The organism is Niveibacterium sp. (genome assembly GCF_041909475.1).
GTDB lineage: Bacteria > Pseudomonadota > Gammaproteobacteria > Burkholderiales > Rhodocyclaceae > Niveibacterium.
This window is the reverse complement of the sequence record NZ_JAYRDJ010000018.1, coordinates 1-57,168: the sequence shown is the minus strand read 5'-3', so window position 1 is coordinate 57,168 and position 57,168 is coordinate 1. Positions and strand designations below refer to the sequence as shown.

Sequence of the window (57,168 nt, the reverse complement as noted above, 5' to 3'; positions counted from 1 at the left end):
CGGGCTTCGATGTGCGGCAGCACGCGCAGGTAGATCTGCGCACCGATGCCGCACACGATGCAGCCGATCACCGAATCGGCCAGCCGCGCCAGCGCGAAGGCGTGCGCCGAGGGGATCTCGTAGGGCTGTCCCATGTCCAGCACCACCATCACCAGGCCGGTGATCGTGATCGTTGCGACCCAGTAGTTGCGCGCCTGCGCCACCGGCGTCAACGCGGCCATCAGCGTAACGATCGCGGCCAGCATCCAGTCGGTGTGCACATACTGCACCACCGCCCAGCCCAGCAATGCGCCGAAGAGCGAGCCGGCAAGCCGCTGGATCAGGCGCTGCACGCTGTGGCGCGGGTCGTAGACGGTGACGATGACGATCGTCAGCGGCACCCAGTAAGGCCGTGCGAGCCCGAGCGTGTGGCCCAGCACATAGCCGATCACGACGAGGCTGGCGAAGTAGAAGGCAAAAGCGCCGTTGTTGTGCCGGCGCCGCAGCAGGTTGCGGGCGGCATCCGCCAGCATCGGCGCGCTCTGCGGTTCGGGCTTGCGCCACAACGCACGGTCGATCAGCACCGACAGCACGCCGGCGAGCCCGCCCAGAATCACGTAGGTGCCGCACAGTGGCGGCAGATCGCCGCCGCCATCGCCGAACAGGAAGGCGAGCAACCAGTACTTGCCGATGAACTCCACTGACGTGCCGGCGCCTTGCAGCCAGCCGGCCAGCGTGGCGAAGCCGAGCAGCAGCATCAGCGGCGCGCCGGGCACGAAGTGGCCCACCACGCCGGCGATGCCGGCCAGCAGCATGCCCACCGTCATGTACAGGATTGCCGCGACGCGCTCGTACAGCGAGCCGCCGTAATCGACGAAGATCGTGTAGAAGCCGGCGATCGCGCCATACACGGCCGGCAGCAGCTCATGCCGCATCAGCGCGATCACAAGCGGTAGCCCGACCGCGATGATCGCGCGCATCACCTTGCGGCGATTGACGGGCTGGGCCTCAAGCGACAGGGCGGGGTGAAACAGGGGGGAGTCTCCGCAGGCCTATTCGCGCCAGGCCCGCACGATGATGTCGCGCAGGATGTGCAGCCGGGTATGGAAGAAGTGGTCGGCACCCGGCACCACGACCACCGGCACCTGCAGCGGCTCGGCCCAGGCCAGCACGTTTTCGAGCGGCACCGTTTCGTCGCGGTTGCCGTGGATCACGATGGTGTCCGGCGTCACCGCCTCGGTGTCGTAGGTGCGCGCGCCTTCGATGAAGCCCGACGCGGTGCCCACCAGTACCAGCCGCTTCGCCGGCCGGCCGGCCGCGGCCAGCCGCTTGGCGACACGCGTCTGCACGAAGGCGCCGAACGAGAAGCCCGCCAGCACCAGCGGGCCGTCGCCGTACTGAGCTTGCGCCCAGTCGATCACTGCCAGCAGATCGTCCGATTCGCCGTCGCCGTGGTCGTGCGTGCCGGCCGTGCCGCCAACACCGCGGAAATTGGGCCGCAGTGCGCAATAGCCCAAGCCACACAGCGTGCGCGCCAGGGTGTGTGCCACCTTGTTCGTGTTGGTGCCGCCAAACAGCGGATGCGGGTGCGCGATGATCGCCAGCCCGTGCGCGCCTTCCGGCGTGTCGCGCAGGATCTCGATCGGCCCCACCGGGCCATCGATGAAGAACTTCTCGGTCGGCAGGACTTTTCTCATGCTGCGTTCTCCGGCCTGCGCTGGGCCCCGCCGAGCGCGCCGCAGCCGCCGTTTCGGGCAACTAGCTGTGTGAGGGTGCGGGCCGTCATTTGAGCTTCAGCCGCTCCACGACCTTGCCGCCGACGATGTGCGAATCGATGATCTCGTCGATATCCGTCTTGTCGACATAGGTGTACCAGACGCCTTCCGGATACACGACCAGCACCGGGCCGTCGTCGCAGCGATCCAGGCAACCCGCCTTGTTCATGCGGACCTTGCCCTCGCCGTTGAGCTTCAGCGCCTTGATGCGGTCCTTCGCATAGGCCTGTATCTCGGCCGCACCATGATCGGCACAGCAGCTCTCGCCCTCGGGGCGCTGGTTGCAACAAAAGAACACGTGATGCTTGAAGTAACTCATTGCCAGACTCCGCGTTGGAGGCGGAACTATAGCGCCGGGCGCCGGTTTTTGCGGGCCAGGCAGGGGGCTCTCTCGATGATTGACTTGCGCCAGCCTGCGACCGGGCGGCTGGACGCCCGCATCAGTTCGCTTCGTCGGCGGCTGCGGTGGCGGGCGGCGACTTGCGTCGCGTGAACGCGCGCGTCCGTCCACGAAGGGATTCGGCGTGCGCCAATAGGGTTCGGCCGCACTTTTCCAGCGCCACGACGGCGCGATGCAGCGTGATCGCGATGCGGTTGGGTAGCGTACGGCGCAGCAACATCACGCGGGCGCGCTGCACCATGCGGTTGGACGAACTGTAGGTGCGACCAGGTTCGCCGAAGCCGAAGTCCACCACCTTGAAACGCCCGTCCTTGATGATCCATTCGTTGAACAGATGCAGCGTGGACGTGCCCGGCGAATAGGGGGCGAGGCTGTGGGCGTACAGCACCCGGTTGATCCGATATACCGAGCCCGACGGAATACCCAGAACCACGGCGATCGGCGCACCGCCCGCCTGCACCACAAAGTTGAGCAGCAACCCTTGCCGCGCGAGCGAAGCGTATTCGGCCCGTGACAGTACGGCACCACCGCCGCCACCGATCTGCGCGACGGCGTCGAACAGGGTATCCAGTGTTGCGATGTCGGTGAGCGGCACCACGGTCGGCGGGCCGCCGAGGTTTTCGCCGATCTGCCGCAACTGGCGCGAGAGGTTGTAGCGCTTCTTGCGTGGATACTGCGCGAGGTAAGCCTCCACCGTATCGGGCAGTGGTGTCTGGTGGCAGTTGCGGATTCCGTTCGGCAGGTAGGCGACGAACTGCGCGCGGACCGCGTCCGATTCAAATACCGCCTGCCAGGTCGGGCTGCCGACCTCCAGTGACTGCAGTTCCAGCGCGTCGAAACGGCCAGGCGCTTCGGCCAGCGCCGCGATGAAGCCCGCGATCGAAGCCGCACCGCCGCTGCTTTCCCGCATCAGCGGTGCGCTGCCGAGCACGCCCCAAACGGCAAGCCGTCGCGTCAGCAAACGCCCGGCGAGCCCGTGTGGATCAAGCTGCAGCGCCTTCTTGCGCAGGGCTGCAATACCCTGCACACCACGCTTGCTGTCCGGCGTTGCGGCGATCACAAGGTGGTCGGGTGCTTCGGTGTCGGAAAGCGCATCAAAGAACACCGGGCTGGCGTACACGCTTTCGTGCCCGTCGTGCGCGGCCGCGAGCGTCTGCCATGTCGTCCGGGTTGCTGGCGACAGGGCGGAGAAGGGCTCGAAGCTAACAGGGGGGGCCGCGGAGATTCCGTGGGCTACGGCGTCGGGCACGGTGTACAGCCTTGGTTGTGCGAACAGCGCCGGCAGTACCGCGGCGGCGAGTCCGGCAAACATGAAGGCGCCAGCCTAAGGCCGCACGGATGGCGGGCCAGCCAACTTTCGCACACGCACCAGATTTTTACAGTTTATGCAATAGGCATTGACCCGAGCAGTTGATCAAGAGACCTGTCGGGTGGCCGGCACTCAGTCGTGCCCATGCCCCTTGCCGTGTCCTTTGCCGTGGCCCTTGTCTTTGCCCTTGCCGTGCCCCTGGTCGTCATCGTCGTAGCGGTCGCCCTCGCCGTAGCGGGCCCGGTAGGCGGGCACGTATTCGCGCTCGTACCAGTCGTCACGCACGAAATAAACCGGCCGCCCGCATGCGTTGTACTTGGCGCAGTGCTTGCCCCAGTGTTTCTCGTGACCAGGCGGCACGCGGAGGTAGACCGGTCCGCCGTAGCTTCGACCGGGTTCGATGATCACCGGTTGCCTGTAGATCACCTGCGGTCGCGGAAAGCTGCCGATGTCGATCTGGCCGTAGAAGCCCGGTTGGCCGATGCTGATCGATACGCCGACATCGGCCGCCAGTGTGGGCGCGGCCGACAGCGCCAGCGCGATGGCGCACAGTGTGTGTTTGACGGACATGCTCTGGTTCCCCCGTTGGCTTTTGCTATTTGATTGTGCTTCGGGCGCGAAGGTTGCAACGACGCCAAGTCATTGTCGGCATCCTGGCCAACACCTGTAGCCATATCCAATGCGCGGGGCCGGGTTTTCGATGACCGTCGTGGCTTGGCCGCAAGTCCTGGCGCGCCGACCCAGGCATTTCGAAACCTTAAAGCAATTGCCTTGTCGGACAGCTTTGCCGCGCCGCCCCGGTTCCGGTGTTCACCGCATGCGCGTGCAGGCTGGCAATTTATACAGTTAAAATGTCCGATCCCCGCTTCCGAAAGCCCAGGCCAGCCATGACGACCCCCGGTCCCGACACGATCCAGATCCGCGGCGCCCGCCAGAACAACCTGAAGAACCTCGACCTCGACATCCCCACCGGCGAACTGGTCGTGGTGACCGGGCCGTCCGGTTCCGGCAAGAGTTCGCTGGTGTTCGACACCCTCTACGCCGAAGGCCAGCGGCGCTACGTCGAGACCTTCTCGCCCTACGCGCGGCAGTTTCTCGACCGCATGGACAAGCCGCAGGTGGACCGCATTGACGGCGTGCCACCGGCCATCGCGATCGACCAGACCAACCCGGTGCGCACCTCGCGCTCCACGGTCGGCACGATGACCGAGCTCAACGACCACCTGAAACTGCTCTTCGCGCGCTGCGGTCACCTGCACTGCAAGCGCTGCGGCGCGCCGGTGAAGCGCGACAGTTCCGAGACGATCGCGGCGGCGCTGGCCGAGCGCACGAAAGCGGAAGACCCGCGCCTCGCGCTGGTCGCGCCGGTGGCGATTCCAGCCAACTTCAGCGAGGCCGAGATCCGCGCCGCGCTTGAAGCGCAGGGTTATGCGCGGATGCAGCCGGTGGGTGAGCGCACGATGGCGGTGGTGGTCGACCGCTTCCGCTTCTCCAGCGCCGAACCGGCGCGTCTGGCCGAGGCGCTGGAGGCGGCGCTGCGGCTGGCGAACGGCCGTGTCGAGGTGCATGTCGGCGGCGAGGTCGTGGCCGATGCGAGCAAGCCGGTGTGGAAGTTCTCCAGCGATCTGCACTGCGCCGAGTGCGACATCCACTACGCCGACCCCACGCCGGCGCACTTCTCCTTCAACAGCGCGGTCGGCGCCTGCGAGGCCTGCCGCGGTTTCGGCCGCGTCATCGGCATCGACCCCGGCCTGATCATCCCCGACGAATCCAAGTCGCTGAAGGACGGTGCGATCAAGCCGTGGCAGACCGAGAGCTACAAGGAATGCCAGACCGACCTCGCCAAGTTCGCCAAGAAGCGCGGCGTGGCGATGGACATTCCCTGGCGCGACCTGCCGGAGGAGCATCGCCGCTGGGTCTTCGAGGGTGACGAAGGCTGGGTGAATTGGGACAAGTCCTGGCCGGGCAAGTGGTACGGCGTGCGCCACTTCTTCGACTGGCTGGAGACCAAGGCCTACAAGATGCACATCCGGGTGCTGCTGTCGCGTTACCGCGCCTACACGCCCTGCACCGTGTGCGACGGTGCGCGGCTCAAGACCGAACCGCTGCTGTGGCGTGTCGGCAGCCGCGAGGAAGCGGATCGCGCGCTGGCGCCTAACCTGCGCCGCTTCCGCCCGCACGGGGTGACGATGCGCGCGGAGATCCTCGACACGCTGCCTGGTCTCAATGTGCAGGACGTGATGCAGCTGCCGATCGTGCGCGCCAAGCAGTTCTTCGACACCCTCGCGCTGCCCGGCAACCTCGACCAAGCCACCGAGCAGCTGATGGGCGAGATCCGCAGCCGCCTCGGCTTCCTCTGCGACGTGGGGCTGTCCTACCTCACGCTGGACCGCCAGAGCCGCACGCTCTCCGGCGGCGAGGTGCAGCGCATCAACCTCACCACCGCGCTGGGCACCTCGCTGGTGAACACGCTCTTCGTGCTCGACGAGCCCTCGATCGGCCTGCACCCGCGCGACATGGACCGCATCAACGGCGTCATGCACCGGCTGCGCGACGCGGGCAACTCGCTGATCGTGGTCGAGCACGACCCGGCGGTGATGTTCGCCGCTGACCGCATCCTCGACATCGGCCCCGGCCCCGGCAAGCAGGGCGGCGAGATCGTGTTCTGGGGCTCGCCGGAAGAGCTCCGCGCGCGGCAGGACACGCTCACCGCCCAGTACCTCGGCGGCCACCGCCGCGTCGACGCCGGCCTCACCCCGCGCGAGGTCGCCGACTGGACGCCGCGCCTCACCCTGCGCGGTGCGAGTGCGAACAATCTGCGTGGCGTCGACCTCGCGCTGCCGCTGCACCGCTTCGTCGCCGTCACCGGCGTGTCGGGTTCGGGCAAGTCCACGCTGATCCAGGACGTGCTCTACCCCGCGCTGCAGAAGCACTTCGGCGAAGCCACCGAAGCGCCTGGCGCCTTCGACGACATCGACGGGCTGGACGAAATTACCGGCGTCGTCATGGTCGACCAGACGCAGATCGGCAAGACCACGCGCTCCAACCCCGCCAGCTACGTCGGCGCCTTCGACAGCATCCGCAAGCGCTACGCCGCGCTGCCCGAAGCCGCGCAGCGCGGCTACACCGCGGGCACCTTCTCCTTCAACGCCGGCGACGGCCGCTGCCCCACCTGCGGCGGCAACGGCTTCGAGCACGTCGAGATGCAGTTCCTCTCCGACGTCTACATCCGCTGCCCGGACTGCGACGGCCGCCGCTTCCGCGCCGAGGTCATGGAAGTGAAGCTCGAAGGCAGGTCGATCGCCGACGTGCTCGACATGACCGTGGCCGAAGCGCTGGACTTCTTCTCGAAGGACGGCGAACTTGCGCGCGCGCTGCAGCCGCTGGTGGATGTTGGTCTCGACTACCTCACGCTCGGCCAGCCGGTGCCCACGCTCTCCGGCGGCGAGGCGCAGCGACTCAAGCTTGCCGGCCACCTCGCGCAGACCGCCGAGGCGCTGCACCGCAAGGGCAGCAAGGCGAAGAAGGCGGCGCCCAAGGAACATCTTCTGTTCCTGTTCGACGAACCCACCACCGGCCTGCACTTCGACGACGTTGCCAAGCTGCTGCGCGCGCTCTCCAAGCTGGTCGATGCCGGCCACTCGGTGCTGGTGATCGAGCACAACCTCGACGTCATCGCCGCCGCCGACTGGGTGGTGGACCTCGGCCCCGAGGGCGGCGACGGCGGCGGGGCCATCGTCTTCGAAGGCACGCCCGCCGCCCTGCAGCAAACCGACACCCACACCGGCCGTGCGCTGGCCGATTACCTGGTGCGCCTCACCGCGCCGGCGCAGATCGGCAAGGCTGCCGGCAAGGCGAAGCGCGTCGCCGCCGCGGCGGCGGCCAACGACACCACCGCCCGCCTCGTCGCCGAGCCGAAGCACCGCTACCTGCCCGCGCGGCGCGACGCCATCGGCGTGGTGCGTGCGCGCGAGCACAACCTGAAGAACGTCTCGGTCGAGATTCCGCATCGCCGCTTCACCGTGGTCACCGGCGTGTCGGGCTCGGGCAAGTCCACGCTCGCCTTCGACATCGTCTTCGCCGAAGGCCAGCGCCGCTACCTCGAATCGCTCAACGCCTACGCGCGGCAGTTCGTGCAGCCGGCCGCCAAGCCGGACGTCGACGCCATCCACGGCATTCCGCCCACGGTGGCGATCGAGCAGCGCACCAGCCGCGGCGGGCGCAAGAGCACGGTCGGCACGCTCACCGAAATCCACCACTTCCTGCGCCTGATGTTCGTGAAGCTGGGCACCCAGCATTGCCCGGACTGCGACTGCGCGATCGAGCCGCAATCGCCCGACGCCATCGCCGCGCGCCTGCTGCGCGACTACAAGGGCCGCGACGTCACGCTGGCGGCGCCGCTGGTCATCAACCGCAAGGGCCTCTACACCGACCTCGCGAAGTGGGCCGCCGGCAAGGGCTACGCCCAGCTGCGGGTGGACGGCGACCTGCTGCCCACCAAACCCTGGCCGCGGCTGGATCGCTTCAAGGAACACATCATCGAGCTGCCGGTCGCCACGCTGAAAGTCGGCGCCCGCAACGAGGCCGAGTTGCGCGACGCGCTCGCCAAGGCGCTGGAGTTCGGCAAGGGCGTGCTGCACCTCGTCCACGATGAGCAGGTCACGGTGTTCTCCACCAAGCGTGCGTGCCCGTCCTGCGGCACCAGCTTCCCGGAACTCGACCCGCGCCTGTTCTCGTACAACTCCAAGCACGGCTGGTGCCCTGACTGCATGGGCACCGGCCACACGCTGCCCAAGTGGCTGCGCGACGCGATGCGCGACCCCGAGGGCGACGCCACCGCGGCCGAGTTCACCGGCCTGCGCTACGAAGGTGAAGCCGGCGAGGACGAGGAGGTCGAGCCCGAAACCGAATGCGCCGCCTGCGAGGGCGCGCGGCTCAACCCCACCGCGCTGGCGGTGCGCTACCGCGACAACAGCATCGCGGACTATGCGCACCTGTCGGTCGAGGGGCTGGCGGGCTGGGTCGGCACGCTCAAGCTCGCCGGCCGCGAGGCCGAGATCGGCCGCGACATCGTCGCCGAACTCAAGTCGCGCCTCGCCTTTCTCAAGGACGTGGGCCTCGGCTACCTCGCGCTGGATCGCGCCGCGCCCACGCTCTCCGGCGGCGAAGCGCAGCGCATCCGCCTCGCCTCGCAGCTGGGCACCAACCTGCGTGGCGTCTGCTACGTGCTCGACGAACCCTCGATCGGCCTGCACCCGCGCGACAACGCCATGCTGCTCGACACGCTGCACGCGCTCGAAGCCAAGGGCAACACCGTGGTCGTGGTCGAGCACGACGAAGAGACCATCCGCCGCGCCCACCACGTCATCGACATGGGCCCCGGTGCCGGCACGCGCGGCGGCAATATCGTCGCGGAAGGCGATGCCGCGGCGCTGATGGCCGTGCCGGAATCGGTCACCGGCCGCACGCTGCGCGCGCCGCTGGCACACCCGCTGCAACCCGCGCGCAAGGTCGATGCCGAGACGCCCATGGTCACCGTCGAAGGCGCGGCGCTGCACAACCTCAAGAACGTCACGGCGCAGATCCCGCTCGGCCGCCTCATCGTCGTCACCGGCGTGTCGGGCTCGGGCAAGTCCACGCTCGCGCGCGACGTGCTGCACAAGAACCTGCGCCGCCTCGTCGCCACGCAGGCCTTCAACAGCCGCACCAAGGGCGCCAAGGTGGTGCTGGAAGGCTGCGAGGCCATCACCGGCTGGCAACCGGTCGGCCGCGTGCTCGAAGTCGACCAGACCCCCATCGGCAAAACGCCGCGCTCCTGCCCGGCCACCTACATCGGCTTCTGGGACGCCATCCGCAAGCTCTACGCCGACTCCGAAACCGCGCGCCTGCGCGGCTGGGCGCCGGGCCGCTTCTCCTTCAACACCGCCGGCGGCCGCTGCGATGCCTGCGACGGCCAGGGCCAGCGCACCGTCGAGATGAGCTTCCTGCCCGACGTCAAAGTGCCGTGCGACGTCTGCAACGGCGCGCGCTTCAACACCGACACCCTCAGCGCCACCTGGCGCGGCAAGAGCATCGCCGACGTACTGGCGATGGAGATCGATGAAGCCGTCGACTTCTTCGCCGCCCATCCGGTCATCCAGCACCCGCTGAAGCTCCTGCAGGACGTCGGCCTCGGCTACCTCACCCTCGGCCAGCCCTCACCCACCCTCTCCGGCGGCGAAGCACAGCGCATCAAGCTCGTCACCGAGCTGGTCAAGGTCAAGACCGACCCCGCCGCGCGCGCCCGTGCCAGAACGCCGCACACGCTCTACGTGCTCGACGAACCGACAGTCGGCCTGCACATGGCCGACGTCGAAAAGCTCATCCACGTCCTCCACCGCCTCGTCGACGCCGGCAACACCGTGCTCGTCATCGAACACGACCTCGACGTCATGGCCGAAGCGGACTGGATCGTGGACCTGGGGCCCGAAGGCGGCGACGGCGGCGGCGAAATCGTCTTCGCCGGGCCAGTGGCGAAATGCGTCAAGGCGAAGACGCATACGGGGAGGGCGCTGAAGGGGTTTCTTGCTTCGCGGGAGAGGCAAGCGTAGGTTGGGCTGAGCGTAGAGAAGCCCAGCCGCTCTCGTACAACCGGCATCACGGATTGGTTGGTGTTGGGCTTCGCTCGCTCAGCCCAACCTACGTGCTACCAGGCTGTGGATTCTGCGCATTCAAGGCTACGTTACATAACGAACCAATACCCAAGACACATTAATTATGGAGGAAACAATTAGGGCAAGAAATGCAAACACGTGTTCTATTACTGCCATTTTTAGCCACAACCGCGGCCTCACAAAGAATCCTCCAAAGAATTTCCTATTTGCGTCCAAAAAAATGAAAAGAAGTGCCACATTGAGGAATATCCCGACGACGGGACGTCCTGTCCACGTCAAAGCCGAGCCAGCAGCCATTCCCGCCAGCAACATATAAGCGGCGAAATTCAACAATCCCATTACAAAATCCCCACTACACAACTTCCGTTGAACTGTGACTGAGCGGGTTACGGGCAATTTACCCATCCAGCCTCACCCCATGCTTCACAGACGCCGAACCCGCCAGAACCAACACCAGCCAAACCACCTAAGCTATTGATCGCGGGCCAACGATTTGAATGCTGAACCAGCAATTTCCATTCAAGCCCGGCACGTCACCAGAACGGGCGGTGCCATATGAAGAAACGCGGCTTTACGAGTTTGACCTGCCGTGCTGCTACTCTGCGCTCCCGATTCCGGACCAGCGGTTACCTTGCTTGGTCGGGCAGCCACTCAAGTTCAAAGCGAACAGTCGGGCATTTCAGTGCCTCGAAGTGGCGGTGGGCATTCAACAAGCGAATTGGCCCCTACTCGCAAAGCGCCTGACTTGAACCCTAAGGTTCTCGGTTTCCTTGGCTTGGTATCTTCTGGTCGTTCGACACGGGCGACCGCTACCCCTTTTTCAAAGTCGACGATCGTGGTGACGACGCCATCTCTCGACGCAGCATCCAGCTTGACGGAGTTCAAGCGCACTGCGGGGCCGACAGCCGCGAACTGATGTGTGACGGTTGTGCTCGATCCTGCACCGCACGAGAACTCATAACTGATGGTGATCGTGACGCTGCCCTCCGTTGCGGCGAGATCAGCAATCTCTGCGGTTGAACACTGGTTGCCAGGAATCGTAACGCTGGGCACCGCAATCTCAAGACTGTGCCGCTGCGGGTCTTTCGAAGTCACTCCCGATTTGATCACCAGCTTCCGGGGGCGGGGGTTGTCCGGGAACCCAGGGCGCTCCGACGCCGAGGTCGCGCTGGCGCTCTGTGTCTGATCCTCAAGGATGACCGCCGACAGCAAGGGCTCGGTGCTGTTCATTCGTGATTCTGACGCCGATCGAATCACCGACCAGCGTGCTTCCTGAGCGTGCGCCGACATGCAGGTCACGAAAAGCAAGGGGAAGAGTTTGGCAAACTTGATGTTCATTTCAGTCCTCAAGGGGCTACTCAGTCGCAGGCGTTGTCCGAGGAATAGATCTGCCAATGGTTCCTTACGAAACGAAGCCGTTCGATGTCGATACTGGCCCCGTTGGGAGAGTACTGTAGGAAGACATTCTCTACGTCGGCCCCCGCAGCAGTGTAGGGCGGGTCGTTTCGACCCGCGCTGAGCCACGGCTGAACGAATTCAGTGCAGCATCTGCCGGTGCCCGTTGCCGCGCGGGTCCGCGTGGCGATACGGTGGGTGTTCCCGAATATGTACTTGCACCCCAACACAGAATCGAAAGGCGAACCGATCATGCCCACAGGCACCATCCGACTTCACCGTGTGCTGCGGGCGACGCCCGAGCGCGTCTACCGCGCGTTTCTCGACGCCGATGCGATGGCGAAGTGGCTGCCGCCGTATGGCTTCACCTGCAAGGTGCATCATCTCGACGCCAAGGTCGGCGGCACTTACCGGATGAGCTTCACGAACTTCTCGACCGGTCACGGGCATTCCTTCGGCGGTGAGTATCTGGAGCTGGTGCCGTTCGAGAAGCTTCGCTACACCGACACGTTCGACGACCCGAACCTGCCCGGCGAGATGCAGACCACGGTGACGCTGAAGCCCGTGTCCTGCGGCACCGAAATCAGCGTGGTGCAGGAAGGCGTGCCGGCAGTGATTCCGGTCGAGATGTGCTACCTCGGCTGGCAGGAGTCGCTCGCGCAACTGGCGACGCTCGTCGAGCCCGATATCCCGGGCTGACCCGCGATCCGCCCCTCACCGCAGAATCGCCCGGTGGCGCTACTTGCAGGTGGGGGAAACGTCGTAGCCGAGCGGCAGGTAGAGCTGGCTCCGAGTGCCCGCCGCTTTGTCTTGCAGCGTGAAGCGCACGCCTTCGGACGTCGTGCAGCGCTCGAGCTGCGATCGGTGATCACCCTTGCGCAGGGTCACCTCGGCGGCGGATCGCTTCTCGGTGGTGGTGCCGGTGTCGAGCACGGGGCCGAGCATCGGTTTGCGCCCCGTCCGCGCGGCGAGGGCATCAGAAGGTTCGACCGCATACAGATCGCCGCCCGCTTCGCCGTCGCGCATCAAGGCCGACGCGCCGGCGGTGGGCATCGGCGCGACGTGGAGGCAGCACAGTGCACGTCCGCTTTCGTCGAGATAGCGAAGCGGCGTGCCGCTTGAACGCCAGCCGGGCAGGCCGTGGAGCACCGGGCCGTTCTCGCTCGGTGCAAGGATACCGACGATCGGTAGCGACTCTGCATGGGCGATGCCACCCAGCGTAGTGAGCGCTGCGAACACGATCGCGCGACGTATGCGTTCAGTGACCATCGTCGGACCAGTGTGGCGGATCGCTGACAAGTTTGACGACGCCATAGCTGGCTCCCACATCATGAAGATCAGTGTTCGCGCCGGAGCGTGGCGTCGAGCTGATCGAAACCTCTTGCCCCTGCGCATTGCGGATTCGCAGCGTACCGGACCAACTGAGATTCATGTCGACCGCGCGGCCTTCGGTGTGTCGGCTTGTCAGCGACGGGCGGTAGACCGTGCCGAAGCTGGTGGTCATTGCGTTGGCGGCCGAGCGCGAGGCGGTCTCGTCGTAGCTGCCATTCGGACGCTTGTGAACCCAGTCAATGTTGACGCCCGCCATCGCGGGCACCTGTCGCGGATCGTAGTTCTCGCGCGCCACACGGTAGGACCAATGCATCAGATAGGCGCGCTCCGGCGGACGCAGTGTCGCGGCGATGGTATAGCTCGCCCCGGCGGCCGTCAGCGCGGCGAGGAAGTTGTTCAGTGAAGTCCGGAAGTCGAGTTCGAGATCGCTGACCGAAGTACTTGTCGGATAGAGCGCGACCCACTGTGCACCGCTAAGTGGCATGGCCACCTCCATGAAATCGAGGTGCCGATGTTATGCGAAATGAATTGAATGATGCGCTTCCGAATTCCCACGCCGGTGTAATGGCATCACGATGCTCGCGAACGGTATCGGCCAGGCGACGTCCTTACGTTGAGCTTTCCGCGGAAACTCGCCGAGGCTCAGTTCGCCGGCGCCCGAATCCAATCGGCAATCTGCGCCACGGCCTCCTGCTCCATGCCGACATACCCGTGCCAGTGCAGCGCTTCACAGACGTTGCCACTCGGGTTCTCTCCGCCGCTGACGATGATGAGCTTCTTCATCGGCGCATGCGTCAGGCCGTTCAGGATTGCCGGCACGCCGCGTGGGTCGCAGATCGGGCAGGCGTCCTTGCTGTGGTGGAGCAGCAGCACCGGCACAGTAATCGCGGCGAGGTTCTGGGTCGGTACGGCGCCGGGCTTTTTGTCGCTGACGACGCTGGAGCTCAGCACCAGGCCGGCGATCTGGTCGCCGAGCCGGATCGCCGCAGCGGTGGCCGAGACGGTGCCGCGACTGGTGCCGACCAGCCACACCGGCACCGGGGCTTTGTCGCGCACGAAGGCCAGCACGCGGGCGATGTCGGTCAGATGCGGCTCGGCGATGCGGTCGGCGTAGTCCAAATCCTGCGAATCGCTCGGGCGGCCGAAGATCGCCACGTTGAAACCCTGGGCGATGAAGTGCGCTTCCGACCGCACGAGGAAGTTCTGGCTGCCGGGTTTGCCATCTTCCACCCGGCCGAAGCCGCCGCCCCCGCCGGGGAAGAGCAGCACCGTGGCGCCGGCGCCGGGGGTGGCTTCCCAGAACACCGTGGTGGTGACGCCCTCGCGTGTGGTCACCTTGAAGAGCTCGCCGCCGGCTTGCGCAGTGAAGGCGGCCAGTGTGCCCAGCAGCAAGAGCAGGTATCGGGTCATTGGGGCGTTCTCCCGGGCGATGCAGGGTTGCCAGCGTGGGCGGCGCCGTTCAACGGCGGTGCGCTGCACTGTGTGGCCGACATTGTGCCGGCCGTCCGCGGGCCCTGCCTTCAGCGCCGGCGGCGCAGGCCGATATAGGCAGGATGGATGTTGCATCGTTCCTGATTACCCGTCACGCCCCTTTGCTGGTGGCCGCGTCGCTCGTCGTGGCGGTTTTTGCGTCGTATGTTGCGCTGGATCTGGCGCGCCGGGTGCGCGTGGCGGAGCCCGGCCTGCGGCGGTGGTGGCTGGCGGGCGGTTCGGCCACGCTGGGTACCGGCATCTGGGCGATGCACTTTGTCGGCATGCTCGGCTTCGATGCCGGTATTCCGCTCGGCTATGCCGGCGGCCCGACCTTGCTGAGTTGGCTCGCCGCGATTGCCGCCGCTGCGGTGGCGTTGCGGATCGCGACGCACGACAGGCTGACCCCCTGGGTGCTGCTGGGCGGCAGCACCAGCATGGCCCTGGGCATCTGCGCGATGCACTACCTCGGCATGGCGGCGCTCGAACTGGTGCCGCCGATCGTGTGGCACTGGCCGGTGGTGTTTGCCTCGGTGGCGATTGCGTGGCTAGCCTCGGCGGCTGCGCTGAGGTTGTTCTTCGCCCTGCGCGAGCAACACGGCGCCTTGCGTCTTCGCTTGCAGGGCTTGGCTGCGGTGGTGATGGGGCTTGCGATCGGCGGCATGCACTACACCGGCATGGCTGCCGCGCAGCTGCCGCAAGGCACGATCTGTCGCAGCGTCGAGGGCCTCTCGGGGCAGCCGCTGGCTGCGGTGGTGGTGACGGCCGCGCTGTTTCTGCTCGCGGGTGCGCTTGTGCTTTCAATCAATGACGCGATGGCGCGGGCGCGCGAAGCGCAGCTGGCCCGCTCGCTGCACCGCGCCACCGAAGACCTGCAGGAGGCCAACGAAACCCTGCAGCGCCGCGCATTCGAAGACGCGCTGACCGGCTTGCCGAACCGCGCGCTGTTCAACGATCGCCTGCAGCATGCCGCGTCGCGCGTCGCCCGGCGAGGCGCGATGCCCGCGGCAGCCGAGCGGCTGGCGGTGCTGTTCCTCGATCTGGACGGCTTCAAGCCGATCAACGATTCCTTCGGCCACGAGGCGGGTGACGAGGTGCTGCTCGAACTTGCGCGCCGGCTGCAGCTCACGCTGCGCGAGAGCGACACCCTTGCGCGGCTCGGCGGCGACGAGTTCGTCGCGATGGTGGAATCGCGCGATGCCGAGGCCGCCGCGGTGACGCTGGCGCAGCGCATTCTCGACGCAATGCGGCAGCCGATTCATGTTGCCGGTCAGGATGTTCTGCTGTCTTGCTCGATCGGCGTGGCCGTGTTTCCCGATCACGAGGCGCATGTGGCGCGCCTGCTCGCGCGTGCCGAGGCGGCGATGGGTGCGGCCAAGCGAAGCGGCGGCAATTGCTGCGTGGTCTACGAGGCGAGCATGGCGGGCGACGCGGCCGAGCAAGTGGTGCTGCATCAGGCGCTGCGCCATGCGATCGCGCGCGGCGAACTGCTGCTGTACTACCAGCCCAAGATCGATGCCCGCAGCGGCCAGGTGCATGGCCTCGAAGCGCTGCTGCGCTGGCGTCACCCCGAGCGGGGGCTGGTCAGCCCGGCGGTGTTTGTGCCACTGGCCGAGCGCTTCGGCCTGATCGGCGAGATCGGCCACTGGGTCATCGACGAAGCCTGCGCGCAACTGGCGCGCTGGCACGAGCAGGGCCTGCGCTGCCGCGTGGCGATCAATCTGTCGCCCTACCAGCTGCGCAACGCCGCGCTGCCGGAGCGGATTCGCGCGGCGCTGGCACGGCATCGGCTGGAGCCCTCGCAACTGGTGTGCGAGATCACCGAGACGGCGATGATGGAGAACCTCGACGCCGAACGCAGCGTGCTCGACCAGATCGCGGCGCTGGGCGTGCGACTGTCGATCGACGATTTCGGCACCGGCTATTCCAGCCTCGCGCACCTGCGCAACATTCCCGCGCGGCAGCTGAAGATCGACCGCAGCTTCGTCATCGACCTCACCGCGAATGCCGATGCGCAAGCCGTGCTGGAAGCGGTGGTACGGCTGGCGCATGCGCTGCGCATGGAGGTGGTGGCCGAAGGCGTGGAGACGGCGGACCAGCAGGCGGCCCTGATCCGCCTTGGTTGCGACATCCTGCAGGGCTACCTGATCGCGCGACCGATGCCCGCCGAGGCGGTGCCGCAGTGGCTGGAGGCGCGCAAGGCGGGCAGCGCACGCGCAGGCGCATGATGGTGCGCCACGCGCCGCTGCGACTGACGCCGGTCAGCCGTCGATCCGCAACTGGATCGCGTTCGACGTGTAGATCGGCGTGACCTTGTAGCCATCGACGCTGACCGTCGCGAACTTGCCGGACACGCTACCCGCAGTGATCAGGTTCAGCGTGTCGCCCACCGCCGGTTTGTAACCGTCGGCCAGCGTCACATGCAGGCCGCCACCGACCAGCGTGAGGGTGCCCCCTACGGCAAGACGCCCGCGCGAGCCGTTGCCCAGCGCGAGTTCGAGATTGCCGCCTGCCGCCTGCGTGTAGCGGCCCGCCACGACCAGCGTGGCCGGTGCAGCGATTCGCGCGGTGCCGCCGGATACATAGACGTCGCCCTTGCCGAAGGCGGTTGTCGACGCGCCCGCCAGCACGCCCTCGGCCACCAGGCTGCCGCCGGTCCAGGTGTTCGCTCCGGTCAGCGTGAGTACACCGCTGCCCTTCTTGGTCAGCAAGCCGGCGCCGCCGATGTCGTTCTTCCAGCTATCGGCCGCGCTGAAGCCGCCCTGTGCGGCATCCATCGTCACGATCACGTCGCCGTTGAAGGCGCCGTAGCCGTCCGCTGCCGCGAAGAGGTTCAGGCGCCCCCAGCCTTCGGCGTCGTCCAGCACCGGATAGCCCGAGGCGATCGCGGTGGTCTTCAGCACCACGCGCCGCTGCGCCGCGCTGAGGTAGGGCTGCCGCGTTTCCAGCAACAGCTCTGCGCCCTTCGGCACGACGGCGGGCGCCGTGGCGCTGGCAATCGGGCTGAAGCCGTAGGTCATGCGATTGGCGAAGTTCACGCGGTTGGCTGCAAGGTCGGCGAAGCGGTCGGACCCGGCAGGGGCCGCGTGCGCATAGGCGTTCAGCTCGGCGGCCGACGCCGTGCCGGTCTGGGATTGCAGCCAGGTTTGCGCCTGCGTGAAGGCGCTGGTCTTCAGGGCCGCGTTGGCGCTGTGGTTGAGGTTGTAGGCGACCACTGCGGTGGCCTGAACGCGCCCGCCGATCACGTCCAGCGGCGAGTGCATGCCGGCCAGGATGCGGTTCTCACCCAGTTCCATCGCCCGTGTCAGCATCTCCTGATAACGCTCGGGCACGAGGTAGGCCATTGCCAGCGCATCGCGCCAGCCTTCCGCCGCATGGCCGCTGATGAAGCCGCCGTCGGTGGTGGGGGTCGAACTCCTGGCTGCGAGCAGCGACGGGGCGACGACGACCTTGCTGCTCCAGCGCCACGGCCGCGCATACTTGAAGAAGCGCTTTGCGGGCTCGGTCGAGCCGCTGCCGCTCATCGCAGCGATGAAGTCGACCGCAAGGCCGAGATTGGCGTTGCCGGTGCCGCCGACGCCGAGGTTGTTGCCGCCGTCGTTGTACACCACGGTTCCGGCATCGGCCGGGATCGCGGTGATCGTCGTCGTCTGTTGGGCACCACTGCGCCACGTGGCGGTCAGCGGGCCCATGCCGTCGGTGATGCTGTAGCCCTTGCCGCGCCGGTCGTCGAGGTAGGCCGCGAGTTCCTGCTCGGCGGTGCGGCCCGCGGTGGCGCGTTCGACATATGCGATGTTGGCGGCGTGGATGCTCGCGTTCTTCACGACCCCGTCGGTCGCGCTGCCCGGAATGCCGTTCCAGTCACTCGCCACCACGGCGGCACAGCTGCCGCTCGCCGGCGCGGTCTGGCCGGCGTCGACAAGCAAGCTGCGCGGCGTCCAGATGTCCAGAAAGCCGGCCACCACGCGAACGCCCGCGTTGGTGTCGACCGTCGCGTGGCAGGCGTCGCCGCGCACGTTGCTGGCGCCATCGTCCACATAAGCCGTCACGCCGGCGGGCACCGGTGCGGACTCTTCGGCGCCGAGTCCGACCGGCGCACTCGGCACCACGACAGCGGTGCTTGGGGTGGTGTCAGCGTTGTTGTCGTTACCGCCGCAGGCACTCAGCGCGGCCGCTGCAACCGTTGCGGCAAAGAGGGTGGAGAAACGGAAGTGCTGGTACTCGAACGTGCGCATGCTGCAACTCCGGCGAAGAGCCAAGAAGGAAAACGCAGCAATCTAGTCGGCGCAGGTGACGATAAATTTACCGATCGAACAAATTAAACTTAACGAAGCCTGCGGCGCGCGGGTCCGCCGATGCGCCGCAGGCCCGCTACGGCCGGCGTGTGTCATGCGTGCCGGTCGTTGTCAGCGCGGGCTCCCGGCCGGTCAGGCGCCGACCGTGACCGATTCGATCCGGTTGCGGCCGCCTTCCTTCGCGGCATACAGCTGCTTGTCCACCGATTCAATGAAGGCTGTCGGCGTCATCGACGCGCTCGGCATCACGGTGCCGACACCGATGCTGACGGTGACGCGCTGGCCGTGCGGGTTCTGCCGGTGTTCGAGGGCGAGCTTGTCGATCAGGCGCTGGCAGCGCTGGGCGACGATGTGGGCGCCGGCGGCGTCGGTGTCCGGCAGCAGCAGCACGAACTCCTCGCCGCCGTAGCGGGCAACCAGGTCGCGCTGGCCGACGAGCGCGAGGTTCAAGGATTGCGCGACGTCGACCAGGCACTTGTCGCCCGCCGTGTGGCCGTAGAGGTCGTTGTACTGCTTGAACAGGTCGACATCGAGCATCACCAGCGACAGCGGCTTGCCACTGTTCAGTGCGCTCTGCCATTCGAGCTCCAGCGCGGCATCGAAGCGGCGGCGGTTGGCGATGCCGGTGAGGCCGTCCTTGAACGACAGCGCTTCGAGTTCCTTCTGCAGCGCGAGCAACTTCTCTTCGGTCTTCTTGCGTTCGCTGATATCGAACATGAAGCCGACCAGCGATTCGACCTCGCCGTTCGCGTTGCGCACCACGTGCACCACATCGCGAATCCAGACGTAGCCGTTCTGCTTGGTCAGCGCGCGGTAGTCGGCTTCGTGGTCGACGCCGGCCTTCGACTGCGCGATGCAGAAGTTGACCACGTACTCGCGGTCTTCCGGGTGGATGCGCTCGGCCCAGTCGTTGGCCGAGACCCAGCTCTCCTGGCTCCAGCCGAGCAGCGGTTCGATCTGCGGGCCGATGTAGGCAAACTGCATCGTCGCCCAGTCGATCTTCCAGGGGATGGCCTTGGTCGATTCCAGCAGGGTCTTGTAAACCGCGCTGTCGCTGGCGATGTCGCTGAGGTCGGACATGCGAATGCTTCTCTCTCTGTTCGGGTTGGGGTGCGCGTAGCTTAAACGTTAAGCGCGAACGGTGCCGTGCCGCGGCGCGACCAACGAATCAGCGGACGTGATGCTGGCCGCCGCCCCGCGACACGGGTCGATTCCACCCGGCTGCCGTTACACGCGTGCGTTGCGCAGCGCGCGTTCAGTAGAGCCGCACCGCGCTATCGAACTGCCAGGTGCGGCGGATCTCGACCACGTCGTACTGCCGTGCCAGCACGGGCGAGAAGGCGGGGTAGGGCGCGTGGCTCTGCACGATGCGGCGGATCGCTTCATCGACCTCGGCGACGCCGCTGGAGAGCACGAAGGTGATCGCCTCGACGCTGCCATCGCTGCGGATCGCGACGGTCACCATTGGTTGGGTATGTGGCCGCTTGGCCACGTCGCGCACCGCATCGACCGACGTATTGAGCTGGATGCGGCGCGCCCAGGCCTCGGCGTACTGCACCAGCTCCGCGTTCGGGTCGGTGCGCCCCCACAGCCTTACCCGCCGCGAGGTACTCAGGGACAGCGGCAGGTTGTTTGGCTGGCGGGCCGGGTTGGCGGCGTCGCGTCGAGCCGCCTCTTCGTCGAGCTGGCGGCCCATCGCACGGCGCCGCGCTTCACGCCGCTCGTTCTCTTCCTGTTCCGCCTTCGCCGCGGCCACCCGCGCCGCGTCGCGCCTCGCCGCTTCCTGGCGGTCTTCTTCCGCCTTGGCGGCTACAAGCCGGGTGGCTTCACGCCGTTCGCCCTCCAGCCGTTCCGCGTCGGCACGGGCGGAAGCCTGACGCGCGTCTTCGATCCGCTTCGCTTCAGCCTGTGCCGCTGCGATGCGTGCGGCTTCGCGGCGTTCAGCGTCCAGCCGAGCCGCCTCGACACGTGCCGCAGCCTGGCGAGCCTCTTCCTGCCGCTGCGCTTCGGCCTTGGCTGCCGCGACGCGTGCCGCTTCGCGACGCGCTGCCTCAAGCCTGTCGGCCTCCGCCCGTGCAGCCGCCTCGCGCGCTTCTTCCAACCGCTGGGCTTCGAGCTTGGCGGCCGCGATACGGGCGGCTTCCCGCCGTTCGGTCTCAAGGCGTTGGGCCTCGAGCCGCGCCGCGGCCTGTCGCGCCTCTTCCTGTCGTTGCGCTTCAGCTTTTGCGGCGGCGATGCGTGCCGCTTCGCGCCGCTCGGCCTCCTGGCGTTCCGCCTCGGCGCGTGCTGCGGCCGCACGCGCTTCGGCTTGCCGCTGCGCTTCGGCCTGCTCGGCCGCAAGGCGGGCCGCCTCGCGGCGCTCGGCTTCCGCCTTCGCAGCGGCTTGCCGCATGGCGTCCAGGCGCTGCGCTTCCGCCTTGGCCGTGGCCAGGCGGGTGGCTTCGCGGCCTTCGGCTTCCAGCCGGTCGGCCTCGCTGCGCAGCGCAGCGTCGCGTGCCTCCTGCAGCCGTTGCGCTTCGAGCTTTGCCGCGGCGAGGCGCTCGGCTTCGCGGCGGGTGGCTTCGATGCGATCGGCCTCGGCGCGCGCCGCGGCCTGCCGGGCCGTCTCCAGACGTTCGGCTTCCAGCCTGGCGGCGGCCACGCGTGCCGCTTCGCGCTGTTCCGCCTCTAGCCGCGCTGCTTCCTGACGGGCGATCGCGATGCGTTCGGCCTCGGCTTGTGCGGCGGCGCGTCGGGCGTCCTCGCGACGCTGGGCTTCCAGCTTCGCGGCGGCGAGGCGTTCCGCTTCGATCCGTTCGGCTTCCTGCCTTGCGGCGTCGATGCGTGCGGCTTCCAGCGCGTCGGGCGCCGCCGGCGTGTCCGTCGCGGCGAGATCGGTTTCGGCGGCAAGGTCGGGTGCGTCAGCCATCGCCTGCGTCGGCAGGGCCTCGCCACCGTTGCGCGGTGTCGCCGTGGCGTTGCTGTCCTGCGGGCGCGCTGCGAGCACGCCACCGGGGCTCGATAGTGCCGGCGGCGGTGGCACGAGGAAGGCGGGGTCGTCCGAGCGTTCCAGTGCGATCAGCGCCACGGCGGGCACCGGCGAATCGGCGGCCGGGCTGGCCTCGGCTTCGGGCGGCGCGGCGTCATCGGGCGTATCCGTGGCTGCGGCTTTCGGTATCAAGGCCCGTCGGGCAAGGCTCACGCTGGGCGGCGCGGCTTCCGCGCTGGCGGCGCTGTCCGTGCCCGGCGCTTCGAGCGAATCCATGCGGTGCGGCGCGGTAATCGGCGGCAGCGCGGTCTGCCCGTTTTCGACCGGCGCCGGCCGCAACACCACATGCAGATCGGGCGCCACGGCGGCGCGCTTCTGCCACGGGAACACCAGCCCCGGCAGCCCGAACCCCTGGCCGCCGAAGCTCAGGCTCAGCAGCAGCGCATGCGCGAGCAGCGAGATCAACAACGATAGGCTCAGCCGGCGGCGTTCAGCGTTCATGCGTCCGTTCGGCGGCGTGGGTGGCGGCAGGCATCGAATCCGTAAAGGTCGACCAGAGGTGGGATTGTGCCAACTGTGCTCCCCCGCGTGATGCGGGTGTTGCACCGGCGCCTAAGTTGAGGCGCCGCGGCCCACGGCAGCACAGCGCTTGCAGCGTGGCACCGAGCGGGTCGGCCGATGACGCGCATCCCGCTAGCGCCGGGCTGTGACCGACTGGAAGAAGTCCCAGATCACGTCGTTGGCGTTGATCGCCTGACTTGGTTGCTGGCGCGACAGTGTGGTCACGCCGCCGCCGGGCCAGCTGTGTTTGCCATCTTCGGTGACGCACAGCTCGACGCGGGAATTGCCGGTGCAGCCGTCATGGACTTCGCAGCGCGCACCGGGCACCGCCAGCACTTCGCGCGCGGCGCCACGGCAGTTGTTGCGCGCGACCCAGTTCGAGATCGTCTGCGGCACCGAGACGAACTGCGTGACCTTGCTCTCGTCGCGGAACGCGCCGGGCCCGGCGCCGCCCTCGAAAAGCACATGGTCGTCGTTGCGTGCATGGATGTGCAGTACCGGAATCGGCCTCGCAGGCGCGCACGCGAGCGTGTTGTCGGTGCCGGCGATCGAGGCGATGGCGGCGAACAGATCCGCCGCTTCGCAAGCCAGGCGGTGGCTCATCATGCCGCCGTTGGACATGCCCATCGCGAAGACGCGCGTGCCGTCGATCGCATAACGCTTTTGCAGATCGGCGACGAGGGCGCGCACGAAGGCCACATCGTCGACGCGGGCGTCGCGCGCCTTGCCGCAGCACGCACCGGCATTCCAGGTGGCGAACTTGTCGCCCATCGCGCCGGTGCCGTTCGGGAAGGCGACGATGAAGCCGGCGCGATCGCTCTTGCCGACGATGCCGTAATGTTCGTCCTTCGCCATGTGCTGCATGTCGCCGCCACCGCCATGCAGCGCAAGCACCAGCGGCGCCGGGCGTGCCGGGTCGTAGCTGGCCGGAACATGCACCAGATAGCGCCGCACCACGCCGCCGACCTCGACGCTGTACTCCGCCGTGCCACCCGCGGGCGCCGACTGGCTTCGTCGCAGCTTCAGAAACTCACGCAAGGGGCCATCGGCGTGCGCGTTCACGCATCCGATCGCGGTGAGGGCGATCAAGCCGATTGCGTAGAGCTGGGCGAGGCGGATCAACGGTCGCGGCATGGCGGTGTTCCTCAGCGAGACGCCGCTCCGGGCGGGCGCGGGCGAATGCGACGAATGCTATCGGCGCCGCTGCTGGATGTCATGCGCCGGGATGAGCCTGCCCGCGGCATTACAGCGGGTCTGCCAGGAACACGTCGCAGGCATGTGCATCGGGCAGCGTCGCGGATGGCTCGTCGAGCAGCGCAGCCAGAAAGGCCGCGTGCCATTGCTCAGGTGCATGTGTGTGTGGCCACCAGCGCAGTTTCACGCTGCCGCCCTTGGCGTTCAGGCGCTGTGCGAAACAGGCCGTAGCCAATGCGAACGGGGGTTCGAGCGCGCCCGCGCTGAGCTCGAAGCGCGCGCCCGGCGCATCCGGAATCGCATACTGCGCCACCATGATCGGCGACATCACGATGGCGCGCCCGAACAGATCCGGGTGCTGCAAGGCCATCGCGGCAGCCCAGTCCGCCCCGTTGGATGAGCCGGCGACGGTGCGTGAGCCGGGCTCCTTACTCGCGCCTAGCGTCGATTCGGCCCACGGCATGAGCTCTTCGATGATGAAGCGTTCGTGCGCTGCAAAGCGTGCCGGGTCGCTCGGCACGCCCTCGCGCTTCGGGAAGTCCACGTACTCGGCAAAGCGCGCCGCCTGGTCCGCTTCGATCCCGACGACCACCATTGCAGGCAAGCGGCCCGCCTGCATCGCGGCAAGCAACTCGTCGCCGAATTCCGCCGCACCGTCGGCGATATAGATCACTGGGTAACGCTGGCTCGCCGAGTGTCCCGGCGGCAGCCAGACCCTGACCTGGCGGCCTTGCGGAAGATGACGGCTCGGCAGCGTGAGCATCTCGACCGCCCGTCTTTCGGCTGCGCGCGGGCGTGCCGCGGGCCCGTTGAAGTGCATTGTTTCGCGGACGTCCTCGCCCTCGGCGCCCGTGGCGACGAAGCTGAAGCGCTCGGCGAGCGCGGCGAGGTTCGGGACCCGCACGCTCGCGGCCCACTCGTTCGCCGTGAGCCGCTGCAGCGCGACGCCGTAGTTGCCGTAAGCGCCCTCCACGCGCACTGCGGACGCTGCGCCCCGCCAGCGGAAATCGAGCGTGTCGCCACGGCGGAAGACTCGCCCGCCACTGTCGAAATGCGTTGTCTTGAGTGCCGCCGCGGCGGGCGTCAGACATGCGAGGTAATCGGGGGTATCAATGGCAGAACAGGTCGGCAGGGTGCCTGGATCCGCACTGGCACTGGCGGTCCAGAATCCCGTGAGCAACGCGAGGCAAGTCAGCGTGCGGCACTGACGCAGCAAGCGATGGAGTAAGCGTGCAAAACGCTTGATCCTCGTGTGCGGGGACGATCGCGAAACCGCGGTTTCCTGCTTTCTGTCGAGAGAGTCACGACGCTGTCGCATTGCTCTGCCCTCGTACGCCAATGGCCAACCTGCTTAACGGTCAATCCGGTATTCGATCGTCACCACCACGCGTGCGATCTTGTCGATGGTGGTCTTGTCGTAAGTGCCGCCGTAGTCGGCGTTCTCGGATGTGGCACTGGGGGGCAGGATGTAGAAGGCGCCCTGCGAGGCGGAGCGCATTGCGCCGACCTTGACGCCGCCGCTGCGGGCGAACTCCTGCGCGCGTTTCTGGGCGTTGTCGGTGGCACTGCTGATCAGCGACATCTTCACGTCTTCGAGCGTCGTCAGCAGGTAGACCGGCGCCTCGTCGAACACCGGTCGGCCGTCTGCCTTGAGCTTGAGGATTTCGCGGCTGGCGGCTTCGATACGGGCTAGATCGCGGGTGCTCACCACCAGCGATTGCGTTGCCTGAAAGCCCTTCTGGACTTGTCGGGTAGATCCGTTGGCGCGCTCTTCTTCAACAAACGCCGGCTCAACGCGCTCGCCACCGACGCGGATTGCGCTCGTCGGGATACTCTGCTCCGCGAGGAAACGATCCAGCGCCGGACGCTCCGCGCGCAAGTTCTTCAGCGCAGCGGCGAAGGTGTCGCCGCGGGTGCTGACGGCGACGGTCCACTCAGCCAGATCGGCCTTCACCGGCTTCTCTGCGAGGCCCTTGACGACGATGCTCTGCCGCCCCGCCCCTAAATCACGCGCCTGCCAGCCGAAGATCAATGCCGCAATCGACATCCCCAAGGCGAGCAGCAGCCCGAGGATTCCGAGACCCTTCGTCATGTCGTTGTTCATCGTCGTTCCTTTTCTTGATGCCGAATCAATGCCGCGACGGAAGCTCGCGAGCGCTTCGTCGTATCCAAGGCCATCAAACTATGAACGATGACCTGCAGGGGCGTCGTGGCCCTATTCGACGTTCCGACCAAGAATCGTTACCGACGCATCCGCCCCGCGCATGCCGAGCGTCGCTTCATTGCTGCTTCCCTCCAGCCGAACCTTGAAACGCCGTACCTCCGACGCATCGGGGTAGCTGCCAGTGCGTGGGCCGATCATCAGTTCGCCTTTGACACCGTCCCACTTGAGTTCGGTGGTGGCGAATTCACCGCGCTCATAGTGGTAGCCGTCGCCGGCGTCTTCATACAGCGTGAAGTCCGCATCGGCGCCGGGATAGACCACGAGCTCGACCGGCGCGCCGAGTTGTTCCTCGCTGCGGGTTACGATCGGCCCCAGCGGCAGGATGCTGCCGGCACGGACATAGAGCGGAATGCGGGCGATCGGCGTCGCGACCGTCAGCGTTTGCCCGCCGGCGTGGCGTTCGCCGCTGTGGAAGTCGTACCAGTCGCAGCCGGCCGGCAGGTAGACGCGGCGTTCGGCCGGCACCAGCTCGGATTTCGGTGCGTGGCCCGGCCGGCGCCAGGACAGGCTCATCTGCGCGGCGCCGTGGCGGTGCTGGTGTTCGACGCGCAGCCGAATCTTTGCGCCGGCGGTGAGCGTGCGGCGCAGCGTGGTGGTCTGCATGCCCTGCGCCTGCCAGGCGTCGATCACGCATGCGTCGTCAAACCACATGCGGCGGCCGTCGTTGCCGTAGAGCAGGAACTCGTAGTCGCCGCTGTCGGGCACCGTGAGTTCGGCATCCCAGCGCAGGCGGTAGCCGGCGAAGGGCAGCCCGGGTGGCGGGCCGCCGGCCCAGCTGCCGTTGAGTTCGGTCTCAGTCTTGCTGAACACCGCGGTGTCGGCGGCCTCGTCGGCATAACCGCGCCAGGTCAGCCCGGGCGCACCCTCGGGCGTGCGCAGGAATTCGCTCGCGACGATCTCCGCTTCGCGGCGCGGTTCGTGGAACATCGGTTCCAGCACCGGGCAGACCATGATCGCGGGGCCGAACATGAACTGGTCGGCGATGCCGTAGGTGGCCGGGTCGTCGCGGAAGTCCATCGCCAGCGGGCGCATCGGCGTACCCCCTTGCGAGGTGACGTCCCACGCCAGCGAATAGATATACGGCAGCAACCTGTAACGTAGTTGCGCGGCGGCGAGCAAGGCGTCGTAGGCCCAGCTGCCGGGTTCGCCGAAGTGCCAGGGCTCGCGCGCAGTGTTGGTGCCGTGCGAGCGGAACAGCGGGCAGAAGGCGCCGTACTGGAACCAGCGCACGTAGAGCTCGCGGTAGGCCGGGTCGCGATTGCCGTCGGGGAAGCGCGCACCGAGCCCGGTGGTGAAGAAGCCGCCGATGTCGGTGGTCCAGTACGGCATGCCGGCCGCGGCGAAGTTGAGCCCCGCGGCGACCTGTTCGCGCAGCACCTTCCACGTCGCCGCGATGTCGCCAGACCAGCTCGCCGCCGCGTAGCGTTGCTGGCCCGCGAAGCCGGAGCGCGACAGCGTGAACACCCGCTTGCCGTTGTTCATCTCGCGCTGGCCTTCATAGACGCCGCGCGCGGTGAACATCGAGTAGCCGTTGAGCACACGGCGCCAGCTGCCGAGCGCCGTGTCACGCTGCGCGGTGCAGGCGCGCACGCCGTCCATCGGGTCGTGGGTGGAGACGAATTCCGGCTCGGTGCCGTCCATCCACAAGGCGTCGACACCTTTGTCGATCAGCCCGCGCTTCACATGCTTCCAGTAGATCGCGCGGCCCTGTTCGCTGTAGGCGTCGTAGATGTGGCCCCTGGCCCAGTGCGGATACTCGAAGAGCTGGCCGGCGGCCTTCAGTTCCTCGAACAGCGCGCAGCCTTCGCCGACCACTGGCCATAGCGTGGTCATCAGGCGCAGGTGGTGCTGCGCGTGCAGCTCGCGGATCATGCCCTCGGGGTCGGGGAAGACCTTGTCGTCCCACTCCATGCAGCTCCACGGCTTGTCGCCCCAGTACTTCCAGTCCTGGATCAGCGCGTCGATCGGAAAACCGAGTTCGCGGAAGCGGCGCGCGGTGTCCAGCAGCTCGGCGCGGTCAACATAGCGTTCCTTCGACTGCCAGAAGCCGTAGGCCCAGCGCGGGAACAGCGGCGCCGCGCCGGTGAGCAGGCGGAAGCCGGCGACGATGCGGTCGAAATCCGGCCCCCACACCACGTAGTAGCGGATGCCGTCGGCGCAGTCACTCTCGAAGCGGAAGCTGTCGCCCGCGCTCGCGAAGCGTGTCAGCGCCATCGAATCCCACAGGATGCCGTAGCCGGCGGTGGAGACGAGAAACGGCACCGCGATGCCCTGGTTGGACTGCGCCAGCAGCACTTCGCGATCGCGCCAGTCCCATGCGCCGCCGGGGTACTGACCGAGGCCGTAGAGCGCGTGCGCCGGGTCGGCGCGAAACTGCTGCGCCACCCGCAGGGCTTCCTCGGCGGGCGACCAGCTGCTCGCTGAATGGGTCAGGAACACCGTTCCGTCTGCGTCGGCGAATTGCAGGCCGTCTCCGACGCGGGTGACATGCGGCGGGGCGGTGTGCAGCTCAGCTTCCGGGGCATCGGCCTGTGGCAGCACGAACAGCGACTCGGCGAGCGCGTGGCCGTCTGGCGCGATGCTGACGCACACGATATTCGCTGCCACGGCGCGCACGCCGACGCGGGCACCAGCGATCGGGAAGTTCAACAGCGCGGGCATGTCGGGTCCTCCGGGGGCACAAGAGGCCAGCATAGCGCCGCGCTGGCTGGCCAGGGCTGCCCAGATCAAGCTTGCCGGTCAGGCCGTCGGCGCCTCGATGAAGCTGCCGAGTGCCGGGTGTGCGGCGCGCGCGACGAACTCGATCACCCGGTAGCGCACCACGTCGGCCACGACGAAGGGGTCGCGCCGCATCATTGCTTCGACCTCCTCGCGGGTGCGCACGCAGGCAATGATGACGCCGCCTTCCCGCGGCACCTGCGGGCCGGACAGCAACAGCTTCCCCGCCGCGTAGTGTTCCGCCAGGTGGCGCCGATGCGCCTCGACGTGGCGGTCGATCTCAGCCGGCGGGGCGACGTAGTCGAGCAGAATCAGGAACATCGCCTCAGGCCCTCAGATCCTTGATTGACACCAGCGGTTCGAAGAAAGCGACTTCGGGGGCTGCCGCGCACAGATCCGGCACGACTTCGAGTACCCGCTTCAGGTAGGGCGTGCCCATGTGCGTGTCGACGGCAGCCTGATCCGCATAGCGTTCGTAGAAGTAGAAACGGCCGGGCGACGTCGGGCTGCGGTGCAGCGTGTATTCGATCGCGCCGGTTTCCTGTGCGACCTGGCTGACGAGTTCGCGCAGCGTGGCTTCGAGTTCGGCTTCGCGGCCGGGGCGGGCTTCAAACAGGGCGGTGACGACGGTCATGCGGTGCTCCTTGGCCAGCGCCGGAGCAGGGGTGCTCCGCTTCAACGCGGCAGAGGCACCTTATCGGGCGTGAAGATCGGCGGATTGTAAAAATGCGCCGTCGGCGTTGCCGTCTGCAGGAAGCGCGCTGGCGCGTGGCCAACGAAGCTCTGGAAATCGTGGATGAAGTGCGCCTGGTCGTAGTAGCCGTGATCCAGCGCGGCGGCGAGGTAGTCGCCATCGCCGCCGAGCAGCAGGTCGCGCACCGTCAGATGAAAGCGTGCGGTGCGCTGGAAGGCCTTGGGTGTCAGCCCGATCTGTTCGCGGAATACGCGTTCGAAGTGGCGCCGGCTCAGGCCCAGCTGGCCGGCCAGCGCATCGATGCGCACCTCGCGGTGGCGGTAGTACAGCGCACGCACCGCCAGCTCGATTGTCGGCTGCCGTTTGCCGTGGCGCGCAAGGCAGGCCAGCAGCCAGTCTTGCAGCAGCGCGATGCGGGTGTCGTTATCGGCCGCCAGTGCGACGCGCTCGGCGATGGCTGTGCCCTCGGCGCCCCAGATATCGGCGACCGGGATCGCATCGTCGCCCAGCGCCAAAGCCGGTAGCGGGCAGAAGTGCCGCAGCGCGCCGGAGCGCAGGCGTACCGAGATGAAACCGACGCTACCTTGCGCCACCGGCCGGTGCGGTGCGCGCCGGGCGCACAGCAGGTAGGCAGCACCGAGGTTGCTCAACCCGCGTGTGCCGGCGATCGCCATCGGTGTGCGGTAGTGGAACAGCAGTTCCGCGCCGGTGCCGGGCAGCAGCAGCGGCATCGTGGGTGCAGCGGCGCTCTCACAGCCCCAAAGGCGGTCCACGTAAGGCTGCAGGGCAGGGCGAGGGATGACGAAGTGACGATGCACGCGGGCGCCTCGAGAAGCCCGGATTCTATCGCGCTCGTGCGCCGTCGACGGAGGGGCTGTCTTGCCGCGCGGCAACGCCGCAGATTAGTCTGATTGCTAAACAAATGACATCTGCATCGACGACCTGCGCTGGCTCAAGGGAACGCGTTCTCGTGATCGGTACGGTGGCGACTTTCACACCTTCTGTGTTGCGTTCGCGCCGCACCCACCCTGCGAGGAGCCCCCCATGCTGCCCCCCGTTCGATGCATGCTGTTCGCCACTACGATGAGCTTCGCGCTCGTTACCGGAACCACCCACGCGGCCGAAGCCCCCGGCATCACCGACAAGGAAATCCTGATCGGCCAGACCGCCGCACAAACCGGCCCCGCAGCCGATCTTGGCCACGACGTGCGTCTTTGCATCGAAGCCTATTTCAAGGAAATCAATGCAAGACGCGGCGTACACGGGCGGCAGTTGCGGCTGCTGTCACTCGATGACGGTTACGACCCCGAACGCGCCGCGGCCAACGCGAAGCAACTGATCGAGAAGGACAAGGTCTTCGCGCTGCTGGGCAACGTCGGCACGGCAACCGGCCTGGCGGTGCTGCCGGTGATGAATGAAGCGAAGGTGCCGTTGGTCGGCCCCTACTCGGGTGCCGAATCGCTGCGTGGTCCGGACAGCGGGCTGATCTTCCACATTCGCGCCAGCTATTCGGACGAAGCGCAGGCGATCATCAAGTCGATCGCGAATCCGGCCGGCCGCCGCCTGGCGGTGCTGTACCAGAACGATGCCTTCGGCAAATCCGGCCTCGCCGATGTGGAGCACGAACTCAAGCGGCTCAACGTCGCGCTGGTCGCCAAGGCGCCGGTCGAGCGCAATTCGACCGACGTGGCTGCGGCGGTGGATGCGATCAACAAGGCCAAGGCCGACGGCGTGATCATGATGAGCGCCTACAAATCCAATGCCGCTTTCGTGCGCGAACTGCGCCGCCGCGATCCGCAGTCCTTCACGCAGTTCTGGGCGGTGTCCTTCGTTGGCGGCAAGGCGCTCGCGAACGAGCTCGGCCCGGACGGCCGCGGCGTGGCGGTGTCGCAGGTCGTGCCCTTCCCGTGGGGCGATGTGCTGCCGGTGGTGCGCGAACACGCCAAGGCCATGCCGGCGGACGCCGTTTCGTTCGCCACGCTGGAGGGCTACATCGACGCGAAGGTGTTGGTCGAGGGCCTCAAGCGGGCCGGCAAGAACCTGACGCGCGATGGCCTGGTGCAGGCGCTTGCCAGCGCCGGCAAGCTCGACGTCGGCGGCTTCGCGGTGCAGTTCTCGCCGACCGACCACAAGGGCTCACGCTATGTCGACCTGACCATGATCGGGCGCGGCGGCTTCATCCATTGAGCAACGCCAACGCGGGCGCCGGGCTTTGGCGGATAATCCGGCGCCACGAGGCGGCCTCTGCGGGCCGCCGCCCATTTCTCCGGGAAGCTTCGATGCCGCGCTGCCTTTGTCTGATGCCTGCCCTGCTGTTCGCCTGCATGACCTTCTCGGCCGACGCTGCGCCGCTGAAGATTCTGGGTTTCGACGACATGAGCTGCGCCGCGTGGACTGCCAGCAAGGGCGACGCTGATACGCGGGCACAGCAGATCGCCTGGGTGCGCGGCTTTCTCAGCGGCCACAACTACGCGCGGCAGAGCCAGCAGGTGTCGGAAGTCTCCAACGGAACGGTGGAAACCTTCGTCAATCGCTACTGCAGCGAGAAGGCGCGCGGCAACTTCGCCGAAGCGGCGCAGCGCATGAGCGACCAATATTCCGGGCGCAACGCGCCGATCACCAAATAGCCCTGCCTCAGGCGCCGCGCGGCGCGAAGAATATGATCGCCATGCCGCCCAGCGCGACGGCAGCGCCGATCAGGTCCCAGGCCGTCGGGCGGATACCATCGACCGCCCACAGCCACAGGATTGCGACCGCGATATAGACGCCGCCGTATGCGGCATAGACCCGCCCCGCCGCGGCCGGGTGCAGGCTCAGTAGCCAGGCGAACAGCGCCAGGCTTGCCGCCGCCGGCAACAGCAGCCAGGCACTGCGTGCTTCGCGCAGCCAGAGATAGGGCAGGTAGCAGCCCAGGATCTCGGCCACCGCCGTGGCGATGAAGAGCCCGAACGTCTTCAGCGCGAACACCGGCGCCTTACAGCTTCGGGATACGGATGCGGCTGATCATCAGCGAGCCCGAAATCGCGAACATCAGCACCAGCGGATGCAGCTGGAAGCCCGCGATCTTCACCATGCCGCCCCACATCGCGTCGCCCAGCGCGTCGTTGGCGGCGGCGATTGCCAGCGCCGCCACCAGCGCGAACGAGGTCGGGATCGGCGTGCCTTCGAAGTACTTCACCTTGCCGGAATCGTCGGCCAGCTCCTCGGCGGTGACGTTGTAGCGGGCCAGGCGCGATACGCCGCAGGCGACGAAGAAGACCAGGATGATGCGGTCGTACAGACCCTGCATCCCTGCCGCGTAGGCGATCGCTGCCGGCGCGACGCCGAAAGAGATCACGTCGGCCAGCGAATCGAGCTCGCGCCCCATCGCCGAGCTTTTCTGCCGCCAGCGCGCGATGCGGCCGTCGAGCACGTCGAACACCAGCGCGAGCGGGATCAGTGCGCAGGCAAAGTAGAAGTGCTTCACATCCTGCAGCTGCAGGTAGCTCATCACCGCGAACAGTGCGCCGACACCGCTGCAGGCGTTGCCGAGCGTGAACCAGTCCGCGAGGTGGAACTCGCGGATCATCGAGAAGGGTTTGGGTTTGTTCATCGCGTTGCCTTGCGTCGCTCAGCGCGGCAGTTGGGATTCGGCATACAGTGCCGCGCCAACGATGCCCGCCTGGTTGAGGAAGCTCGCCGCCACCACCGGCGCGCGCACCGTGATCTGGGCGGCGTACTTCTCCAGCTTTGCACTCGCGCCACCGCCGAGAATCACCAGATCCGGCCAGAACAGCGCTTCCATCGTTGTCAGGTAGCGGTTGAAGCGCTCGCCCCACTGCTTCCACTTCAGGCCCTCGGCATCGCGCACCGCTTCCGATGCGTAATGCTCGGCCTCCATGCCGTTCTTCAGTTGGATATGGCCCAGCTCGGTGTTCGGCAGCAGCTGGCCGTTGCTAAAGAAGGCGGTGCCCAGCCCGGTGCCGATCGTCACGATCAGCACCACGCCGCGGTGGTCCTTGCCGGCGCCAAAGCGCATCTCGGCCATGCCGGCCACGTCTGCATCGTTGGCGACGAAGCAGGGGCAGCCGGCCTGTTCGGAGAAGTAGTCAGCGACCGAGAGGCCTATGAAGGCGCTGTCGATGTTCGCCGCGGTGCGCGCGATGCCATGCTGGATCGCGGCTGGGAAGCCGATGCCGACCGGGCCGCTCCAGCCATGTTGTTGCACCAGCTCGCGCAGCGTCAGCCCCACGGCTTCCGGCGTGGCCGGCTGCGGCGTCTGGATACGGATTCGCTCGGTCAGCAGTTCGCCGGTATCGGTGTCGACGATGGCGCCCTTGATGCCGGATCCGCCGACATCCACTCCCAGGATTTTCAAGGTGCTTTCCCCAAGTCTTTCGCGGCGATTGCCGCACCGCCGCCGATTATCGCCGACGCGGCGGCCTGCGCGTGCATCGTCCGGATCAAGCTTTGCTGGTTCCGCAACCGCGCCCGGGTCACTGAGGCGACACGTAGAATCCAGCCACGCACACCTTAGATTGCCCCATGCACCGCCTGCTCCTGATTCCCGCCCGTATTGCCGCCCGCCTGCGCCAGGACGAACTGCTGCTGATTCTGCTGCTGCTGTGTGTCGGTTTCAGCTTGCTGCACCCGGCGGCCGTCACCGGCTACCCGCAGCTGGTGGATTGGCCCACGATCGCCGCGCTCGCCGGCCTGCTGTTGCTCACTACCGGGCTGGAGGAGAGCGGCTTCCTGCAGCATGCAGCCTTCCATGTGGTGACCCGCATGCACACCGAGCGCCATCTCGCGCTGCTGCTGGTCGGCGTGTCGGCGGCCCTGGCGACGGTGCTGACCAACGACATCGCGCTCTTCATCGTGGTACCGCTGACGCTGGGCCTGCACGGCATGGCGCAGTTGCCGACCGCGCGGCTGGTGATCTTCGAGGCGCTCGCGGTGAATGCCGGCTCGGTGCTGACGCCGATGGGCAATCCGCAAAACCTTTTCCTGTGGCATCGCTCCGGCGTTTCCTTCGGCAGCTTCGTCGCCGCGATGGCCCCGCTGGCCGCGATCCTGCTCGGCGCGCTGCTGCTGCTCACCTGCTTCGCCTTCCCGGCCCGCCGCATCGACACGCATGAGGACATCGCCCCGCCGCCGCTGGCACGCCGGCTTTTGTGGGTGAGCCTCGCGCTGTATCCGGCGTTTCTGCTGCTGCTCGACGCACACCAGCCCTGGCTGGGCCTCGCGCTGGTCGGCGCGGTGTTCCTGTTCGCCTTCCGCGCCGTGGTGCGCGAAGTCGACTGGGCCTTGATCGTCGTGTTCATGCTGATGTTCATCGATTTGCGCCTGGTCGCCGAACTGCCCGCGGTGCGCGACGCGGTGGCTGCGATCGGTCTGCACGATCCGCAGCGGCTCTACGCCGCGGGCGTGCTGGTCTCGCAGCTGATCAGCAATGTGCCGGCAGCGATCCTGCTTGCCGAGCATTCTGCGCAATGGCAGGTGATTGCGTGGGCGGTGAATGTGGGTGGCTTCGGCTTGCTGATCGGCTCGCTGGCCAACCTGATCGCGCTGCGCCTGCTCGGCGACCGCCGCGCATGGCTCGGCTTTCACCTCTGGTCGCTGCCCTTTCTTGCCGTCGTTGCGGCGCTGGCGTGGGTGTGGCTGTTCATCGTGCGGGGCCTCGCGTGACGGCGCTGCGCGGCATGGCGGCCGCGCTGCTGCTCGTGCTGTCGGCACCGGCGTTGGCGATCCTCGGCGGTCTGCCCGACGGCGACGAGCCGGATTCGCCCGAACGCCGCGTCGATCCGGATGGCTGCGATTCGCCCTGGGCCGGCGTTGTCAGCGTGCTGATCGGCAACGGCGTGTTCTCTGGCGTCGTGGTCGGCGACCGCTGGGTGCTCACCGCCGGCCATGTCGCGGCGGGGCGGCGCTTGAGCCCCGGCGACGTGCGGGTGCGCGTGCCCTGCGGCCCGCTCACCGAGGGCGTGCTCGAAGTCGTGCCGCATCCGGGCTTCGCCGGCTACAAGTCCGACCGCATCAACCTCGATGACCTCGCTCTGCTACGCCTGCGCGAGCCGCTGCCGGCGAACGTGCCGCGCTATCCGCTGTTCGATCGCCCGCCGGCGCGTGGCATCGTGCTGACGCTGGTCGGCTACGGCAGCGGTGGCAACCCGCGCGACGGCACGACGGTCGGCGCCCGTGCCGATACCAAACGCGTCGGCGAGAACGCGCTGGACGACTGGGTCGCCCGCCCTGGCCAGGGCCCGGCGGCCTATGTATGGGATTTCGACGGCCCCGACCCGGCGATGAGCCTGCTCGGTGGCCCCAGCCTCGGCAACCGTCGCGAGGCCACTGTCGCCAGCGGGGATTCCGGCAGCCCCGCCTTCGTGCGCGACGCCGAGCACTGGGCGCTGGTCGGCATCAATACCTTCCAGATCCAGCTGCCGGCCAAGCCACCCAAGATCTCGGTGCCGCCGCCGCGTTTCGGTTCCGGCGGCGGTGGCATGCTGATCGCGCCCTACGCGGCGTGGATTCGCGGCGTGATCGACGCCGCGCGCTGAAGCGCCGCACTGCAACGGCGTTTGGCGCGAAGCTGGCTCTTGGCGCAACGCTTACGGTACCCACCAACAAAAAGAGCACCGGCAAGCCGGTGCTCTTCTGCCTCCTTGCGCCGTCGTTCAACGCATGCGGCGGCGGCGCGCGGCTGCCCCGACCAAGCCCAGGCCGGCCAGCAACATCGCGTAGGTCTCAGGTTCCGGCACCGCGTGCACCGCAGTCAGCGTGAACTGCACGTCGCCACCGCTGCGAATGGCGTCAAAGGTGTAGGTGTCGGAATGCGCGCCGGCATGCGCGAGCAGCGATGTGGTGCTGCTGCTGAAGTTCGGCACGTTGTTCTGCACCCAGACGTAATGGAAGGCATCGCCGGTTGCCGCGTCGCTGCTGTGCGGGGCGGTCACATGCTGCGCATCCAGTGTGGCGGCGAGCATCGAAAACGAGCCCAGATCCGGCAGCGATACCGACTTGGTGTAGGAGGCGAGGCTGACGTTCCAGTTCACCAGCTTCGGCGTGGAAAACAGATTCAGCGTCGAGGTCGCGTTGAGCTGATCCCAGGTCCACTGGACTTTCAGGTCCGTCGCCGTATCGGTGATCACCGTCGGCGCCAGATCAAGCGCCAGCGAAGCAGGCAGTGCAGAGGGTTTGCCTGCGGCGGCAAAGGCGTACGCATTGCCCGCCGCAAGAGCGGCCACGGACAAGGCTACGGAAAGGACGATCGGCTTCAAGCGCATTCATGACTCCCGGGAGGGGCAGGCGGACAGGGTTTGTCGCGCATGCCGGATTCAGACTGGGTGTCGCCGGGGTTTGTGGCCAGCGGCGACGCTGCACTGCACAAGCAGAAACAGTGCCAATGCGCTGCATGGTCGCCGAGCGGGCCGCCGCTGCCGGAGTAATTGATCGGCCGTTGGACAATCAAATCGAGTGCTGGCGCGGCATTCCGGCCGTTTCAAGCGGTCGAGCCACGGTCGAATGCGAGGCCCGGACCGCCGTTGCATGCGGGGTTGCCGAAGGCAGGTGTAAGTTAGCCCGACAGGCTGCGCCTTGGTCGTGCGGTCTCAGCAGACGCGCTAAACGAAGTGCTGGACGATCGAACCACTGCCGTCGGCGAAGCTGACCTCGGCGAACGCACCGTTGATCAGGGTGAGCTGGGGCGGCAAGTGGCCGATGTCGACATCGAAGAGCACAGGGCAGCGCAAATCCGCGAGCGCGGCCGTGAGCGCGTCCGTGTAGGTCAGGCGATCGGGCGCCGACGGGCTAGGGCCTGCGCTGCGGCCAATCAACACGCCCGCGAGTTCATCAAACCAACCGAGGCGCCGCAAGGCGAGCAGGGCGCGCAGCAAGCCCGGCGGGTGAATCTCGGCGTTTTCGAGATACAGGATCGTGCCCTCGTTTCGATGGCGCCGGACGAAGCCGGGCACGTCGCCGAATCGGCCACCGGCGAGCCATGCGATGGTGTCGAGGCAGCCGCCGATCAGGCGACCGCGGAAACCGAGCGCGGCGGTGCTGCCGTTCAATTGCTTCCAGCGCGTTGGCTCGGTCAGTGCGCAGGGCGCGTCCGGGTGTTGGCCGATATCGGGCCCGTGCGTTTCGAAGCGCGCCGAAGCGTTCTGCCTAACCGACGAACCATGCGGCGTGGTCAGAACGGCAAGGGTGGCGTTGGTCAGTGCGTCGGCCTGGGTTGGCACGCGCTGCATCAGGTTGGCCCCGTGCGCGGTCGCCCAACCACTGATCAGCGTCAGTGGCAGATGCAGGGTCGACAGGTCCGAGAAGCCGAGGTGCCACTTCGGTCCGGCATCTCGCAATGCCTCGAAGTCGAGCAGGGGCAGGAGATCGCTGGCGCGTTCGCCACCCCAGGGTGGCATCACCGCAGCGATCGACGGGTCATGCATGAAGCGCATCCATTCGGCAGCGCGTTCTTCAGCCGGCGCGCTGGCGTCCTTGAACTGGGCACGCAAGCAGCGCCCTTCAACGACCTTGAAGCCGGACGCCTCAAGGTGGGCGATCGCCAGATCAAGCCGCGGGTGCCACATCGGCGGTACGCCGGACGAGGGTGCGGTGATCGCGATCGTATCGCCGCTGCGAAGAGGTCGGGGGTACTTGAGGCGGGTGGGCGTCATGTCAGGAACGGTCGCCTGTCAGGTAGTCAGCGCATAGATGCAGGTATCGCGAAGCCTGCCGTCCGGCTGTTTGCGTTCGTTGCGCAGGATGCCTTCCAGCGCGAAACCAGCGCGCTCGACGACTGCACGGCTGGGCAGGTTCTCGGCGTCGGGCCGCGCCTCGATCCGGCGCGTGCCGAGCTGTGCCCGTGCGAAGCGGGCGATGCCCCGGATCGCTTCGGTGATGAGCCCGCGGTTCGCATAGCCGCTGCGCCCCCAGTAGCCGATCTCGCAACTCGGGACTTGCCAGTCGAGGCGATGAAGGCCCGTGGCGCCCACAAGGGTGTCGTCGTCCCACAGGAAGATCAGCATCGGCATATCCGTGCGCAGCAGAAAGTCGGCGTGGCCGCGGCGGCAATACGCCTCGGATTCGTCGGCCGAGGGCTCACGGAGCGCCCACGGAAGGGATGCTGGCCAGGCGCGAAGTTCGGCGAGGGATTCGAGTACCGCGTCGTAGACCGCCGATCCGTCACCCGGCCGTGGCGCGCGGACCAACAGGCGTTCGGTCTCGAACTGGTCAGGGATATCGAGCAGGATCGGCGGCGTGACGAGTGTGCCCATGTCTGGCGGTGGCGCGCGGTAGTCAGGATGCCCGAGTCTAGAGCGGCGGGCTGATGTTGGCGACGTAGTGTTGTCGCCGCGAAGCAAAACGGCCGCTTGCGCGGCCGTTCTTCAGGGTGCTGCGGGCGGGCGATCAGAACGCCGGCACCACCGCGCCCTTGTACTTCTCTTCGATGAATTTCTTCACCGCCGGTGTACGCAGTGCGGCGACGAGTTTCTTCAGGGCGGGGTTGTTCTCGTTGCCAGCGCGCACGACGAGGATGTTGGCGTAGGCCGATTCGCCGCCTTCGATCGCGAGCGCGTCGCGGGTCGGCACGAGGCCGGCTTCCAGCGCGTAGTTGGTGTTAATCGCGGCGAGGTCCACCTGGTCGATCACACGGGGCAGCGTCGCCGCTTCGAGCTGGCGGAACTTGAGCTTCTTCGGGTTGCTGGCGATGTCTTTAGCGGTGGCCTGCAGGTTCTTCGGATCCTTCAGTTTGATCAGGCCGGCCTTTTCGAACAGCAGCAGCGCGCGGCCGGCGTTGGTCGGGTCGTTCGGAATCGCGACGGTGGCGCCTTCCTTCACTTCCTGCAGCGACTTCACTTTGCGGCTGTACACGCCGAAGGGCTCGACATGCACCGCGGCAATCGAAACGAGGTGGGTGCCCTTTTCCTTGTTGAAGCTGTTCAGGTAGGGCTGGTGCTGGAAGAAGTTGGCGTCGAGGCGCTTCTCTTCGACCTGCACGTTCGGCTGCACATAGTCGGTGAAGACCTTGATGTCGAGATCGACGCCCTGCTTGGCCAGTTCCGGCTTGATGAACTGGAGGATTTCGGCATGAGGTACCGGTGTCGCGGCAACGGTCAGCTTGTCGGCGGCAGAGGCGTTCAGGGCCAGCGCGGCGAGCAGGCCGGCGGCGAGGGCAGAGAGGGATTTTTTCATTGCGCGTTCCTGCAAATCTGACGGAATAAGAAGGCCCGGGCAGTGCCGGGCCGGTGTCCAGATGATCCTTGCCGTGGCAGGCAGGGTCAATGGTCAGCTTGGAATGAGGAAATCAGGAATTGTGATTAGGCCAATGCGATATCCGCTCACTTGCGGCTGAAGTGGTGCACCAGCCGATCGCCGGCCATCTGCAGCAGCTGCACCAGGATCAGCAACAGCAGCACCGTCACCACCATCACATCGGTGCGGAAGCGCTGGTAGCCGAAGCGCACCGCGAGGTCGCCAAGGCCGCCGCCGCCGATGACGCCCGACATCGCGGTGTAGGCGACCAGCGTGATCGCGGTGACTGTCATCGCGGCGATGATGCCGGGCAGCGCCTCGGGCAGCAGCGCCCACACCACCACTTGCCGCGTGCTCGCGCCGGCCGCCAGCATGGCTTCGACGATGCCGCGGTCGACCTCGCGCAGTGCGGTTTCGACCAGGCGTGCGAAGAAAGGCGTGGTCGCCACGACGAGCGGTGGTATCGCGCCGGCCACACCCAGCGAGGTGCCGGTGATCTTCACGGTGATCGGGATCATCAGGATCAGCAGGATGATGAAGGGCAGCGAGCGCAGCACATTCACCGCGAAGGACAGCGCGCCGTACACCGCCGGCTGGCGCAGCAGCTGACGCGGGCCGGTGAGGAACAGCAGCACGCCCAGCGGCAGGCCGGCGAGCGCGGTGAACAAGAGCGAGGCACCCAGCATGATCAGCGTGTCGAGCGAGGCGGTACCGATCTCGGCCCAGTCCATTGCCTGGATGATTTCGAGCAGCGTTTGCATCAGCGGCCTCCTTCGGTGGCGGGCGCGGCGTCGCGCAGTGTTTCCACATGCACGCCACGCGCGGCGAGTTGCTGAAGCGCAGCGTCCACCGAGCCGGTGGCGCCGTCGAGCGCGAGGGTCAGCTGGCCGCAGGGCGTGCGCTTGATGCGTTCGACGCGGCCGAACAGGATCGAGAAGTCCACGCCGTGTTCGCGCGCGACACTCGCGAGCAAGGGTGCGTAGACCTGTTCGCCGACGAAGCTCAGCCGCACGATGCGGCCGCCGACATGGGCGAAATCGTCATGCTCTTCATCGGCATCGAGATGTTCGGCCTCCTGCACGAAGCGGCGCGTCGTCGCATGTTTCGGATGGAGGAAAACCTCGGTGACCGGGCCCTGTTCGACGATGACGCCGCCGTCCAGCACCGCGACGTGGTCGCAGATCGCGCGCACGACGTCCATCTCGTGCGTGATCAGCGCGATCGTGAGGCCCAGGCGCTCGTTGATCTGCAGCAGCAGGTCCAGCACCGAGCGCGTGGTCTGCGGGTCGAGCGCGCTGGTCGCCTCGTCGCACAGCAATAGCTTGGGTTCATTCGCCAGCGCACGTGCAATGCCGACACGCTGCTTCTGCCCGCCGGAGAGCTGCGACGGGTACTTGTCGCCCTGGTCGGCGAGGCCCACCAGATCGAGCAGTTCAGCCACGCGCGCGGCAATCTTCGCCTTGTCGCGCACGCCGGCGATGCGCAGCGGCATCGCGACGTTCTGCGCCACGGTGCGCGAGCCGAGCAGGTTGAAGTGCTGGAAGATCATGCCGACGCGCTGGCGCAGCCGGCGCAGGCCAGCGTCGTCCAATGCCGTCACGTCTTCGCCGGCGATTTCGATGCGGCCGCTGCTGGGCGATTCGAGCCGGTTCAGCAGCCGGATCAGCGTCGACTTGCCGGCGCCCGAGTGCCCGACGATACCGAAGATCTCGCCCGCGGCGATGCTCAGGTTCACGTCGCGCAGGGCGTGTATGTCGCGATTGCCGGCTCGGTAAACCTTGCCGACCGCTTGCAGATGGATCATGCGTTCCTCGCTGGGCTTGCTCCGGCACCAAAACGAAAAACCCGCAGAGCAGGGCTGTGCGGGCGGCCGGTAGCGTCGTGGGCAAGGCGGGAAGGGCCTCTTCGCGGTGGATTGCCCGGCAGCCTTGCGCCGGATCAGGCCTCCGGGCTGGCGAGCCCACCGTGCCACGGTGAGGCGCAAGTATACCAAGTTCGCACGGCCGGCCGGCGCGCAAGGGCCGTCAGGCGAGGCCCGGCATCGGCGTGCGGCGGGGGGCGTTCTGACGCGCGTCATGTGGGCGAAGCATGCAGGCTGACAAGTTCGCCGCTCGAACCTACAGTGCCGGGGCGCCGTTTGCCTGCAAGGTGATACGGCCTTCCCCCCAACTTTGCCGGGTCACGATCGATGATCGCTTTCCGCCGCGCGCTGCGCCAGCTTTGTCTTGTTCTCACTGTTTCTCTGTTGGTCGCATGTGGTGGCGGCGACTCGACGCCGCTTGACCCCGCGACACAGCCGACGCGCGACACCAGCCTGCGGATCCAGTCGGCCGAAACCCAGGTCCGCTATCCGATCCACGTTTATCTGCCGCCCGGCTATGCGACGAGCAGCAGAACCTACCCGGTGCTCTACACCATGGACGCCGAGTGGTGGTTCCTGCCACTGAGCACCGAGATCTACGAGCAGCACAAGGAGGTGATCGTCGTGTCGATCGGGAACAGCGACGGCCAGTCCACGGGCCGGCGCTGGATCGATTACCAGATGCCGGGCGCAGCCGCGCATTACCGCTTCCTCACGCAGCAGGTGATTCCGCAGGTGGAGGCGCGTTACCGCATCGACCCCGCGCAGCGCACGCTGATCGGCCACTCGATGGGCGGGCTCTTCGCCGGCCTCGTGCTGCTGCTGGAAGATCCGGCCAAGCGCTATTTCGCGAACTACATTTCGCAGGACGGCAGCTTCTGGGTGCAGGAAGACGTGGTTGCCGGCATGGAGGCTGCGCTCGCGCAGCGTACCCAATCGGTGCCGGCGCGACTTTTCATCTATTCCGCATCGGAAGGTGATGGCAACCTGAAATGGGTGGAGCCCTTCCGCGATCTGTTCGTGGCGCGCAACTACCAGCACCTTGTTTACAGCTACGAGGCGTTTCCGACGACGCATTCGGGCATGGTGATTCCGTCGTTTCGCCGCGCGATTGCAGCGCTTTTCCCTTGAGCGGCCGCCGGCTCAAGTGTTTGCCGGCATGCGCCGTTGACCTGTGCGCATGCGGCAGCGCGGCCGCTATCGAGCAGCATTTCAGAGGTTTGCGATGGGGCATAACAGCGGGCACCGAGCGGGCGCCGGACGATCCTTGCGGGTCGCGCTGTCTGCTGCCTGCGCGCTGCTGAGCCTGCTGTCGTCGGATCTGGCCGCGGCGCAGCCGGTCTGCCGCAAGGTGGTGATCTCGGCAGATCCGAAGTACCCGCCCTTGCATTGGTACGACGGCAGCACGCTGACCGGCGCCAGCGTCGATATCGCTACGCGACTCTTCACACGCCTTGGCGTGCGCTGGGAACTGCAATACCTCGGCCCCTGGCCGCGGGTGCTCAGCGCGGCCGAGCACGGTGGCGTCGATGTGGTGACAACGCTGAAAGACACGCCGGAGCGTCGCGCCTTCCTCGACTTCACCAAGCCGGTTCTGAGCAACCCGATCGCGGTGTTCGTAACCGTCGACTATCCGGTCAACTACCTTGGCCGTGACTCGCTGATCGGCCGCAAGGGCGGGCTCACGCGCGGCAACCGCTTTGGTGACGATGCGGACCGCTTCGTCCGGGAACGCCTCGACGTGGAAGAGCTCAACGACCCTGAAACGGGTTTCCGCATGCTGATGGCGGGGCGCATCGATTACTTCATGACCGGCCTTCATGCCGGGCGTGCGACGCTGATCCACACCGGGCTCGAAGGCCGCATCATCGCGCTGGCGCCCTATCTGGCCGAGACCAGCAACGCGATCGGCTTTGTGCGGAACAGCCCGTGTCGCGCGCTGTTGCCGGCGGCGAATCGCGTCCTCGACGACATGATCGCGCGCGGCGAGATCAAGCAGATCATCGACCGCAACCTGGAACGCTGGCGCAGGCAGCCTGTGTTGCCGGACGGCTAGGTCGTCGCGGCGATTGCGTTAACGGGCACAGCCCGACCAATCGGCGCATGCTGCAAGGCCTAGCCACACGCGCCGCCCTGCCATGATCGAATCCCTGCTGCTCAGCACCACGCCGATAGCCACCTTCTACGGCTATCAACGCCTCACCGGTGCCACCGGCTTCTTCTTTGAGCGCAACGGTTGCTGCTACCTGGTGACCAGCCAGCATGTGCTGCTGGATGAAGCGAGCGGACATCGGCCGGACCGCATCGAATTCGAAGTCCACGTCGACGACAACAACGTCGCGGCGGTGCATGTCATCAGCCTGTGGCTGTATCGCGATGGCGTGTCGGTCTGGCACGCCGGCGACGACGCCGGCGGCGCGGTCGATATGGCCGCCATTCCGCTCGACCCAGCCTGCTGGCCGCCGGGCTGCCAGCGCGCCGCCTTCGGGCCGCAACATCTGGTGCAGAGTGCGCCGATCGAAGTGGGCGCCTCGGTGCTGATCGTCGGCTATCCGCTGGGTTTCCACGACACGCTGCACCACTTGCCTATCGTCCGCCAGGGCGTCGTCGCATCGTCGTTCGGCCTGCGCTTCCAGGGCGTCGGCTACTTCCTCACCGATGCGCGCACGCATCGTGGCGCGAGCGGCGCGCCGGTGGTGATGCGTATCGCCCACCCGACGCCGGCACAGGCGGCCTTGCCCTGGCAACTGCTCGGCATCCACTCATCGCGGCTCGACATGGGCGGGCGCGACCGCGTCGAGGATGAAGCGCTGGGCCTCAACTGCGCGTGGTATGCCGACATGCTCACGGTGATTACCTGAGCGGGGTCAGTGCCGCCGCCCGGAGTGCCGATTCGACCCGGCCGGCCGGGTCGCGGCACTGCGCCCATGGCCTGCCTTGACCGGATGGAAAAAGTTTTCTAGAGTGAATTGGAAATACATTTCCAATCACCATGAAAACAGCCGACCCAACGCCGCTTCGCTTGCCGCCGGGTGACGAAACCCGAACTGCACTGATCCTTGCGGCCACCGACATCTTCATCGATGAGGGCTTCCGCGCCGCACGCGTGCAAGACATCGCCCAGCGTGCCGGCGTGCGCCTCTCCGCGATCAACTACCACTTCGGCGGCAAGGAAGGGCTCTATCGCGCGGTGTTGCAACACCATGCCGAGCTGGCGCTGAGCCGCACACCGCTGCCGGCGCCCGACCCGGCACATCCGCGTGCAGCCTTCGAAGCGGCGGTGCGCACCCTGGTGCGCCGCTTCCTCGACCCGGCGGGGGAGAGCCGCATCGCCGCGCTGCTGATGCGCGAACTGGTAAACCCGACCGAGGCGCTGGCGATGATGATCGAACGCTTCACGCGCCCGCAGGCGCAGATGTTGCGGCCGATCATTTCAGCCGTGCTGGGGCCGCGTGCGAGCGACGAACAGCTGTCGCGCGCGATGCTCAGCGTGCTGAGCCAATGCATGGTCTACATCAGCGCCCGCCCGCTGATCCTGCAGGTCATGCCGGTCGCGCTGGGTGGTGATGATCTCGTCGAACGTGTCGCCAGGCATGTGATCGCTTTCAGCTGGGGCGGGCTCAACGCGCTGCGTGCCGAACTGGAGTCCGCCGAATGAGCGCCCGTGTCGTCCTTCTCGTTCTGGCTTCGTCCGCCTTGCTCAGCGCTTGCGGGCCGGGGGGCGATACGCCACTGCTCGGCTACGTCGAGATCGAACCGACGCGCGTTGCCGCGCAGCAGGCGGGGCGCCTTGTCAGCCTGTCGGTGCAGCGTGGCGGCGAAGTGGCGGCCGGCGCGCCGTTGTTCGCGCTCGATACCGAGCTGGAACGCCCGGCGCTCGACGAGGCCGAAGCCCGCCGGGCGCAGAGCGATGCGCAGGCGCAGGACCTGGCCAGCGGCAAGCGGCCGGCAGAGCTGGATTCATTCCGCGCTCGCGAAGCCGCTGCACGTTCTGCGCTGTCGCTCGCCGAGAGCGAACTCGCACGGCAGCAGGCGCTGGCGGCGCAGGGCTTCGTCAGTCCGATGAGTCTCGATAGCCTGCGCGAGCGGGTGCGCAGTGCGCGCGCGCAACTCGACCAGGCCGTCGCTGATCTACGTGCGGCGGAACTCGCCGGGCGCGAGTCGCAACGCGCCGCGGCGACGGCCGCCGTGAAGGTGGCGGAGGCCCAGCGCGCGCAGGCACAGACGCGGCTGGCGCAGAAGCAGCTCGCCGCACCGGTGGCCGCACATGTTGAGGACACCTACTACCGCGTCGGCGAATGGGTGCCCGCCGGCAGCCCGGTCGTCAGTCTGCTGCCGGCGGGCAGCACCAAGCTGCGCTTCTACGTTCCAGAAGCCCGGCTCGCCGCGATGCGGCCAGGTCAGCGTATCCGCGTGCGCTGCGATGGCTGTGGCGAAGGCTTCACCGCGCGCGTCACCTGGGTCGCCAGCAGCGCTGAATACACGCCGCCGGTGATCTACTCGAAGGACAACCGCGCCAAGCTGGTCTTCAAGGCCGAGGCGCAGCCGGAGCGTGCAGTGGTGTTGGCGCCGGGGCTGCCGGTCGACGTGTTGCCCGAGGCGGGCCGGTGAACAATCTGATCGCACCGCTCGACATACCGCCCGAACAGCGTGCGGTGGATGTCGTCGGACTCACCAAGCGCTTCGGCGAAAAGACGGTGGTCGACCAACTCTCGATGCGGGTGCGCCGTGGCGAGGTGTTCGGCTTTCTCGGCCCCAACGGCAGCGGCAAGACCACGTCGATCCGCATGATGTGCGGACTGCTGACGCCGGACGCAGGCAGTGGCCACACGCTGGGGTATGACATCCTGCGCGACGCCACCGCGATCAAGCGCGAAGTCGGCTACATGACGCAGCGCTTCGGGCTCTACGAAGACCTGACGATCCGCGAGAACCTCGACTTCGTCGCCGGCGTCTACCAGATGGACCGCCGCCGCCAGCGCGTCGACGCCGCGATCGAGCGGCTCGGCCTGGCGGGGCGCGCCAACCAGCTCGCCGGCGGGCTCTCCGGTGGCTGGAAGCAGCGCATGGCGCTGGCTGCCTGCATGCTGCATGAGCCGAAGCTGTTGCTACTCGACGAGCCCACCGCCGGCGTCGACCCCAAGGCGCGGCGCGATTTCTGGGAAGAGATCCACGCGCTCGCCGCCGAAGGCATCACCGTACTGGTCTCAACGCACTACATGGACGAAGCCGAGCGTTGCCACCGCCTGGGCTACATCGCCTACGGCCAGTTGCTGGCGCTCGGCACGCCGGCACAGCTGGTGGAGCGCAGCGGCTTTTCGACCTGGCATGTGCGCGGCAACGAGGTGTCGGCACTGGCGGCGCAGTTGCGTGGTGCGCCGGGTGTCGACATGCTCACGCGCTTCGGCAACACCCTGCATGTCAGCGGTAGCGATGCGGCCGCGCTGGCCGCCGCGATCGCGCCGTGGCGCGCGGCGCCGACGTTCGAGTGGTCGGCCGCGGCGCCGCAGCTGGAAGATGTGTTCATCCATCTGATGGGCCAGACGCGCGACAACTTCCAGGCGGGGCACTGACATGTTCGCGCTGCTGCGGGGCCTCTCCTTCGCACGCCTCATCACCGTGATGCGCAAGGAGTTCATCCAGCTCCGCCGCGACCGCCTGACCTTCGCGATGATGGTCGGCATTCCGATCATCCAGCTCATGTTGTTCGGCTTTGCGATCAACGGCGATCCCAAACACCTGCCGACGGTCGTGGTGGCCGAGGAGCAGAGCGCGTTTGCACGCAGCCTGAGCGCCGCGCTGACCGTGTCGGACTATTTCGATATCGTCAGCACCAGTGCCACGCAGGCCGACGCCGACCATATGCTCGCCGAGGGCAGCGCACAGTTCGCGCTGGTGATTCCGGCCGACTTCTCGCGCAAGCTGATCCGTGGCGAGCGCGCGCAGATCCTGCTCGATGCCGACGCCACCGACCCCACCGCCACCGGCAACGCCATCGCCGCGCTCAACCAGCTTGCGCCTGCCGCGCTTGCACGCGATCTGAGCGGGCCGCTCGCCGCGCACCTCGCCGCGCCAGCGCCCTTCGATGTGGTGGTGCAGCGCCGCTACAACCCGGACGGGCTTACCGCGTGGAACGTCGTCCCCGGTCTGATGGGCGTGATCCTGACGATGACGATGATCATGATGACCGGGCTCGCGCTGACGCGCGAAGTCGAGCGCGGCACGATGGAGAACCTGCTCGCCACGCCGGTGCGGCCGGTGGAAGTGATGGTCGGCAAGGTCCTGCCCTTCATCCTGATCGGTTTCGTGCAGGTGGTGCTGATCCTGCTCGCCGCGCGCCTGCTGTTCAAGGTGCCCTTCGTTGGCGGGATGTCGCTGCTGCTGTTCGGCGTGCTGGTCTTCATTGCCGCCAACCTGGTCGTGGGCATCACGATCTCCAGCGTGGCGCGCAACCAGATGCAGGCGATGCAGATGACCTTCTTCTTCTTCCTGCCCTCGATGCTGCTCTCGGGCTTCATGTTCCCCTTCCGCGGCATGCCGGCTTGGGCGCAGTTCATCGGTGAGGCACTGCCGCTGACGCACTTCCTGCGGCTGGCGCGTGGGGTGATGCTCAAAGGCAACGGCTTCGTCGAAGTCTGGCCGCACCTGTGGCCGCTGTTGCTGTTCATCACGATCGTGCTGGCGATCGGTCTCAAGCGCTTCCGCAAAACGCTGGATTGAACTGTGCGCACCAGGACGGGGCGCGTGCCAGCCATGCGCCGATTTGGTGCGCCGCCGCACGAAACCAGCACGATCACGCGCCGCAACCGTGCATGCGGTGCCGCGGCAGGCTCGAAAGACCGGGGTTTTCCGGGTGGCACGGTTCTCGCAAAGCCCCTGTTGCCGGCTCGCAACGCAGCGAGCCGTACGCGGAGGCGAGCATGGGAGCAAACGGGGCGTTCTTCGATGAGATGAACGGCGCGGCCGGCGAAACACGGCCGCATTACGAAGCCTTCGAGCGCTGGCTGGAGGCGACCGAGCCTTCACGCATCGAGCGCAAGCGGGTACAGGCGGATGCGCTGTTCCGGCGCGCCGGCATCACCTTCGCCGTATATGGCGAAGCGGCGGGCACCGAGCGCTTGATTCCGTTCGACCTGATACCCCGCATCATTCCGGCTGCCGAATGGCAGCAGCTTTCCGCCGGCCTGTCGCAGCGGATCCGCACGCTCAACGCCTTCCTGCACGACATCTACCACGACCAGGAAATCCTCAAGGCGGGCGTGATTCCCTACGAGCAGGTGCTGCAGAACGCGCAGTACCGGCCCGAGATGAAGGGTGTGGACGTCGCGGGCGGCATCTACTCGCATATCTCCGGCGTCGATATCGTGCGCGCCGGCGCCGGCGAGTTCTACGTGCTGGAAGACAACCTGCGCGTGCCTTCCGGCGTGTCCTACATGATCGAGGACCGCCGCATGATGATGCGGCTGTTCCCCGACCTCTTCGCCACCCACCGCATCGCGCCGGTGGACCACTACCCGGACCTGCTGCTCGATACGCTGCGCACCGTCGCGCCGAATGGCGTGTCGGACCCGACCGTGGTCTTGCTGACCCCCGGCAGCTACAACAGCGCCTACTTCGAGCACGCCTTCCTCGCGCAGCAAATGGGCATCGAACTGGTCGAAGGGCGCGATCTCTTCGTTACGCACGAAGGCGTGTTCATGAGCACCACCCGCGGTCGCCGCAAGGTGGACGTGATCTACCGCCGCATCGACGACGACTTCCTCGACCCGCAAGCCTTCCGCAAGGATTCGATGCTCGGCGTGCCGGGCCTCTTCGCGGCCTACCGCGCGGGCAAGGTCACGCTGGCGAACGCCATCGGCACCGGTGTTGCCGACGACAAGTCGATCTACCCCTACGTGCCGGACATGGTGCGCTTCTACCTCGGCGAAAAGCCGCTGCTCAACAACGTACCGACCTACATGTTGAGAAAGCCCGAGGATCTGGCCTACACGCTCGATCACCTGGCCGAACTGGTGGTGAAGGAAGTGCACGGTGCCGGCGGCTACGGCATGCTGGTCGGCCCCGCCTCGACCAAGGCCGAGATCGAAGCCTTCCGCCAGCGCATCATCGCTGCGCCGGAGAAGTACATCGCGCAGCCGACGCTCGCGCTGTCCACCTGCCCGACCTTCGTCGAATCCGGCATCGCGCCGCGCCACATCGATCTGCGGCCCTTTGTGCTCTCGGGCAGCGAGGTCCGTTTCGTACCCGGTGGCCTCACGCGCGTCGCGCTGAAGGCGGGCTCGCTGGTGGTGAATTCCTCGCAGGGCGGGGGCACCAAGGACACCTGGGTACTGGAGGCCTGAAAACATGTTGTCCCGTACCGCAGACCACGTTTACTGGATGTCGCGCTACATGGAGCGCGCCGAGAACCTCGCGCGCATCCTCGATGTGCATCACCGCATGTCGCTGCTGCCGCAGAGCGCCGGCGAGATCGAGCGGCAATGGACCGCCACCCTCGACATCATGGGCATGCTGGGCGCCTACCGCGCACAGCACGACGCGATGGACACCGACACGGTGATGCATTTCCTGATGTTCGACCGCGACAACCCGTCGAGCATCGTCTCCTGCCTGCGCGCGGCGCGCGAGAACGCACACACCGTGCGCGGCACGCTCACCTCCGAGCTGTGGGAGGCGATCAACGCGACCTGGCTCAAGGTCAACGACTTCGCGCCTTCGCGCCTTGCCGAGACGGGGCCGACCGAGTTCTTCGACTGGGTCAAGTACCGCTCGCACCTGTCGCGCGGCGTTACCGTCGGCACCATGCTGCGCGACGAAGCCTTCCACTTCACGCGCCTGGGCACCTTCATCGAACGCGCCGACAACACGCTGCGCATCCTCGACGTGAAGTACCACCTGCTGCGCGGCGCCCACACCCCGAACGATGCCGCGGTCGATTACTACCAGTGGAGCGCGCTGCTGCACTCGGTGTCGGCCTTCGAAATCTACCGCCGCGTCTACCGCGATCAGATCACGCCGAGCCGCGTGGCGGAGTTGCTGCTGCTGCGCCCCGACATGCCACGCTCGCTCGCGTACTGCATGCGCGAGGTGTATGGCCTGCTGCAGGCGGTGGCCAACGGCCGCTCGGCCGAGACGCAGCGCCGCGCTGGCGAGTTCGAGGCGAGCCTGCGCTTCGGCCGCATCGAAGAGCTGATGCGCGACGGCCTGCATCCCTACCTCGACAGTGCGCTGGAACGCATCCTCGATCTCGGCCAGCGCATCTCCGAAGATTTCCTGGTTCCCGTCACCACCTGAGGAGGCCTGCCATGACCCGTTCGCGCCCGAATCAGCCAAAGCCCGAGATGCCCGCGACGCCGCCCGCCGCAATGCTCGCGCTGTGGACCAAGCCGCTCGAAGACACGCCGTATGCGTTACAGGCCGAAGCTGGCCGCTTTGCCCCCGAGCCCTGGCAACTGACACCGGCCGAACGCGGCGCACCGCCCGGCTGATCTTCGCTTCACGGCGGCCCCCAAGGCTGCCGTGAAGTAGCGCTGGCTCCGCCCCGCAAGGGCGGCGACAATTCCGCCTTTCCGCGACCAAGCCTTTCTCCATGACCTACTGCGTCGGCATGCTCCTCGACGCTGGCATCGTGTGCCTTTCCGACTCGCGCACCAATGCCGGCGTTGATCACATCAACTCCTTCCGCAAACTCAACGTCTTCGAGCGCCCCGGCGAGCGGGTGATGGTGTTGATGACGGCCGGCAACCTGGCGATCACGCAGGCGATCGTGACGATGCTCAACGAACGCCTCAGCAGCACCGAGGGCACCAGCTTGTGGAGTGTGCCTAACCTGTTCGAGGCGGCGCGCCACGTCGGCGACACGATCCGCGAAGTGCACCGGCGCGACGCCGAATCGCTGCAGGCCTTCGGCATCGATTTCTCCGCGAGCCTGATCCTCGCCGGCCAGATCCGCGGCGAACGCCCGCGGCTGTTCAACATCTACGCGGCAGGCAACTTCATCGAGGCGACGCCCGAGACGCCGTATTTCCAGATCGGCGAATCGAAGTACGGCAAGCCGATCATCGATCGCGTCATCACGCGCGGCACCTCTCTCGACGAGGCCACCAAGTGCGCGCTGATCTCGATGGATTCGACCATCCGCTCGAACCTTTCGGTCGGCCTGCCGCTCGATCTGGCGCTGATCCGCACCGACGAATGCCGCATCGCGCGCCATCGCTCGATCGAGTCGCAAGACCCCTACTTCAGCATCGTGCGCAGCGAGTGGGGCCAGGCGCTGCGCGACGCCTTCAACGCGCTGCCCAACCCGGATTGGTCGCGCGACTGAGCTGCCGGGTGTCGCGGCGGCGCCACGCCGCGGCTTGAGCCGGGTGCGGACGCACACGGCCGGTTTTGCCCTGGCGGAGGGCGAGTGGGCCGCTGCACCGCAGCATCCGAACTGCGCTCGCGACCCGGTGTCCAACCCCCGAATCCCGCAATTTTCTTGCCCCCACAGCCCGTAAGGTCTTGAATTTTCGGGTGCATTGGCGGGTCTGGCGGGATAAAATGGCCGGCTTCCCCAGAAGCGTGCCGTGCCGCACACAAACAGGACACCCTGATGCAAGCCGCCCCCGAGTTTGTCCGCGAGACCCCTGCGTCGACCCGCCTGCGCGAAATTCCGTACAACTACACCTCCTTTTCCGACCGCGAGATCGTGATCCGCCTGCTCGGCGAGGAGATGTGGTCGGTGCTCGAATCGCTGCGCGCCGAACGGGTGACCGGTCGTTCCGCCCGCATGCTCTACGAAGTGTTGGGCGACATCTGGGTCGTGCAGCGCAACCCCTACCTCGAAGACGATCTCGTCGCCAGCCGCGAGCGCCGCGGCGCACTGCTGAGCGCACTGCGCCACCGCCTCGACGAAGTCGAGAAGCGCCGTGCCGCCGCCGAGAACGAAGACCCGGTGCGCGCCGGCATCGTGGCGCAACTGGTGGCAGCCGCGAACAAGGCCGTCGATGCTTTCCAGCGCCACTTCGAAACCACCTACGACCTGCGCCGCCGCACCGAGAAGCTGCTGTCCAAGCACACGCGGCGCGACAACATCGCCTTCGACGGCATGGCGCGCGTCTCGCACGTTACCGACGCGACCGACTGGCGCGTCGAGTACCCCTTCGTCGTGCTGTACCCGGACACCGAGGAAGAAATCGGCCACCTGGTGCGCGGCTGTATCGAACTGGGGCTGACGATCATCCCGCGTGGCGGCGGCACCGGCTACACCGGTGGCGCCGTGCCGCTGTCGCCGTATTCGGCAGTCATCAACACCGAGAAGCTGATCGATCTTGGCAAGGTCGAGCAGCAAGTGCTACCGGGCGTCGACCGCCCCTACGCCACCATCACGACTGGCGCGGGTGTCGTCACCCGCCGGGTCATGGATGCGGCCGAAGGTGTCGGCCTGGTGTTCGCGTGCGACCCGACCTCGGCGGACGCTTCCTGCATCGGCGGCAACATCGCGATGAACGCCGGTGGCAAGAAGGCCGTGCTGTGGGGCACCGCGCTCGACAACCTCGCGTGGTGGAAGATGGTGATGCCCGACGGCAACTGGCTCGTCGTCGAACGCCTGAACCACAACCTCGGCAAGATCCACGATCAGGAGACGGTGCAGTTCCGCCTGAAGAAGTTTGACGAGAGCGGCAAGCGCCCGCTTGGGGAAGAGATCATCGAAATGCCTGGCGCGGCTTTCCGCAAGGTCGGCCTCGGCAAGGACGTCACCGACAAGTTCCTCGGCGGCGTACCCGGCGTGCAGAAGGAAGGCACCGACGGCATCATCACCTCGGCCTGCTGGATCCTGCATCGCCTGCCGACCCACACCCGCACCGTGTGCCTGGAGTTCTACGGCCAGGTGCGCGAAGCGGTGCCGGCGATCGTCGAGATCAAGGACTACCTCGACCAGCAACCGGGCGGCGTGCAGCTTGCCGGCTTGGAGCACCTCGACGAACGTTATGTGAAGGCGGTCGGCTATGCGCCGAAGGCCAAGCGCCACGGCCGGCCGAAGATGGTGCTGATCGGCGACATCGTCGGCGACGACGAGAACGCGGTGATGCTGGCGACCTCCGAAGTCGTGCGCATGTGCAACGCGCGCGGCGCCGAGGGCTTCATCGCGGTGACGCCGGAAACGCGCAAGAAATTCTGGCTCGACCGTTCGCGCACCGCTGCGATCGCGAAACACACCAACGCGTTCAAGGTGAACGAAGACGTCGTGATTCCGCTCGATCGCATGGGCGACTACTGCGATGGCATCGAGCGCTTCAACATCGAACTTTCGATCCGCAACAAGCTGCGCCTGGCCGACGCGCTGACTGAGTTCCTGCACGGCGAGCTGCCGCTGCATCGTGGTGAAGCCACGGTCGACGCCGAAGAGCTGATCGGTGACCGCCGCGCCCATGCGCTGGAATTGCTGTCGAAGGTGCGCGCGCGCTGGCAGTGGATCTTCGACCAGCTCGATACGCCCTTGGCCGACGCCGAGCCGCGCTTTGCCGAGCTGGGCATCGTTGCCGGCGAACTGACCAACAAGGCCGCGCAGCCGCGCCTCTTCCACCGCGTGCAGGACTATTCGGTACGCATCTCGTGGAAGACCGAACTGCAACCGCAGCTCGAAGACATCTTCGAAGGCAAGGTCTTCGATCCGCTGCGCGAACGCATTGCCGCGATCCACAAGGAGGTGCTGCGCGGTCGCGTGTTCGTCGCGCTGCACATGCACGCCGGCGACGGCAATGTGCACACCAACCTGCCGGTGAACTCCGATCACTACGAGATGCTGCAGGAGGCAAACGCCACCGTCGCCCGCATCATGGAACTGGCGCGCAGCCTCAACGGCGTCATCTCCGGCGAACACGGCATCGGCATCACCAAGCTCGAATTCCTCACCGATGCCGAGATGGCGCCCTTCCGCGCCTACAAGCAGAAGGTGGACCCCGAGGGCCGCTTCAACAAGGGCAAGCTGATGCCCGGCGGCGACCTCACGCACGCCTACACGCCCAGCTTCAACCTCATGGGCCATGAGTCGCTGATCATGCAGCAGAGCGACATCGGTTCGATCGCCGACTCGGTGTCCGATTGCCTGCGTTGCGGCAAGTGCAAGCCGGTGTGTACCACGCACGTGCCGCGCGCGAACCTGCTCTACTCGCCGCGCAACAAGATCCTCGCCACTTCGCTGCTGATCGAAGCCTTCCTGTACGAAGAGCAAACGCGGCGCGGCATCTCGATCCGCCACTGGGAAGAGTTCGAGGACGTGGCCGACCACTGCACCGTGTGCCACAAGTGCGTCACGCCTTGCCCGGTCGATATCGACTTCGGCGACGTGTCGATGAACATGCGCAACCTGCTGCGCAAGATGGGCAAGCAGAGCTTCAACCCGGCGAAGAAGCTGGGCATGGCCTTCCTGAATACGAAGAACCCGGAAACTATCAAGTTCCTGCGCAAGACCAGCATCGAGTGGGCCTACAAGGCGCAGCGCCTGGGCGTTGACCTGCTGCGGCCGCTGGCGAAGGAGACCACGAAGCAACCGTCGTCGACGGTCGGCAAGGCGCCGATCAAGGCGCAGGTGATCCACTTCGTGAACAAGAAGATGCCGGGCAAGCTGCCGAACAAGACGGCCCGAGCACTGCTCGACATTGAAGACGCCGCGGTGGTGCCGGTGATCCGCGATCCGCAGAAAACGCGGCCGGATTCCGAGGCGGTGTTCTACTTCCCGGGTTGCGGCTCCGAGCGCCTGTTCTCGCAGGTCGGGCTCGCGACGCAGGCGATGCTCTACAACGTCGGCGTGCAGACGGTGCTGCCGCCGGGCTACCTGTGCTGCGGCTACCCGCAGCGCGGCTCGGGCGATTTCGACAAGGCGGAGAAGATCACCACCGACAACCGGGTGCTCTTCCACCGCGTGGCGAACACGCTCAACTACCTCGACATCAAGACCGTGGTGGTGAGCTGTGGCACCTGCTACGACCAGCTCACGATGTACGAATTCGAGAAGATCTTCCCCGGCTGCCGGCTGATCGACATCCACGAATTCCTGCTCGAGAAGGGCGTCAAGCTCGAAGGGGTGAAGGGCGTGCGCTACATGTACCACGAGCCTTGCCACAACCCGATGAAGCAGCAGGATTCGGTGAAGACGGTGAACGCGCTGGTGCAGACCGCCGACGGTACGAAGATCACGAAGAACGACCGCTGCTGCGGCGAGGCCGGCACCTTCGCGATCGCGCGCCCGGAAATCGCAACACAGGTGCGCTTCCGCAAGGAAGAAGAGATGCAGAAGAACGCCAGCGCACTGCGCGCCGATGGCTTCGACGGCGATCTGAAGATCCTCACCTCCTGCCCGGCCTGCCTGCAGGGCCTGCATCGCTACAAGGACGACATCGCCGGCCTCGACGCCGACTACATCGTGATCGAGATGGCGCGCCACCTGCTCGGCGAGGATTGGCTCGAACGTTTCGTCGAAACCGCCAACAAGGGCGGCATCGAGCGCGTGCTGCTGTAAGGCAGGCGAGCAAGCCATGCACACGGAGGGGGACCATTGGCCCCCCTTCTTTTGTTACCTCCGGTAAGCGGCCCACCGCACCTGCCAGCGCAGGCCACTTACGTTTAAGCGGCAATTGCTCACACCTTGAAATAACTCACCCGGCATAGACTGCGCCCGCCACTTCAACCGGGGTCGACATGTCGCTCTATGCGCTGAAGCCAGCGTTCCAGTCTTTGCTGCGCCCGCTCGTTGCGGGCCTGTTCCGCCTTCGCTGTACCGCCAACCTTGTTACCTCGTTTGCCGCAGTCGTGTCGCTGCTGTTGGGCGCCTTGCTGTGGCTGCATCCGGTCGCACCGCTGTTTGCGCTGTTGCCGCTGTGGTGCCTGATCCGCATGGCGCTCAACGCGATCGACGGCATGCTGGCGCGCGAATTCGGCCAGCGCTCGGTGCTGGGCGGCTTCCTCAACGAACTGGGCGACGTGGTTTCCGACGCCGCGCTGCTGGCACCCTTCATGAAGCTCGCCGGTGCGAGCGCAAGCCTGGTGTGGGGCGCGATCTGCCTGTCGATCATCAGTGAGCTCGCCGGCATCCACGCCGCCGCCGCGGGTGGCGCGCGGCGCTACGACGGCCCACTGGGCAAGAGCGATCGCGCCTTTGTCATCGGCCTGCTGGGCCTGCTGGTGGCGCTCGGCTGGGTGCCGATGCTCGCGTGGAATCCGATCTGGCTCGGCTTCAGCGGGCTCCTGCTGCTCACGACCGTGCGCCGCATTCGTGCGGCAGTGAACGAAATTCCCCCGATCCGGAGCTGACCATGTCGCTCACTCAACGCGCAGTTCATGAAATGCAGTTCGTCAGCCACGACGGTGCGCCGCTGTTCTACCGTCACTGGCCGGCGAGCACGCCCACATCACGCGGCGCGATCATCCTGCTGCATCGCGGCCACGAACACTCCGGCCGCATGGCGCATCTGGTCGACGAACTGGATCTGCCGGATTTCGATTTCTTCGCATGGGATGCGCGTGGCCACGGCCGCTCGCCGGGCGAGCGCGGTTTCAGCCCGAGCTTCATGCATTCGGTGGCCGATCTGGAAGCCTTCTCGCGCCACATTCACGCGCAGCACGGCTTTGCCGCGCAAGACACCGCGGTGGTGGCGCAAAGCGTTGGCGCGGTGATCGCGGCGACCTGGGTACATGACTACGCGCCGCCGCTGCGCGCGCAGGTACTCGCATCGCCGGCATTCAGCGTAAAGCTCTACGTGCCGCTCGCGCGCCCCGGGCTTGCACTGATGCACACGCTGTTCGGCGACTTCAAGGTGACGAGTTACGTCAAGGCGCGCTACCTCACGCACGATGAAGCACGTGCTGCGAGCTACGACACCGATCCGCTGATCACGCGGCCGATCTCGGTGAATGTGCTGCTCGGGCTCTACGACGCAGCCGAGCGTGTGGTCGCCGATGCGGCGGCGATTCATGTGCCGACGCAGATGTTCATTTCGGGTGAAGACTGGGTCGTGCGGCATGCGCCGCAGCACGCGTTCTTCGACGCACTTGGCAGCGCGACCAAGGTCTGCCGAGTGCTGCCGGGTTTCCGCCACGACACGGTGGGCGAGCGCGATCGCGCACCCGGCG

Annotated in this window: 49 protein-coding genes (1 of these 49 only partly in view); 21 read left to right on the top strand and 28 right to left on the bottom strand. The window is 66.8% G+C overall.

Features of this window, described 5'->3' with window-relative positions; all coding sequences use genetic code 11:
• The 5 genes from ACE3P0_RS12970 to ACE3P0_RS12950 all read right to left on the bottom strand — a co-directional run.
• A protein-coding gene (locus ACE3P0_RS12970; protein WP_374403069.1) for an FUSC family protein crosses the window boundary here: on the bottom strand, nucleotides 1-959 show its 5' portion. 22 nt of this gene lie to the left of the window's left edge; 959 of the gene's 981 nt are visible here — the first part of the coding sequence; its start codon is at nucleotides 957-959; its stop codon lies off the left edge, out of view.
• A 72-nt stretch (nucleotides 960-1,031) separates the two neighbouring features.
• Entirely contained in the window at nucleotides 1,032-1,676 is a 645-nt protein-coding gene (locus ACE3P0_RS12965; protein WP_374403067.1) for an alpha/beta hydrolase, read from the bottom strand.
• A gap of 85 nt (nucleotides 1,677-1,761) precedes the next feature.
• Nucleotides 1,762-2,073, bottom strand: coding sequence for a ferredoxin (locus tag ACE3P0_RS12960; RefSeq protein ID WP_374403066.1), 312 nt, complete (start codon nucleotides 2,071-2,073; stop codon nucleotides 1,762-1,764).
• Nucleotides 2,074-2,194: 121 nt separating this feature from the next.
• Complete coding sequence (locus tag ACE3P0_RS12955) at nucleotides 2,195-3,466, bottom strand: GNAT family N-acetyltransferase (protein WP_374403065.1); 1,272 nt, start codon at nucleotides 3,464-3,466, stop codon at nucleotides 2,195-2,197.
• A gap of 129 nt (nucleotides 3,467-3,595) precedes the next feature.
• Nucleotides 3,596-4,033 carry a hypothetical protein gene (locus tag ACE3P0_RS12950; RefSeq protein ID WP_374403064.1) on the bottom strand — a complete coding sequence of 146 codons (438 nt, stop codon included), beginning with the start codon at nucleotides 4,031-4,033 and terminating at the stop codon, nucleotides 3,596-3,598.
• Nucleotides 4,034-4,350: 317 nt separating this feature from the next.
• Between ACE3P0_RS12950 and uvrA the strand changes: the two genes are divergently transcribed.
• The gene (gene uvrA / locus ACE3P0_RS12945) at nucleotides 4,351-10,053 is read left to right on the top strand and encodes an excinuclease ABC subunit UvrA (protein WP_374403063.1); all 5,703 of its coding nucleotides are present in this window, start codon (nucleotides 4,351-4,353) and stop codon (nucleotides 10,051-10,053) included.
• Between the two features lie 720 nt (nucleotides 10,054-10,773).
• Here the strand turns inward: uvrA and ACE3P0_RS12940 are convergent.
• Complete coding sequence (locus ACE3P0_RS12940; protein ID WP_374403062.1) at nucleotides 10,774-11,454, bottom strand: hypothetical protein; 681 nt, start codon at nucleotides 11,452-11,454, stop codon at nucleotides 10,774-10,776.
• 309 nt (nucleotides 11,455-11,763) lie between these two features.
• Between ACE3P0_RS12940 and ACE3P0_RS12935 the strand changes: the two genes are divergently transcribed.
• On the top strand, nucleotides 11,764-12,210 hold the full coding sequence (locus tag ACE3P0_RS12935; protein WP_374403061.1) for an SRPBCC family protein: 447 nt from the start codon (nucleotides 11,764-11,766) through the stop codon (nucleotides 12,208-12,210).
• Nucleotides 12,211-12,249: 39 nt separating this feature from the next.
• On the opposite strand, the gene ACE3P0_RS12930 is transcribed toward ACE3P0_RS12935, so the two are convergent.
• From ACE3P0_RS12930 to ACE3P0_RS12920, 3 genes are all read right to left on the bottom strand, one after another.
• Complete coding sequence (locus tag ACE3P0_RS12930) at nucleotides 12,250-12,780, bottom strand: hypothetical protein (RefSeq protein WP_374403060.1); 531 nt, start codon at nucleotides 12,778-12,780, stop codon at nucleotides 12,250-12,252.
• Nucleotides 12,770-13,339: a hypothetical protein gene (locus ACE3P0_RS12925; protein WP_374403059.1), complete on the bottom strand. Its 570-nt coding sequence runs from the start codon at nucleotides 13,337-13,339 to the stop codon at nucleotides 12,770-12,772. Before ACE3P0_RS12925 ends, ACE3P0_RS12930 begins: the two co-directional genes overlap by 11 nt.
• Nucleotides 13,340-13,485: 146 nt before the next feature.
• Entirely contained in the window at nucleotides 13,486-14,253 is a 768-nt protein-coding gene (locus ACE3P0_RS12920; RefSeq protein ID WP_374403058.1) for an alpha/beta hydrolase, read from the bottom strand.
• Between the two features lie 143 nt (nucleotides 14,254-14,396).
• Between ACE3P0_RS12920 and ACE3P0_RS12915 the strand changes: the two genes are divergently transcribed.
• Nucleotides 14,397-16,541, top strand: a complete 2,145-nt coding sequence (locus tag ACE3P0_RS12915; RefSeq protein WP_374403057.1) for a putative bifunctional diguanylate cyclase/phosphodiesterase — start codon at nucleotides 14,397-14,399, stop codon at nucleotides 16,539-16,541.
• A gap of 33 nt (nucleotides 16,542-16,574) precedes the next feature.
• Here ACE3P0_RS12915 and ACE3P0_RS12910 read toward each other — a convergent pair whose 3' ends face one another.
• The 10 genes from ACE3P0_RS12910 to ACE3P0_RS12865 form a co-directional block, all read right to left on the bottom strand.
• Complete coding sequence (locus tag ACE3P0_RS12910; RefSeq protein ID WP_374403056.1) at nucleotides 16,575-18,548, bottom strand: phosphatase PAP2 family protein; 1,974 nt, start codon at nucleotides 18,546-18,548, stop codon at nucleotides 16,575-16,577.
• Between the two features lie 192 nt (nucleotides 18,549-18,740).
• Entirely contained in the window at nucleotides 18,741-19,688 is a 948-nt protein-coding gene (locus ACE3P0_RS12905; RefSeq protein ID WP_374403055.1) for a GGDEF domain-containing protein, read from the bottom strand.
• A 175-nt stretch (nucleotides 19,689-19,863) separates the two neighbouring features.
• On the bottom strand, nucleotides 19,864-22,077 hold the full coding sequence (locus tag ACE3P0_RS12900) for a TonB C-terminal domain-containing protein (protein WP_374403054.1): 2,214 nt from the start codon (nucleotides 22,075-22,077) through the stop codon (nucleotides 19,864-19,866).
• 192 nt (nucleotides 22,078-22,269) lie between these two features.
• Nucleotides 22,270-23,271, bottom strand: a complete 1,002-nt coding sequence (locus ACE3P0_RS12895; RefSeq protein ID WP_374403053.1) for a PHB depolymerase family esterase — start codon at nucleotides 23,269-23,271, stop codon at nucleotides 22,270-22,272.
• Between the two features lie 109 nt (nucleotides 23,272-23,380).
• Nucleotides 23,381-24,511: an alpha/beta hydrolase gene (locus tag ACE3P0_RS12890; RefSeq protein WP_374403052.1), complete on the bottom strand. Its 1,131-nt coding sequence runs from the start codon at nucleotides 24,509-24,511 to the stop codon at nucleotides 23,381-23,383.
• Nucleotides 24,512-24,682: 171 nt separating this feature from the next.
• Entirely contained in the window at nucleotides 24,683-25,435 is a 753-nt protein-coding gene (locus tag ACE3P0_RS12885; protein ID WP_374403051.1) for an SIMPL domain-containing protein, read from the bottom strand.
• Nucleotides 25,436-25,546: 111 nt separating this feature from the next.
• Nucleotides 25,547-28,216, bottom strand: coding sequence for a TIM-barrel domain-containing protein (locus ACE3P0_RS12880; protein ID WP_374403050.1), 2,670 nt, complete (start codon nucleotides 28,214-28,216; stop codon nucleotides 25,547-25,549).
• A gap of 78 nt (nucleotides 28,217-28,294) precedes the next feature.
• Nucleotides 28,295-28,594 (bottom strand): YciI family protein, encoded by a 300-nt coding sequence (locus tag ACE3P0_RS12875; protein WP_374403049.1) that lies wholly within the window; start codon nucleotides 28,592-28,594, stop codon nucleotides 28,295-28,297.
• A 4-nt stretch (nucleotides 28,595-28,598) separates the two neighbouring features.
• Nucleotides 28,599-28,907 carry a putative quinol monooxygenase gene (locus ACE3P0_RS12870; RefSeq protein WP_374403048.1) on the bottom strand — a complete coding sequence of 103 codons (309 nt, stop codon included), beginning with the start codon at nucleotides 28,905-28,907 and terminating at the stop codon, nucleotides 28,599-28,601.
• Nucleotides 28,908-28,948: 41 nt separating this feature from the next.
• Entirely contained in the window at nucleotides 28,949-29,785 is an 837-nt protein-coding gene (locus tag ACE3P0_RS12865; RefSeq protein WP_374403047.1) for a helix-turn-helix domain-containing protein, read from the bottom strand.
• A 226-nt stretch (nucleotides 29,786-30,011) separates the two neighbouring features.
• On the opposite strand from ACE3P0_RS12865, the gene ACE3P0_RS12860 reads away from it, so the two are divergent.
• Entirely contained in the window at nucleotides 30,012-31,154 is a 1,143-nt protein-coding gene (locus ACE3P0_RS12860; RefSeq protein WP_374403044.1) for an ABC transporter substrate-binding protein, read from the top strand.
• Between the two features lie 92 nt (nucleotides 31,155-31,246).
• On the top strand, nucleotides 31,247-31,594 hold the full coding sequence (locus ACE3P0_RS12855) for a hypothetical protein (RefSeq protein WP_374403043.1): 348 nt from the start codon (nucleotides 31,247-31,249) through the stop codon (nucleotides 31,592-31,594).
• Between the two features lie 7 nt (nucleotides 31,595-31,601).
• Here ACE3P0_RS12855 and ACE3P0_RS12850 read toward each other — a convergent pair whose 3' ends face one another.
• From ACE3P0_RS12850 to ppgK, 3 genes are read right to left on the bottom strand one after another with little or no spacing between them, the layout of a single operon-like run.
• The gene (locus ACE3P0_RS12850; RefSeq protein ID WP_374403041.1) at nucleotides 31,602-31,934 is read right to left on the bottom strand and encodes a YnfA family protein; all 333 of its coding nucleotides are present in this window, start codon (nucleotides 31,932-31,934) and stop codon (nucleotides 31,602-31,604) included.
• 7 nt (nucleotides 31,935-31,941) lie between these two features.
• A complete protein-coding gene (pssA, locus tag ACE3P0_RS12845) occupies nucleotides 31,942-32,559 on the bottom strand; it encodes a CDP-diacylglycerol--serine O-phosphatidyltransferase (RefSeq protein ID WP_374403040.1) in 618 nt (205 codons plus the stop codon).
• 18 nt (nucleotides 32,560-32,577) lie between these two features.
• A complete protein-coding gene (gene ppgK, locus ACE3P0_RS12840) occupies nucleotides 32,578-33,324 on the bottom strand; it encodes a polyphosphate--glucose phosphotransferase (protein WP_374403039.1) in 747 nt (248 codons plus the stop codon).
• A gap of 167 nt (nucleotides 33,325-33,491) precedes the next feature.
• On the opposite strand from ppgK, the gene ACE3P0_RS12835 reads away from it, so the two are divergent.
• Nucleotides 33,492-34,631: an SLC13 family permease gene (locus tag ACE3P0_RS12835; protein ID WP_374403038.1), complete on the top strand. Its 1,140-nt coding sequence runs from the start codon at nucleotides 33,492-33,494 to the stop codon at nucleotides 34,629-34,631.
• Nucleotides 34,628-35,503 (top strand): trypsin-like serine protease, encoded by an 876-nt coding sequence (locus ACE3P0_RS12830; RefSeq protein ID WP_374403037.1) that lies wholly within the window; start codon nucleotides 34,628-34,630, stop codon nucleotides 35,501-35,503. The genes ACE3P0_RS12835 and ACE3P0_RS12830 overlap by 4 nt, the downstream gene beginning before the upstream one ends.
• 117 nt (nucleotides 35,504-35,620) lie before the next feature.
• Here ACE3P0_RS12830 and ACE3P0_RS12825 read toward each other — a convergent pair whose 3' ends face one another.
• The 6 genes from ACE3P0_RS12825 to ACE3P0_RS12800 form a co-directional block, all read right to left on the bottom strand.
• Nucleotides 35,621-36,229 (bottom strand): PEPxxWA-CTERM sorting domain-containing protein, encoded by a 609-nt coding sequence (locus tag ACE3P0_RS12825; RefSeq protein ID WP_374403036.1) that lies wholly within the window; start codon nucleotides 36,227-36,229, stop codon nucleotides 35,621-35,623.
• Nucleotides 36,230-36,565: 336 nt separating this feature from the next.
• A complete protein-coding gene (locus tag ACE3P0_RS12820; RefSeq protein ID WP_374403035.1) occupies nucleotides 36,566-37,615 on the bottom strand; it encodes a S66 peptidase family protein in 1,050 nt (349 codons plus the stop codon).
• An 18-nt stretch (nucleotides 37,616-37,633) separates the two neighbouring features.
• Nucleotides 37,634-38,215 (bottom strand): GNAT family N-acetyltransferase, encoded by a 582-nt coding sequence (locus tag ACE3P0_RS12815; RefSeq protein WP_374403034.1) that lies wholly within the window; start codon nucleotides 38,213-38,215, stop codon nucleotides 37,634-37,636.
• 133 nt (nucleotides 38,216-38,348) lie between these two features.
• The gene (locus tag ACE3P0_RS12810) at nucleotides 38,349-39,134 is read right to left on the bottom strand and encodes a MetQ/NlpA family ABC transporter substrate-binding protein (protein WP_374403033.1); all 786 of its coding nucleotides are present in this window, start codon (nucleotides 39,132-39,134) and stop codon (nucleotides 38,349-38,351) included.
• 146 nt (nucleotides 39,135-39,280) lie between these two features.
• On the bottom strand, nucleotides 39,281-39,955 hold the full coding sequence (locus tag ACE3P0_RS12805) for a methionine ABC transporter permease (protein WP_374403032.1): 675 nt from the start codon (nucleotides 39,953-39,955) through the stop codon (nucleotides 39,281-39,283).
• Nucleotides 39,955-40,998 (bottom strand): methionine ABC transporter ATP-binding protein, encoded by a 1,044-nt coding sequence (locus ACE3P0_RS12800; protein WP_374403031.1) that lies wholly within the window; start codon nucleotides 40,996-40,998, stop codon nucleotides 39,955-39,957. The genes ACE3P0_RS12805 and ACE3P0_RS12800 overlap by 1 nt, the downstream gene beginning before the upstream one ends.
• A 384-nt stretch (nucleotides 40,999-41,382) precedes the next feature.
• On the opposite strand from ACE3P0_RS12800, the gene ACE3P0_RS12795 reads away from it, so the two are divergent.
• The 14 genes from ACE3P0_RS12795 to ACE3P0_RS12730 all read left to right on the top strand — a co-directional run.
• A complete protein-coding gene (locus ACE3P0_RS12795) occupies nucleotides 41,383-42,186 on the top strand; it encodes an alpha/beta hydrolase (RefSeq protein ID WP_374403030.1) in 804 nt (267 codons plus the stop codon).
• A 136-nt stretch (nucleotides 42,187-42,322) separates the two neighbouring features.
• A complete protein-coding gene (locus tag ACE3P0_RS12790; RefSeq protein ID WP_374403029.1) occupies nucleotides 42,323-43,111 on the top strand; it encodes a substrate-binding periplasmic protein in 789 nt (262 codons plus the stop codon).
• Nucleotides 43,112-43,193: 82 nt separating this feature from the next.
• Nucleotides 43,194-43,916: a serine protease gene (locus tag ACE3P0_RS12785; protein ID WP_374403028.1), complete on the top strand. Its 723-nt coding sequence runs from the start codon at nucleotides 43,194-43,196 to the stop codon at nucleotides 43,914-43,916.
• Nucleotides 43,917-44,047: 131 nt separating this feature from the next.
• A complete protein-coding gene (locus ACE3P0_RS12780; protein ID WP_374403026.1) occupies nucleotides 44,048-44,713 on the top strand; it encodes a CerR family C-terminal domain-containing protein in 666 nt (221 codons plus the stop codon).
• A complete protein-coding gene (locus ACE3P0_RS12775; protein WP_374403025.1) occupies nucleotides 44,710-45,666 on the top strand; it encodes an HlyD family secretion protein in 957 nt (318 codons plus the stop codon). Before ACE3P0_RS12780 ends, ACE3P0_RS12775 begins: the two co-directional genes overlap by 4 nt.
• On the top strand, nucleotides 45,663-46,628 hold the full coding sequence (locus ACE3P0_RS12770) for an ABC transporter ATP-binding protein (RefSeq protein ID WP_374403024.1): 966 nt from the start codon (nucleotides 45,663-45,665) through the stop codon (nucleotides 46,626-46,628). Before ACE3P0_RS12775 ends, ACE3P0_RS12770 begins: the two co-directional genes overlap by 4 nt.
• A 1-nt stretch (nucleotide 46,629) precedes the next feature.
• On the top strand, nucleotides 46,630-47,775 hold the full coding sequence (locus ACE3P0_RS12765) for an ABC transporter permease (protein ID WP_374403023.1): 1,146 nt from the start codon (nucleotides 46,630-46,632) through the stop codon (nucleotides 47,773-47,775).
• A gap of 200 nt (nucleotides 47,776-47,975) precedes the next feature.
• Nucleotides 47,976-49,397 carry a circularly permuted type 2 ATP-grasp protein gene (locus tag ACE3P0_RS12760; RefSeq protein WP_374403022.1) on the top strand — a complete coding sequence of 474 codons (1,422 nt, stop codon included), beginning with the start codon at nucleotides 47,976-47,978 and terminating at the stop codon, nucleotides 49,395-49,397.
• Nucleotides 49,398-49,401: 4 nt separating this feature from the next.
• Nucleotides 49,402-50,349: an alpha-E domain-containing protein gene (locus tag ACE3P0_RS12755; protein ID WP_374403021.1), complete on the top strand. Its 948-nt coding sequence runs from the start codon at nucleotides 49,402-49,404 to the stop codon at nucleotides 50,347-50,349.
• 11 nt (nucleotides 50,350-50,360) lie between these two features.
• Nucleotides 50,361-50,543, top strand: a complete 183-nt coding sequence (locus ACE3P0_RS12750) for a hypothetical protein (protein WP_374403020.1) — start codon at nucleotides 50,361-50,363, stop codon at nucleotides 50,541-50,543.
• A 101-nt stretch (nucleotides 50,544-50,644) separates the two neighbouring features.
• Nucleotides 50,645-51,379, top strand: a complete 735-nt coding sequence (locus tag ACE3P0_RS12745; protein WP_374403018.1) for a peptidase — start codon at nucleotides 50,645-50,647, stop codon at nucleotides 51,377-51,379.
• A gap of 270 nt (nucleotides 51,380-51,649) precedes the next feature.
• Complete coding sequence (locus ACE3P0_RS12740) at nucleotides 51,650-55,558, top strand: DUF3683 domain-containing protein (protein ID WP_374403017.1); 3,909 nt, start codon at nucleotides 51,650-51,652, stop codon at nucleotides 55,556-55,558.
• Between the two features lie 179 nt (nucleotides 55,559-55,737).
• Nucleotides 55,738-56,349 (top strand): CDP-alcohol phosphatidyltransferase family protein, encoded by a 612-nt coding sequence (locus tag ACE3P0_RS12735; protein ID WP_374403016.1) that lies wholly within the window; start codon nucleotides 55,738-55,740, stop codon nucleotides 56,347-56,349.
• Between the two features lie 2 nt (nucleotides 56,350-56,351).
• A partial coding sequence (locus ACE3P0_RS12730) for a lysophospholipase (protein ID WP_374403015.1) occupies nucleotides 56,352-57,168 on the top strand: 817 nt, incomplete at its 3' end.

What these genes read in the sequence shown, in the direction of transcription:
- ACE3P0_RS12900 (WP_374403054.1), bottom strand. Translation starts at nt 22,077, where the DNA reads ATGAACGCTGAACGCCGCCGGCTGAGCCTATCGTTGTTGATCTCGCTG.
- ACE3P0_RS12780 (WP_374403026.1), top strand. Translation starts at nt 44,048, where the DNA reads ATGAAAACAGCCGACCCAACGCCGCTTCGCTTGCCGCCGGGTGACGAA.
- ACE3P0_RS12965 (WP_374403067.1), bottom strand. Translation starts at nt 1,676, where the DNA reads ATGAGAAAAGTCCTGCCGACCGAGAAGTTCTTCATCGATGGCCCGGTG.
- ACE3P0_RS12760 (WP_374403022.1), top strand. Translation starts at nt 47,976, where the DNA reads ATGGGAGCAAACGGGGCGTTCTTCGATGAGATGAACGGCGCGGCCGGC.
- ACE3P0_RS12775 (WP_374403025.1), top strand. Translation starts at nt 44,710, where the DNA reads ATGAGCGCCCGTGTCGTCCTTCTCGTTCTGGCTTCGTCCGCCTTGCTC.
- ACE3P0_RS12785 (WP_374403028.1), top strand. Translation starts at nt 43,194, where the DNA reads ATGATCGAATCCCTGCTGCTCAGCACCACGCCGATAGCCACCTTCTAC.
- ACE3P0_RS12750 (WP_374403020.1), top strand. Translation starts at nt 50,361, where the DNA reads ATGACCCGTTCGCGCCCGAATCAGCCAAAGCCCGAGATGCCCGCGACG.
- ACE3P0_RS12910 (WP_374403056.1), bottom strand. Translation starts at nt 18,548, where the DNA reads ATGCGCACGTTCGAGTACCAGCACTTCCGTTTCTCCACCCTCTTTGCC.
- ACE3P0_RS12960 (WP_374403066.1), bottom strand. Translation starts at nt 2,073, where the DNA reads ATGAGTTACTTCAAGCATCACGTGTTCTTTTGTTGCAACCAGCGCCCC.
- ACE3P0_RS12905 (WP_374403055.1), bottom strand. Translation starts at nt 19,688, where the DNA reads ATGTCCGACCTCAGCGACATCGCCAGCGACAGCGCGGTTTACAAGACC.
- ACE3P0_RS12765 (WP_374403023.1), top strand. Translation starts at nt 46,630, where the DNA reads ATGTTCGCGCTGCTGCGGGGCCTCTCCTTCGCACGCCTCATCACCGTG.
- ACE3P0_RS12820 (WP_374403035.1), bottom strand. Translation starts at nt 37,615, where the DNA reads ATGACGCCCACCCGCCTCAAGTACCCCCGACCTCTTCGCAGCGGCGAT.
- ACE3P0_RS12795 (WP_374403030.1), top strand. Translation starts at nt 41,383, where the DNA reads ATGATCGCTTTCCGCCGCGCGCTGCGCCAGCTTTGTCTTGTTCTCACT.
- ACE3P0_RS12885 (WP_374403051.1), bottom strand. Translation starts at nt 25,435, where the DNA reads ATGAACAACGACATGACGAAGGGTCTCGGAATCCTCGGGCTGCTGCTC.
- ACE3P0_RS12925 (WP_374403059.1), bottom strand. Translation starts at nt 13,339, where the DNA reads ATGGAGGTGGCCATGCCACTTAGCGGTGCACAGTGGGTCGCGCTCTAT.
- ACE3P0_RS12895 (WP_374403053.1), bottom strand. Translation starts at nt 23,271, where the DNA reads ATGCCGCGACCGTTGATCCGCCTCGCCCAGCTCTACGCAATCGGCTTG.
- pssA (WP_374403040.1), bottom strand. Translation starts at nt 32,559, where the DNA reads ATGAACAAACCCAAACCCTTCTCGATGATCCGCGAGTTCCACCTCGCG.
- ACE3P0_RS12800 (WP_374403031.1), bottom strand. Translation starts at nt 40,998, where the DNA reads ATGATCCATCTGCAAGCGGTCGGCAAGGTTTACCGAGCCGGCAATCGC.
- ACE3P0_RS12955 (WP_374403065.1), bottom strand. Translation starts at nt 3,466, where the DNA reads ATGTTTGCCGGACTCGCCGCCGCGGTACTGCCGGCGCTGTTCGCACAA.
- ACE3P0_RS12860 (WP_374403044.1), top strand. Translation starts at nt 30,012, where the DNA reads ATGCTGCCCCCCGTTCGATGCATGCTGTTCGCCACTACGATGAGCTTC.
- ACE3P0_RS12950 (WP_374403064.1), bottom strand. Translation starts at nt 4,033, where the DNA reads ATGTCCGTCAAACACACACTGTGCGCCATCGCGCTGGCGCTGTCGGCC.
- ACE3P0_RS12805 (WP_374403032.1), bottom strand. Translation starts at nt 39,955, where the DNA reads ATGCAAACGCTGCTCGAAATCATCCAGGCAATGGACTGGGCCGAGATC.
- ACE3P0_RS12875 (WP_374403049.1), bottom strand. Translation starts at nt 28,594, where the DNA reads ATGTTCCTGATTCTGCTCGACTACGTCGCCCCGCCGGCTGAGATCGAC.
- ACE3P0_RS12740 (WP_374403017.1), top strand. Translation starts at nt 51,650, where the DNA reads ATGCAAGCCGCCCCCGAGTTTGTCCGCGAGACCCCTGCGTCGACCCGC.
- ACE3P0_RS12935 (WP_374403061.1), top strand. Translation starts at nt 11,764, where the DNA reads ATGCCCACAGGCACCATCCGACTTCACCGTGTGCTGCGGGCGACGCCC.
- ACE3P0_RS12870 (WP_374403048.1), bottom strand. Translation starts at nt 28,907, where the DNA reads ATGACCGTCGTCACCGCCCTGTTTGAAGCCCGCCCCGGCCGCGAAGCC.
- ACE3P0_RS12930 (WP_374403060.1), bottom strand. Translation starts at nt 12,780, where the DNA reads ATGGTCACTGAACGCATACGTCGCGCGATCGTGTTCGCAGCGCTCACT.
- ACE3P0_RS12835 (WP_374403038.1), top strand. Translation starts at nt 33,492, where the DNA reads ATGCACCGCCTGCTCCTGATTCCCGCCCGTATTGCCGCCCGCCTGCGC.
- ACE3P0_RS12825 (WP_374403036.1), bottom strand. Translation starts at nt 36,229, where the DNA reads ATGCGCTTGAAGCCGATCGTCCTTTCCGTAGCCTTGTCCGTGGCCGCT.
- ACE3P0_RS12920 (WP_374403058.1), bottom strand. Translation starts at nt 14,253, where the DNA reads ATGACCCGATACCTGCTCTTGCTGCTGGGCACACTGGCCGCCTTCACT.
- ACE3P0_RS12815 (WP_374403034.1), bottom strand. Translation starts at nt 38,215, where the DNA reads ATGGGCACACTCGTCACGCCGCCGATCCTGCTCGATATCCCTGACCAG.
- ACE3P0_RS12755 (WP_374403021.1), top strand. Translation starts at nt 49,402, where the DNA reads ATGTTGTCCCGTACCGCAGACCACGTTTACTGGATGTCGCGCTACATG.
- uvrA (WP_374403063.1), top strand. Translation starts at nt 4,351, where the DNA reads ATGACGACCCCCGGTCCCGACACGATCCAGATCCGCGGCGCCCGCCAG.
- ACE3P0_RS12940 (WP_374403062.1), bottom strand. Translation starts at nt 11,454, where the DNA reads ATGAACATCAAGTTTGCCAAACTCTTCCCCTTGCTTTTCGTGACCTGC.
- ACE3P0_RS12880 (WP_374403050.1), bottom strand. Translation starts at nt 28,216, where the DNA reads ATGCCCGCGCTGTTGAACTTCCCGATCGCTGGTGCCCGCGTCGGCGTG.
- ACE3P0_RS12915 (WP_374403057.1), top strand. Translation starts at nt 14,397, where the DNA reads ATGGATGTTGCATCGTTCCTGATTACCCGTCACGCCCCTTTGCTGGTG.
- ACE3P0_RS12810 (WP_374403033.1), bottom strand. Translation starts at nt 39,134, where the DNA reads ATGAAAAAATCCCTCTCTGCCCTCGCCGCCGGCCTGCTCGCCGCGCTG.
- ACE3P0_RS12855 (WP_374403043.1), top strand. Translation starts at nt 31,247, where the DNA reads ATGCCGCGCTGCCTTTGTCTGATGCCTGCCCTGCTGTTCGCCTGCATG.
- ACE3P0_RS12745 (WP_374403018.1), top strand. Translation starts at nt 50,645, where the DNA reads ATGACCTACTGCGTCGGCATGCTCCTCGACGCTGGCATCGTGTGCCTT.
- ACE3P0_RS12735 (WP_374403016.1), top strand. Translation starts at nt 55,738, where the DNA reads ATGTCGCTCTATGCGCTGAAGCCAGCGTTCCAGTCTTTGCTGCGCCCG.